47 protein-coding genes (1 of these 47 only partly in view) are annotated in these 57,671 nt (G+C 63.2%); 25 read left to right on the top strand and 22 right to left on the bottom strand.

Going from position 1 to position 57,671, the window contains the following annotated elements:
* The 3 genes from OKA05_RS01845 to OKA05_RS01835 form a co-directional block, all read left to right on the top strand.
* Window positions 1-758 carry the end of an LPS-assembly protein LptD gene (locus OKA05_RS01845; RefSeq protein WP_264485384.1) on the top strand. The gene continues 1,810 nt to the left of window position 1, outside the view, so 758 of the gene's 2,568 nt are visible here — the last part of the coding sequence; its start codon lies off the left edge, out of view; its stop codon occupies window positions 756-758.
* A gap of 112 nt (window positions 759-870) precedes the next feature.
* Window positions 871-1,509 (top strand): NAD(P)H-dependent oxidoreductase, encoded by a 639-nt coding sequence (locus tag OKA05_RS01840; RefSeq protein ID WP_264485383.1) that lies wholly within the window; start codon window positions 871-873, stop codon window positions 1,507-1,509.
* A gap of 46 nt (window positions 1,510-1,555) precedes the next feature.
* Window positions 1,556-1,966, top strand: coding sequence for an ester cyclase (locus tag OKA05_RS01835; protein ID WP_264485382.1), 411 nt, complete (start codon window positions 1,556-1,558; stop codon window positions 1,964-1,966).
* Window positions 1,967-2,018: 52 nt separating this feature from the next.
* Here OKA05_RS01835 and OKA05_RS01830 read toward each other — a convergent pair whose 3' ends face one another.
* Window positions 2,019-3,272 (bottom strand): hypothetical protein, encoded by a 1,254-nt coding sequence (locus tag OKA05_RS01830; RefSeq protein ID WP_264485381.1) that lies wholly within the window; start codon window positions 3,270-3,272, stop codon window positions 2,019-2,021.
* Window positions 3,273-3,275: 3 nt separating this feature from the next.
* Window positions 3,276-4,715, bottom strand: a complete 1,440-nt coding sequence (locus OKA05_RS01825) for an MBOAT family O-acyltransferase (protein WP_264485380.1) — start codon at window positions 4,713-4,715, stop codon at window positions 3,276-3,278.
* 318 nt (window positions 4,716-5,033) lie between these two features.
* Between OKA05_RS01825 and OKA05_RS01820 the strand changes: the two genes are divergently transcribed.
* From OKA05_RS01820 to OKA05_RS01790, 7 genes are read left to right on the top strand one after another with little or no spacing between them, the layout of a single operon-like run.
* On the top strand, window positions 5,034-6,275 hold the full coding sequence (locus OKA05_RS01820; RefSeq protein ID WP_264485379.1) for an ATP-dependent 6-phosphofructokinase: 1,242 nt from the start codon (window positions 5,034-5,036) through the stop codon (window positions 6,273-6,275).
* Window positions 6,276-6,291: 16 nt separating this feature from the next.
* Complete coding sequence (locus OKA05_RS01815) at window positions 6,292-7,305, top strand: 2-hydroxyacid dehydrogenase (protein ID WP_343226942.1); 1,014 nt, start codon at window positions 6,292-6,294, stop codon at window positions 7,303-7,305.
* Window positions 7,302-9,410, top strand: coding sequence for a glycogen debranching protein GlgX (glgX, locus tag OKA05_RS01810; protein ID WP_264485377.1), 2,109 nt, complete (start codon window positions 7,302-7,304; stop codon window positions 9,408-9,410). The genes OKA05_RS01815 and glgX overlap by 4 nt, the downstream gene beginning before the upstream one ends.
* Before the next feature lie 32 nt (window positions 9,411-9,442).
* Window positions 9,443-11,911, top strand: coding sequence for a glycogen/starch/alpha-glucan phosphorylase (locus OKA05_RS01805; RefSeq protein WP_264485376.1), 2,469 nt, complete (start codon window positions 9,443-9,445; stop codon window positions 11,909-11,911).
* Complete coding sequence (locus OKA05_RS01800; RefSeq protein ID WP_264485375.1) at window positions 11,908-12,081, top strand: hypothetical protein; 174 nt, start codon at window positions 11,908-11,910, stop codon at window positions 12,079-12,081. Before OKA05_RS01805 ends, OKA05_RS01800 begins: the two co-directional genes overlap by 4 nt.
* Before the next feature lie 17 nt (window positions 12,082-12,098).
* Window positions 12,099-15,206: a discoidin domain-containing protein gene (locus OKA05_RS01795; RefSeq protein WP_264485374.1), complete on the top strand. Its 3,108-nt coding sequence runs from the start codon at window positions 12,099-12,101 to the stop codon at window positions 15,204-15,206.
* Window positions 15,207-15,220: 14 nt separating this feature from the next.
* Window positions 15,221-18,976, top strand: coding sequence for a GH36-type glycosyl hydrolase domain-containing protein (locus OKA05_RS01790; RefSeq protein ID WP_264485373.1), 3,756 nt, complete (start codon window positions 15,221-15,223; stop codon window positions 18,974-18,976).
* Here the strand turns inward: OKA05_RS01790 and lnt are convergent.
* Window positions 18,973-20,709, bottom strand: coding sequence for an apolipoprotein N-acyltransferase (gene lnt, locus OKA05_RS01785; RefSeq protein ID WP_264485372.1), 1,737 nt, complete (start codon window positions 20,707-20,709; stop codon window positions 18,973-18,975). The genes OKA05_RS01790 and lnt overlap by 4 nt on opposite strands.
* Before the next feature lie 6 nt (window positions 20,710-20,715).
* Window positions 20,716-22,644: a phospho-sugar mutase gene (locus tag OKA05_RS01780; RefSeq protein WP_264485371.1), complete on the bottom strand. Its 1,929-nt coding sequence runs from the start codon at window positions 22,642-22,644 to the stop codon at window positions 20,716-20,718.
* A gap of 46 nt (window positions 22,645-22,690) precedes the next feature.
* Between OKA05_RS01780 and OKA05_RS01775 the strand changes: the two genes are divergently transcribed.
* Window positions 22,691-23,584 carry a class I SAM-dependent rRNA methyltransferase gene (locus OKA05_RS01775; RefSeq protein WP_264485370.1) on the top strand — a complete coding sequence of 298 codons (894 nt, stop codon included), beginning with the start codon at window positions 22,691-22,693 and terminating at the stop codon, window positions 23,582-23,584.
* 58 nt (window positions 23,585-23,642) lie between these two features.
* Here the strand turns inward: OKA05_RS01775 and OKA05_RS01770 are convergent, their stop codons facing one another.
* From OKA05_RS01770 to OKA05_RS01730, 9 genes are all read right to left on the bottom strand, one after another.
* Window positions 23,643-24,704 carry a S1C family serine protease gene (locus OKA05_RS01770; RefSeq protein WP_264485369.1) on the bottom strand — a complete coding sequence of 354 codons (1,062 nt, stop codon included), beginning with the start codon at window positions 24,702-24,704 and terminating at the stop codon, window positions 23,643-23,645.
* A gap of 57 nt (window positions 24,705-24,761) precedes the next feature.
* Complete coding sequence (locus OKA05_RS01765; RefSeq protein WP_264485368.1) at window positions 24,762-25,382, bottom strand: hypothetical protein; 621 nt, start codon at window positions 25,380-25,382, stop codon at window positions 24,762-24,764.
* 11 nt (window positions 25,383-25,393) lie between these two features.
* Complete coding sequence (locus OKA05_RS01760) at window positions 25,394-25,987, bottom strand: RNA polymerase sigma factor (protein WP_264485367.1); 594 nt, start codon at window positions 25,985-25,987, stop codon at window positions 25,394-25,396.
* A gap of 18 nt (window positions 25,988-26,005) precedes the next feature.
* Window positions 26,006-28,855, bottom strand: a complete 2,850-nt coding sequence (gene uvrA / locus OKA05_RS01755) for an excinuclease ABC subunit UvrA (protein ID WP_264485366.1) — start codon at window positions 28,853-28,855, stop codon at window positions 26,006-26,008.
* A gap of 311 nt (window positions 28,856-29,166) precedes the next feature.
* On the bottom strand, window positions 29,167-30,597 hold the full coding sequence (ffh, locus tag OKA05_RS01750) for a signal recognition particle protein (protein WP_264485365.1): 1,431 nt from the start codon (window positions 30,595-30,597) through the stop codon (window positions 29,167-29,169).
* Between the two features lie 210 nt (window positions 30,598-30,807).
* On the bottom strand, window positions 30,808-31,035 hold the full coding sequence (locus OKA05_RS01745; RefSeq protein WP_264485364.1) for a DUF433 domain-containing protein: 228 nt from the start codon (window positions 31,033-31,035) through the stop codon (window positions 30,808-30,810).
* A 43-nt stretch (window positions 31,036-31,078) separates the two neighbouring features.
* Window positions 31,079-32,227, bottom strand: coding sequence for a polysaccharide deacetylase family protein (locus tag OKA05_RS01740; RefSeq protein WP_264485363.1), 1,149 nt, complete (start codon window positions 32,225-32,227; stop codon window positions 31,079-31,081).
* Between the two features lie 61 nt (window positions 32,228-32,288).
* Window positions 32,289-32,429 (bottom strand): hypothetical protein, encoded by a 141-nt coding sequence (locus OKA05_RS01735; RefSeq protein WP_264485362.1) that lies wholly within the window; start codon window positions 32,427-32,429, stop codon window positions 32,289-32,291.
* A 38-nt stretch (window positions 32,430-32,467) separates the two neighbouring features.
* Window positions 32,468-32,608 carry a hypothetical protein gene (locus OKA05_RS01730; RefSeq protein ID WP_264485361.1) on the bottom strand — a complete coding sequence of 47 codons (141 nt, stop codon included), beginning with the start codon at window positions 32,606-32,608 and terminating at the stop codon, window positions 32,468-32,470.
* 106 nt (window positions 32,609-32,714) lie between these two features.
* Here OKA05_RS01730 and purD point away from each other — a divergent pair, with 106 nt between their 5' ends.
* Genes purD through OKA05_RS01710 form a run of 4 tightly spaced genes read left to right on the top strand, consistent with a single transcriptional unit; the run spans window position 32,715 to window position 36,173 of the window.
* Window positions 32,715-33,971: a phosphoribosylamine--glycine ligase gene (purD, locus tag OKA05_RS01725; RefSeq protein ID WP_264485360.1), complete on the top strand. Its 1,257-nt coding sequence runs from the start codon at window positions 32,715-32,717 to the stop codon at window positions 33,969-33,971.
* Between the two features lie 30 nt (window positions 33,972-34,001).
* Complete coding sequence (gene pyrR, locus OKA05_RS01720; RefSeq protein WP_264485359.1) at window positions 34,002-34,532, top strand: bifunctional pyr operon transcriptional regulator/uracil phosphoribosyltransferase PyrR; 531 nt, start codon at window positions 34,002-34,004, stop codon at window positions 34,530-34,532.
* A gap of 11 nt (window positions 34,533-34,543) precedes the next feature.
* On the top strand, window positions 34,544-35,254 hold the full coding sequence (locus OKA05_RS01715; protein WP_264485358.1) for a hypothetical protein: 711 nt from the start codon (window positions 34,544-34,546) through the stop codon (window positions 35,252-35,254).
* Window positions 35,244-36,173: an aspartate carbamoyltransferase catalytic subunit gene (locus tag OKA05_RS01710; RefSeq protein ID WP_264485357.1), complete on the top strand. Its 930-nt coding sequence runs from the start codon at window positions 35,244-35,246 to the stop codon at window positions 36,171-36,173. Before OKA05_RS01715 ends, OKA05_RS01710 begins: the two co-directional genes overlap by 11 nt.
* A gap of 403 nt (window positions 36,174-36,576) precedes the next feature.
* On the opposite strand, the gene OKA05_RS01705 is transcribed toward OKA05_RS01710, so the two are convergent.
* Entirely contained in the window at window positions 36,577-38,916 is a 2,340-nt protein-coding gene (locus OKA05_RS01705; protein ID WP_264485356.1) for a beta-galactosidase, read from the bottom strand.
* 279 nt (window positions 38,917-39,195) lie between these two features.
* Between OKA05_RS01705 and OKA05_RS01700 the strand changes: the two genes are divergently transcribed.
* Entirely contained in the window at window positions 39,196-40,692 is a 1,497-nt protein-coding gene (locus OKA05_RS01700) for an L-fucose/L-arabinose isomerase family protein (RefSeq protein WP_264485355.1), read from the top strand.
* Here the strand turns inward: OKA05_RS01700 and OKA05_RS01695 are convergent.
* From OKA05_RS01695 to OKA05_RS01665, 7 genes are all read right to left on the bottom strand, one after another.
* On the bottom strand, window positions 40,689-41,084 hold the full coding sequence (locus OKA05_RS01695) for a type II toxin-antitoxin system VapC family toxin (RefSeq protein WP_264485354.1): 396 nt from the start codon (window positions 41,082-41,084) through the stop codon (window positions 40,689-40,691). The two genes, OKA05_RS01700 and OKA05_RS01695, sit on opposite strands and share 4 nt — an antisense overlap.
* Window positions 41,085-41,087: 3 nt before the next feature.
* Entirely contained in the window at window positions 41,088-41,378 is a 291-nt protein-coding gene (locus tag OKA05_RS01690; protein WP_264485353.1) for a hypothetical protein, read from the bottom strand.
* Between the two features lie 26 nt (window positions 41,379-41,404).
* Window positions 41,405-42,415, bottom strand: a complete 1,011-nt coding sequence (locus tag OKA05_RS01685; protein WP_264485352.1) for an ABC transporter ATP-binding protein — start codon at window positions 42,413-42,415, stop codon at window positions 41,405-41,407.
* Window positions 42,416-42,533: 118 nt separating this feature from the next.
* Window positions 42,534-43,520, bottom strand: a complete 987-nt coding sequence (locus OKA05_RS01680) for an ABC transporter ATP-binding protein (RefSeq protein ID WP_264485351.1) — start codon at window positions 43,518-43,520, stop codon at window positions 42,534-42,536.
* A gap of 12 nt (window positions 43,521-43,532) precedes the next feature.
* Window positions 43,533-45,590 carry an ABC transporter substrate-binding protein gene (locus OKA05_RS01675; RefSeq protein ID WP_264485350.1) on the bottom strand — a complete coding sequence of 686 codons (2,058 nt, stop codon included), beginning with the start codon at window positions 45,588-45,590 and terminating at the stop codon, window positions 43,533-43,535.
* Window positions 45,587-47,215, bottom strand: a complete 1,629-nt coding sequence (locus OKA05_RS01670; protein ID WP_264485349.1) for an ABC transporter permease subunit — start codon at window positions 47,213-47,215, stop codon at window positions 45,587-45,589. The genes OKA05_RS01675 and OKA05_RS01670 overlap by 4 nt, the downstream gene beginning before the upstream one ends.
* A 5-nt stretch (window positions 47,216-47,220) precedes the next feature.
* A complete protein-coding gene (locus OKA05_RS01665) occupies window positions 47,221-48,558 on the bottom strand; it encodes an ABC transporter permease (RefSeq protein ID WP_264485348.1) in 1,338 nt (445 codons plus the stop codon).
* Between the two features lie 161 nt (window positions 48,559-48,719).
* On the opposite strand from OKA05_RS01665, the gene OKA05_RS01660 reads away from it, so the two are divergent.
* The 5 genes from OKA05_RS01660 to radC all read left to right on the top strand — a co-directional run bounded on the left by OKA05_RS01660 (window position 48,720) and on the right by radC (window position 53,539).
* A complete protein-coding gene (locus OKA05_RS01660; RefSeq protein ID WP_264485347.1) occupies window positions 48,720-50,318 on the top strand; it encodes a peptide ABC transporter substrate-binding protein in 1,599 nt (532 codons plus the stop codon).
* A 12-nt stretch (window positions 50,319-50,330) separates the two neighbouring features.
* The gene (locus OKA05_RS01655; protein WP_264485346.1) at window positions 50,331-51,257 is read left to right on the top strand and encodes an ABC transporter permease; all 927 of its coding nucleotides are present in this window, start codon (window positions 50,331-50,333) and stop codon (window positions 51,255-51,257) included.
* Between the two features lie 26 nt (window positions 51,258-51,283).
* Window positions 51,284-52,255, top strand: coding sequence for an ABC transporter permease (locus tag OKA05_RS01650; protein ID WP_264485345.1), 972 nt, complete (start codon window positions 51,284-51,286; stop codon window positions 52,253-52,255).
* A gap of 183 nt (window positions 52,256-52,438) precedes the next feature.
* Entirely contained in the window at window positions 52,439-52,771 is a 333-nt protein-coding gene (locus OKA05_RS01645; protein WP_264485344.1) for a hypothetical protein, read from the top strand.
* Between the two features lie 72 nt (window positions 52,772-52,843).
* Complete coding sequence (gene radC, locus OKA05_RS01640) at window positions 52,844-53,539, top strand: RadC family protein (RefSeq protein WP_264485343.1); 696 nt, start codon at window positions 52,844-52,846, stop codon at window positions 53,537-53,539.
* A 94-nt stretch (window positions 53,540-53,633) separates the two neighbouring features.
* On the opposite strand, the gene ykgO is transcribed toward radC, so the two are convergent.
* Window positions 53,634-53,798 carry a type B 50S ribosomal protein L36 gene (gene ykgO, locus OKA05_RS01635; RefSeq protein WP_264485342.1) on the bottom strand — a complete coding sequence of 55 codons (165 nt, stop codon included), beginning with the start codon at window positions 53,796-53,798 and terminating at the stop codon, window positions 53,634-53,636.
* A 204-nt stretch (window positions 53,799-54,002) separates the two neighbouring features.
* On the opposite strand from ykgO, the gene OKA05_RS01630 reads away from it, so the two are divergent.
* The 4 genes from OKA05_RS01630 (at window position 54,003) to OKA05_RS01615 (ending at window position 57,604) form a co-directional block, all read left to right on the top strand.
* Window positions 54,003-54,464 (top strand): GatB/YqeY domain-containing protein, encoded by a 462-nt coding sequence (locus tag OKA05_RS01630; RefSeq protein WP_264485341.1) that lies wholly within the window; start codon window positions 54,003-54,005, stop codon window positions 54,462-54,464.
* Window positions 54,465-54,468: 4 nt separating this feature from the next.
* Window positions 54,469-55,128 (top strand): 2-C-methyl-D-erythritol 4-phosphate cytidylyltransferase, encoded by a 660-nt coding sequence (gene ispD / locus OKA05_RS01625; RefSeq protein WP_264485340.1) that lies wholly within the window; start codon window positions 54,469-54,471, stop codon window positions 55,126-55,128.
* Window positions 55,125-56,360, top strand: coding sequence for a M16 family metallopeptidase (locus tag OKA05_RS01620; RefSeq protein WP_264485339.1), 1,236 nt, complete (start codon window positions 55,125-55,127; stop codon window positions 56,358-56,360). The genes ispD and OKA05_RS01620 overlap by 4 nt, the downstream gene beginning before the upstream one ends.
* A gap of 62 nt (window positions 56,361-56,422) precedes the next feature.
* Window positions 56,423-57,604 carry a PQQ-dependent sugar dehydrogenase gene (locus OKA05_RS01615; RefSeq protein WP_264485338.1) on the top strand — a complete coding sequence of 394 codons (1,182 nt, stop codon included), beginning with the start codon at window positions 56,423-56,425 and terminating at the stop codon, window positions 57,602-57,604.
* Window positions 57,605-57,671: the final 67 nt, after the last annotated feature.

Here is a 57,671-nt window from a genome sequence, read left to right as displayed (position 1 = left end):
GCCGACTCGGGCTCGATGGCGTGCTGCATGTGCTCCAGCCCTACGCCCGCTTCTCCTACATCTCGACGGATGATCTTGATCCGTTGTTCCCCTCCGTGGACCGCGAGACCTTCAGCACCCGTCCGCAGCCGCTATCGGTGCCGAATTTCACCGCCATCGATAGCCTGCGCGACTGGAGCATCGTCCGCCTCGGCATGCGCAACAAGTTGATCACCAAGCGCGACGGCCAGAGCTTCGACTGGCTGGCGATGGACACCTACTTCGACGCCTTCATCACCGACCCCGACTACAACCGGAACTTCTCCAACCTCTACAACGACCTGAAATGGAATCCGTTGCCATGGTTCGGGATGAATTTGGAGACCCAGTTCCCGGTCATTGACGACGGCTCCGGGTTCTCGGAAGTCGCCGCCCGCGCCAATTTCATGCCGAACCCAAACCTGGAGTTCTCCATCGGCCACCGCCTGCTGGACAACCACCCGGTGCTGACCGATTCCCAGCGCCTCGACCTGCGCACCTACGCGCGGCTCAATGACAAGTGGGGTGTCGGGGCCTTCCAACTCTGGGAACTCGATGACGGCACGCTGGAAGTCCAGCAGTATACCATCCATCGCGACTTCAATTCGTGGGTCGCCTCGATGGGCATCACCCGCCGCGACAACCGCCTGGAAGACGAGTTCGGCGTGATTTTCAGCTTCACCCTGAAGGACTTCCCGTCCGCCTCAGTGCCGTTCAAGCTAGATGCGCAGGGAAATTAAGATATTAGGGTAATTGGGACATTGGGTTAATTAAGAGATGGATTACTGACTCGAAGCGCCACCCAATCAACTTAATTATCTAATTCACCTAATTCACCTAATCTTCTACTCAATGACTCCCTCCCAACTACTCGACTCGCTCAATTTCCGCTACGCCACGAAGAAATTCGATCCGGCGCGGCAGATTCCGGACGAGGAGTGGGATGTGCTGGAGCAATCGCTGGTGTTGGCACCGTCGTCCTTCGGTCTGCAGCCGTGGAAGTTCATCGTGATCAACGATCCCGAGCTGCGAGGTCGGTTGCGCCAGCACTCTTGGAATCAATCTCAGATCACGGAGGCATCACGCTTGGTCCTCTTCACCACCCGCACCGATTTGACCGAGCCGGATGTCGATCGCTTCATGACCCGCCTTGCCGCCGTGCAGGATCGCGATCCCTCGACGCTCGAAGGCTATCGCAATGTCATCGTGAGTTTCGCTGCCGCCATGAACCGCGAGGCGCGCCAGGCATGGAACGCCCGCCAGACTTACATCGCGCTCGGCCAGTTTATGACCGCCGCCGCGGTGCTGGGCATCGACACCTGCCCGATCGAAGGCTTCGACCCCGCCGGCTACGATGCCGAACTTGAGCTGGGCGACACCGGCTACTCGACTTCGGTCGTGTGTGCAGCCGGCTACCGCTCGCCGGAGGACAAGTCTGCGGATACGCCGAAGACCCGCTTCCCGCACGAGGAGCTGATCGAGCACCGGTGAAGATTCATCGTGCTTTTCCTCACCGGCTCACTAGGTTGTCCCGTTGATGAGCATACGAACCCCCTCGGAAGTTGGTCGTCTCTGGTTCGGAGACATGTGGAACAAGCGTGATACGGATTTGCTCCGTGAACTGATGGCCCCGGATGCCACCGGCATCTTCGAAGGCGGACGAACGATGACCGGTCCAGACGACTTCATCGCCTTTCAACGCGAATTTCTGGAAGCCGTGCCGGACCTCAAGGTGGAGCTCTTGAAGAGCGTCTCCGAAGGCGACGAGATCTGTGTCCACTGGCGGGGCACCGGCAACCACTGCGGACCCGGCCTGGGATGCCCGCCCAGCAACAAGGACATCGAATTCGAAGGCGTTACCTGGCTGACCGTGAAGAATGGTCAGATCGTCGCCGGCCAGGATTTCTGGAACCAAGGCGGGCTCATGCAGCACGTCGGCGCCGTGTGATGGGAATTTCCACCCAGCGCGCGGACGCGCAGCGGCTGGTGTCTCGCCGGAGTCAACGTGCGTCGTCCGCGTGAAAGTCACGCAGGTACTCGGAGAGCTTGAGCGAGAAACGTCGTTGGGCCGCGTCGGTGAAGTGCACGAGATCGGCGAAATCCGAGTCCGTCGGCTTGAAGAACTCGCTGCCGTGGATCAGCACCACGTTTCGTGGATATTTCTTCGTCAGGTCGGTGAGGAAGCGCTCCAGATGCTCGATCACTTCCGGATTCACGTGCCGCCGCATCGCAGGGTGGGTGTCTCCGGAGATCACAAGCAAGGTGCAGCCCTTGTCGGCGAGTTCACCGGCCATCCGGGAAAATGCCATCTGTTCAAAGCCGGACGCCTCGTCGAGACGAAGCTCCGGCGCGCGCCGCATTGCCTGCGCCTCGAGGTCGGATTCCAGCGATTGGTCGAACCGTTGCTGGTCGAGGTGCGAGATCGACCAGCCGAGCACGCGGTTGGAAAGCGAATCGCGGTATCGGTAGAGAGGCAGCACCCGGCCTAACAATCCGCTCCGGACCGCTTCGCCCGGAAGATGACTCCATCCGCCGAGCTGGAACGCGTCGGGCACCTCGCTGAAGTTCATGAAACTCGCCACCACGATGCCGTTGCCGGATCCGGCGAACATGATTTCCGATAGATAGCAGATGACGATGTCGCCGCGTTGCAGGGGGATGTCGCGGGACAAGGTCAAGAGGTCGAAGCCGCGCGCGCCGGGTTGGGTGAGTTCCGTGGTCCAGATCCTGTCACCGATCATCTGGTTCATCAGCACCTCGTCGATCGAGCGGTTGGTCTGGCTGCTGCCGAGCAGGATCGCCCGGCGTTTGCCGTGGACCTCATCCATCAGCGCCCGCTTGATGTGATATTGGGCGAAGTTGTCGATCTGCGTCTTGTCGTAGAATAGCGCCCAAAACAGCACCGTCTGTCCCGCCGCCCAAGCGACGATATTGAGAAACACGAAGACCGCGACCCCCGCGATCAATCCACGCAGTGGAGCCCAGGAACTCCGTCTGCCCAGCCAAGTCCAGATCCAGAGAGTGGCGGCAACCAACACGAAGACCAGCGTGGCGAGCGCCAGTCCTTCCGCCAGGCGGCCATGGACGAAGGAAACCGGGTCATCGAACTTGCCATTGGCGACGCGGCTGAGGACTCCTTCGAATCGATGGGCGATTGCCACCGCCAGCTTCCGGCCGAACCCCAGGAAGACGCCCCATCCCCCGGCTGTCAGCAGCAGGGTGGCGATAGCGAGGGGCTTGAGGCGGGGCTTCATCCGTTAGAACTGGAAATAGATAAACGACGAACCTTCAAAAACGCCCAGTGAGGAGATGGCGGTGAGCACCGCGGCCACACCGGCCGCCTGCTGGTGACCAGTCCACTCCGAGAACCGGTCCATGGTGGCATGCTTCCATTGCAGCAATAGCGCGGTCGTCCCCAGTAGTATTACCGGCCAGGCGAAGCCACTCCATTGGACGGGAGGCTTCCACAACGTGCCGAGATAGCCGGTGATCATATCAAGCTGGCTGAGATTCGCCGGGATCGACCCACTGCGGAACAAGAGCCAACCGATGCAGGAGACGTGGAAGAAACCGATTACATACACGACCGTGCGCAGTCGTCTCGCCGTCGATTGGGCGGGGGCGGCATCCGTATCGGTGGATCCTGTTAGCCGGCTCCATCCCCGGTGAATCACCAGCAGCAGCCCATGAAAAAAGCCCCATGCGAGGAACGCGAGGCCGGCACCGTGCCATAAGCCGCCGAGCAGCATGGTGATCATCAGGTTTCTGGTGGTCTTGAGCCATCCTCCGCGGTTTCCCCCCAATGGGATGTAGAGATAGTCCCGCAGCCACACGGACAGGCTGATGTGCCAGTGCCGCCAGAACGACGCCGGATTCGAGGTGAGGTAAGGAGCCTTGAAGTTGTGAACGAGTTCGAAGCCCATCAGCTTCGCGAGCCCGCGAGCGATGTCCGAATACCCCGAAAAATCGCCGTAAATCTGGAACGCGAAGGCATACAACACCAGCCAGGAGGTGGCGTCGGAGAACGGCGGACTTCCCGTGGAGAATCCCCAGTCCACGAAGGGGGCTAGCCGGTCGGCGATCACCACCTTTTTCAGGTAGCCAATCAGGCAGAGCCAGATCCCATCGAGCACCTGGTCCCTCACGATCACCCTCGGGCGCTGGCACTGCGGAAGCAGGTCCTGCGCCCGGACGATAGGCCCGGCAACGAGGTGCGGGAAGAACGACACGTACAGCATGAAATCCAGCGGATTGCGTGTCGCCTTCAGATGCCCGCGATACACGTCGATCGTGTAGCTCATCGAGAGGAAGGTGTAGAACGAAATGCCGACCGGAAGGATCACGTGGAGCGTCGGCAGGTCCGCGCTCATGCCAAAGGCATTCAGGACCTTTGAGAATTCCTCCGCGAAGAAGTTGAAGTATTTGAAAATCCCGATGACGCCCAGGTTCATCGCCATGCTGAAGGCGAGGAACCATTTCCGCCGGGTGGGATGCGTCAGGGAATCCAGGCGCAGCGCGCACCAGTAGTCGAAGAAGGTGGAGAACAGAAGCAGGCCGAGGAAACGCCAGTCCCACCAGCCGTAGAAAACGTAACTCGCGACCACTAGCAGGATGTTCTGGCCACGCCGGCCCAGCCGGTAGTACGCCAGTAGCACAATCGCCAGAAAGATCAGGAAGGCGATGGAGTTGAAAACCATGAGGCGCTACACGAAAATCACTGGTGAGTTGGGAAGGCCGGTTTTTTAGTCTGATAGGACGCTGAACCCAACTTTGAACTCCGCACCGCGCTGGCTCCTAAGCGGCTAGATGCCGTCGGGTCTTTGGTCCTTCAAGTTTTTAATTCCGCCAGTAGTGTTTGCAGCGGTGCCGCAGCGACTGCTGGCTTCGAGCGTCGGCAGGGCTGTGCAGACCGGGGTCACCGACCGCGGGTGCGGCTGGGGCACCCCACCGCAAGCCCCTGCACCAAAGTCCAATAGACCCGGTGGCTGACGCGGGCGCACGATCTGGCAAGAGTCATGCAAACGCCCTCACTCGGCCAAGCACGCCATGCTTCCGGTCTCGGTCACACGGTCGGCGATGACGTGCTCATTCCCGAGCGGATCGAGTGTGCGGCCGATCCCGGGCATTGCTTCGAGCTGGCCGGGCCGCGGGAGCGCATCTTCTTCGACCCCCGGGAAACGCGCGCTGGCATCGTTACCTGCGGCGGCCTTTGTCCGGGCTTGAATAACGTGATCCGCTCGTTGTTCTGCGAGCTTCACTACGGCTATGGAGTGCCAGAAGTGCTGGGCTTCCAAGGCGGCTATGCCGGGCTCGATCCGGCCTCGCGAATGGAACCGGTGAAGATCACTCCCGCCTTCGTCGAGGGCATCCATCGGCAGGGTGGAACCATCCTTGGCACGTCCCGGGGACCTGTCGACATAGGCCGCGCGGTCGACAACCTGATCTCGAGAGGGATCAACATCCTCTTCACCGTGGGCGGCGATGGCACCCAGCGCGGGGCCAACTCGCTCTATCAGGAAGCCCTTCGCCGTGGCCACCTCCTGTCGGTGGTTGGCGTGCCCAAGACCATCGACAACGACGTCGCCTTCGTCTCCCGCACCTTCGGCTTCTTCAGCGCGGTGGAGGAAGCGGCGCGAGTGCTCGATTGCGCCCACACCGAGGCGCGCAGCACGCCCGGAGGCATTGGCCTGGTGAAGCTGATGGGCCGGCACGCGGGCTTCATCACCGCTGGCGCGACGGTGGCCAACCAGGACGTGAACTTCGCGCTTATTCCCGAGGTGCCCTTCAAGCTTGAACCCTTCCTTGCCGCACTGGAGCAGCGGATGCTGGCGAAATCGCATGCGGTGATCGCCGTGGCGGAAGGCGCGGGCCAGGACTTTCTTGAGGCGGACGCAGCGGCGTGCGATGCCTCTGGCAACGTGAAGCTCAAGGACATCGGGGTTTTCCTTCGCGGGCACATCGAGCGCCACCTGAAGGACGTCGGCCTGCCGGTGGCGATCCGCTACTTCGATCCCAGCTATCTGGTCCGCAGTTGCCCGGCGAACTGCGAGGACTCGCTGCTGTGTGACCTTTTCGCCCGCAATGCCGTCCATGCGGCCATGGCTGGCAAAACCGGCGTGGTGATCGGCTTTCTCCACGAGCGATTCATCCACGTCCCGATCGAGTTGCTGACCAGCCAGGTCAAGCGGCTGGATCCGGCCGGCGGCTGGTGGCGATCGGTCCTCGCTTCCACTGGTCAGCCGGCGTGCATGTCGTAGACTTCCCCCCATCATGATCCGCACCACTGTCTTCGACGCGAAACCCTATGACCGCGAGCCCTTGCTTCACGCCGCGGCGGAAACGGGAATCGACTGGCGCTTCATGGACTGCCGGCTTTCCGCGGAGACGTCCGCGGCCGCCACGGGCGCGCAGGCGGTGTGCATCTTCGTGAACGATCATGCTGACCGGCCCTGCCTGGAGGCGCTGAAGAAGCTCGGAGTGAAGCATGTGGCGCTGCGTTGTGCCGGCTTCAATGGCGTCGATCTCGTGGCTGCGAAGGAACTCGGACTCGCGGTGACGCGGGTGCCTGCCTATTCCCCTTACGCGGTCGCCGAGCACGCGGTGGCACTGTTGCTTGCGCTCAACCGCAAGATCCCCCGCGCCAACAACCGCGTGCATGACCTCAACTTCTCGCTCAATGGCCTGGTCGGCTTCGATCTCCACGGCAAGACCGCGGGCATCGTCGGCACAGGCAAGATCGGCCGCATCACCGCGCAGATCCTTCGTGGCTTTGGCATGCGCGTTCTGGCCTATGATCCCTTCCCCTCGCCGGATTGGGCCGCGGAGCATGGCGTCGAGTATGCCGACCCGCGTGAGGTCGCATGCGAATGCGAGGTGATCTCGCTGCACACGCCGCTGACGCCGGAAACCCATCACATCATCCGCAGGGAGACGCTGGAGCTGATGAAGCCCGGCACCATCCTGGTCAACGTCAGCCGCGGCGCCCTGATCGACACCCGCGCGCTCATCGAAGCGTTGAAGACAGGCCGCCTCGGCGGTGTGGCACTCGATGTTTACGAAGAGGAAGAGGGCGTGTTCTTCGAGGACCTGTCCGGCCAGATCTTGCAGGACGACGACCTCGCCCGCCTGCTGACCTTCCCGAATGTGCTCATCACGGCACACCAGGCGTTTCTCACCAAGGAAGCGCTGGCCGAAATCGCGCGGGTGACCGTGGCCAACCTCACCGCCGGAGCGGAGGGCCGGCCCTTCCTGCCCGATACGGCGCTGGTCGATCCCTCACCACCATGAGCCAGCGGCGGCCAGCACCAGAGGTTGCCCCGGTGTGGCCTGGCAGGCCATCGCCGCTGGGTGCGACCTTCGACGGCCGCGGTGTGAATTTCGCGCTCTTCTCCGATCACGCGACCAAGGTCGAGCTGTGCCTGTTCGACTCCGCGGATGCCCGTGCCGAGTCGCGGCGGATCGTGCTGCCGGAAAAGAACGATCAAGTGTGGCACGGCTACCTGCCCGAGGTCCGCCCCGGGCAGATCTACGGCTACCGGGTGTACGGCCCACACGATCCCGGCAGCGGCCATCTGTTCCGCCCGGGCAAGGTGCTACTCGACCCCTACGCCAAGTCAATCGCCCGCGATGTACGATGGACACCGGAGATCTTCGACGAGGAGAGCGACAGTGCTCCTGACGCCCCGCTGGCGCGGGTGGTCGACACCAGCTTCGCTTGGCAAGACGACCGGCCCCTGCGCACCCCGTGGCATGAGACGGTGGTCTATGAACTGCACGTGAAAGGTTTCACCATGCAGCATCCGGAGATACCGGAATGCTTGCGCGGCACCTACGCCGGACTCGCTTCGCAAGCTGCCACTTCCCACCTGAGAGAGCTGGGGATCACGGCCGTGGAATTGATGCCCGTCCATTACCATGCCGATGAGCCGCATCTGGTGCGATCCGGCCGTGCGAATTACTGGGGTTACAACACGCTTGGCTACTTCGCGCCCGACCCGCGCTATGCCGCGAGCGGCCCGGAGGGAGCGGTGGCCGAGTTCCAGGAAATGGTTCTCGCCCTTCACGCCGCGGGAATCGAGGTGATCCTGGATGTCGTCTATAACCACACGGCCGAAGGCGATCACCGGGGACCCACGCTTTCTTTCCGCGGCATCGATAACGCCGCCTATTACCGGCTCGACGACGACCGCACGCGCTACCTCGATTTCACCGGCTGCGGAAACTCGCTGAACGTCGGCCATCCTCGCACGCTGCAGCTCATCATGGACTCGCTGCGCCATTGGGTGCTGGAGATGCATGTCGATGGCTTCCGCTTCGACCTTGCCAGTGCGCTCGCCCGCGAGCTGTGGGAAGTCGATAAACTTGGCGCGTTCTTCGACATCATCCACCAGGATCCGGTCCTGTCGCAGGTGAAGCTGATCGCCGAGCCATGGGATCTCGGGCCGAATGGCTATCAGGTAGGAAATTTCCCGGTGCTGTGGACCGAGTGGAATGGCAAGTATCGCGACTGCGTGCGGCGTTTCTGGACCGGCCGCGGCGGAACGGTGGGCGAACTTGCCAGCCGGCTGGCCGGCAGCAGCGATCTCTACGCACACAATGGCCGGCGGCCGCACGCGAGCCTGAATTTCATCACCGCCCACGATGGCTTCAGCCTCCGCGATCTGGTCTCCTATGACCACAAGCACAACGAGGCCAATGGCGAGGACAACCGGGACGGCAACAACCAGAACGACAGTTGGAACTGCGGAGTGGAAGGCCCGACTAACGATCCCGCCATCAACGCCCTGCGCCAGCGCCAGCAGCGGAACCTGCTGGCCACGCTGATCCTGTCGCAAGGCGTGCCGATGTTGCGGGCGGGCGACGAGTCCGGACATACCCAGCTCGGCAACAACAACCCGTACTGCCAGGATTCGCCGCTGGTGTGGCTCGACTGGAACCACAGCGCGGACGAGCGCGCGTTGTTAGCTTTTACCAAGCGGCTGTTGCACCTGCGGCGCACGCAACCGGTCTTCCGCCGCCGTCGCTTCTTCCAAGGCCGCGCCATCCACGGCGAGGACATCAAGGACCTCCACTGGCTAAAGCCCGACGGCCATGAGATGACCGACTGCGATTGGCAGTCCGGCCATGCCCATTGCCTGGGCATGGTTTTACCGGGTGACCAGATCGATGAAACCGGCGTCCAGGGAGAACGAATCACCGGCGACACCTTCGCGATCCTTTTCAATGCTCACGATGAGCCCGTGCCCTTTTGCCTCGGCGCGCGTCGTCGCGATGTTGGGTGGACCACCGTGATCGACACCGCCGATCCTGACGCACCCGCCCGCACCTTTCCTCACATGGGCATCTATCCCCTGCACGGTCATTCGTTGGTCGTGCTGCAAGCCTCCAGGTAAGCTGGACGATCTCAACCCAAACCATTCCCGCCATGAAAACGAAGACTCCCGGAGCATCCATCCGCACCGGCACGGGAGCGGACGATTTGCGACAAGCGTTCCTAGACAACCTCGTCTGCGCCCTTGGGCGGCTGCCCTCCCACGCGACGAGCCATGACCACTATCTCGCCCTCGCCTTGACCGTGCGAGACCACGTCATGGAGCGGGGAGTAAAAAGTTTCGAACGCGGGGACACCCAGCAGATTCGACGTGTGGCGTATTTGTCCGCCGAGTTCCTGCCCGGCCCGCATCTTGGCAATCACTTGCTGAACCTGGGACTCACCGGCACGGCTGACAAAGCGCTCGATGGTCTGGGGATCGACCTCGACCAAGTGCTTGCTCAGGAACAAGAGCCGGGACTCGGCAATGGCGGACTCGGCCGCCTCGCCTCATGCTATCTCGACTCCCTCGCCACCGTCGGGGTGCAATCGGTCGGCTACGGCATCCGTTACGAGTTCGGTATCTTCGACCAGACCATCCGCGATGGCTGGCAGGTGGAGGTCACCGACAAATGGCTGCACGGCGGCAATCCGTGGGAGGTTTACCGCCCGGGTGCGGTCCAGGAAGTGAAGTTCGGTGGCCACACCGAGGTGGTGACTGACGCGGCCGGCCGCAGTCGCGTCCATTGGGTGCCAGCCATCGTCGTCCGCGGCGAGGCATACGACACGCCGATCTCCGGCTTCGATTCGGACACTTGCGCGTTGATGCGATTGTGGAAATCTGAGGCCGTGGAGTCATTCGACTTCGAGGCCTTCAACCATGGCGACTACGACCGCGCGGTGGAGCAGAAGGTCGCCTCAGAGAACCTCAGCAAGGTGCTCTACCCGAATGACGAGCTTCACCGCGGCAAGGAGCTCCGCCTAAAGCAGCAGTACTTTTTCACCTCCTGCGCGCTGCAGGACATGCTGCGCATCCAGTCGCTGCGCGGGTCGCCGCCGGACAGCTTCCACCGCAACTGGGCCGTCCAACTCAACGACACCCATCCGGCCATCGCCGTGGCGGAACTGATGCGGTTGTTGGTCGATGTCCACGCGCTCGAATGGGACGCGGCCTGGTCGGTTACACGCGCGACCTTATCCTACACCAACCATACCCTGTTGCCGGAGGCCCTGGAGCGATGGCCAGTCGACATGCTCGGCGGGCTGCTGCCGCGCCACCTGGAAATCATCTACGAGATCAATGCTCACTTCCTGGACGAAGTGCGCGCTGCCTTTCCCGGCGATGACGAGCGACTCGCCCGCTTGTCGCTGATCGATGAAAGCGGCCTGCGCTATGTCCGCATGGCGAATCTCGCATGCGTGGGCAGTCAAACGGTGAACGGGGTGGCCGAGTTGCATTCGGAGCTGCTGAGGCAGACGGTCCTCGTCGACTTCGCCGCATTGTGGCCTGACAAGTTCACCAACGTGACCAATGGCGTCACCCCGCGCCGCTTCGTCGCCTTGGCCAATCCCGGGCTTGGCAAGCTGCTCACCAAGACTGCCGGCAAATCATGGCCGGGCGACCTCGACAAGCTGCGCAAGATCGAACCCCACACGGACGACCCCAGATTCCGGAGCGAATGGCGCGAGGTGAAGCTCTCTAACAAACGCCAGCTTGCCGCCTTGATTGCCGAACGCACCGGCATCGAGGTCGCGCCCGAGTCGCTCTTCGACGTCCAGGTGAAGCGCATTCACGAATACAAGCGTCAGCACCTGAACCTGCTCCATGTGCTGACCCTTTACCTGCGTCTCAAACGCGACCCCAAGGCCGACATCCCGGCCCGCACCTTCATCTTCGGCGGCAAGGCGGCTCCCGGCTACTTCCTCGCCAAGCGCATCATCCGGCTCGCCACCGCCGCCAGCGACCTCATCAACAACGATCGCGATGTGGCCGGCCGCATCAAGGTGGTGTTCTTCCCCGACTTCAATGTCCGGAACGCCCAGTCGATCTACCCTGCGGCCGATCTCTCCGAGCAGGTCTCCCTCGCGGGAATGGAAGCGTCCGGCACCGGCAACATGAAGATGTCGCTCAATGGCGCACTGACCATCGGCACGCTCGATGGCGCCAACGTCGAAATCCGCGAAGCCGTGGGTGCGGAGAATTTCTTCCTCTTCGGTCTGAATGCCGGCGAGGTCGTCGCGCTCAAGCGCGGCGGCTACCGCCCGCGCGATCGCTACGACTCGGATCCCTTGCTGAGGGAAGTCATTGATTTCATCGGCAGCGGCGCGCTCGGCGGCGATGTGGACCTGTTCCAGCCGCTGGTGGCAAACCTGCTCGATCACGATCCTTACCTGCTGCTGGCGGATTACCGCGGCTACCTCAATGCCCAGCAGCGCGTCAGCGAACTGTGGATGGATCCCGAAGCATGGACCCGCGCCTCCATCCTCAACACCGCCCGCATGGGGCGCTTTTCCTCCGACCGCTCGATCCGCGACTACTGCCAGCGGGTGTGGAATGTGAACATCAAGAAGCAGAAGAAATGAACGGTGACTTCCTTCGAGCCCACGTGCCGCTCTTCGAAGTCTTCGAAGAGCAGAGACTCAACGAAATCGCTGCCGGTTCGCGAACCGAGGCCTTCGCTCCCGACGAGGCCAATGCCGCAAATCTCGGCAATGGTGCCCAAGGCTTCATTGACGGCATCCAGGATGAATGACATCTTCTAACAAACCCATGAGAGAGTTCATCATCGATGATTTCGCCACCACGACCGGCTGGCAGGCCTTTGCCTCCGGCGAGGCGGAGATGAAAATCACGGTGGAAGCGGGAGCGCTGCGGCTCGACTTCGACTTCCATGGTGGTGGCGGCTTCGTGGTGGCGCGCAAGGAATTCCCGCGGACCATGCCCACCGACTACGCCTTTGCCTTTCGCGTCCGCGGCCGGGCACCGAAAAACAAGCTGGAATTCAAACTCACCGACCCAGCCAACCGCAACGTCTGGCGCTGGCAGGAGGACGAATTCGACTTCCGCGACGCGCCACGCGAACTGCACCTTCACGGCAGCGGCATCGACTTCGCATGGGGTCCGGCCGGTGGTGGGAGTATCCGCAAGCTCGGCGCGATCGAGTTCGTCATGAGTGCCGGTCCCGGTGGCAAAGGCACCGTGTGGATCGACCATTTCCGTTTTCAGGATCGCACCAACCGCCGCAAGCCATGGGTCACCACCTCCAGCTCTGCGGCCGGTTCGGTTGCCGCCGGCTTGCTCGTGGCGAAACCAAAGGCCGAATGGCGCAGCGATCCGGCGGACCAGCATCCGTGGCTCGCCATTGATTTCCACCAGCCCCGGGAAGTCGGCGGCTTGATCCTCGACTGGCTCCCCCGCCCGGCCCACCGCGCCTTCACCATTGAGTCCTCGGACGACGGCAACAAGTGGCAGGTCATACACCGCGTGAGTGACGCCCGTGGCCTCCGCAGCTTCATCCATCTGCCAGTCGCCCGCACGCGCTTCCTCCGGCTCGCCTTTGTCATGCCTCCGCCGGGCTTGAAACGGATCGCGGTGCAGGCATACACGTTCTCGAAGACGCTGATCGACACCTTCCACTCGATCGCCGAGCACAACCCGCGCGGCTACTACCCGCGCTACCTCATGCGCGAGCAAAGCTACTGGACCTGTGCTGGCGGACCCGATGGCTTGACCTGCGTGCTGATCAATGAGGAAGGCATGGTCGAACCGGACAAGGGCACCTTCTCGATCGAGCCCTTCCTGCACGTCGATGACGAGTTGATCACGTGGGCGGATGCGCGGCGCTCGGTGGGCATGGAACCGGACGGCCTGCCGATCCCCTCGACGTATTGGTCGCTACCGGGAATGAAGCTCCAGGTCACCGCATTTGCCACGGGCAGCGGCGCGGAGTCAGTGCTCTTCGTGCGCTATCGGGTCACCAATTCTTCGGCAGGGACGCGAGCCGCGAAACTGTTCGTCGCCATTCGTCCCTTCCAGGTGAACCCGCCGTGGCAAGAGTGGAACCAACTCGGCGGCGTCAGCAAGATCAGCGCGATCAAAAGGACCAGCGACGCCGTCTGGGTAAATGGCGACAAAGCGGTGATTCCGCTCACCCCGCCCTCGTCATTCGGGTGTGCTTCATTCGAACAAGGGTCCGTCAGCGAGCATCTCGCAGCGGGGACCCTTCCCGAGCAGGAAGAGGTGAAGGACGACTTCGGCTTTGCGTCGGGGGCTTTGGGCTTCGAGATGAAGCTCGCTGCGGGAACCTCGCATGAGGTCTTCGTGGCCGTTCCATTCGGCCGGGCCACCAAGGTGAAAAAGGTCCGACAAGTCGCAGGACTCAACGGAGCGGTGCAGTTCGCCGAAGCGATGCGAGTCCTGCGAGGCCGGCTCGATGCAGTGGAGTTCCGGATGTCCGGAGCCGTCGCGAGCGATGCCGCGGAAACCTTCAAGACCGCCGCCGGGCAAATCCTCATCAATCGCGACGGACCCGCACTCCAGCCCGGTCCGCGACGCTACACCCGCTCATGGATCCGCGATGGCGTGATCATGGGCGCGGCGCTGTTGCGCACCGGCGAGATGGCGGCGCTCACGGATTTCCTGCGCTGGTATGCACCTTTTCAGCGGCCCTCGGGATTCGTCCCCTGCTGCGTCGATCGAAACGGCCCGGACTGGTTGGTGGAGCACGACAGCCACGGCCAACTCATCTATGGAGTGCGGGAATGCTTCCGCTTCACTGCGGACCTTCCATTCCTGCGCGAGATGTGGCCCCACGTGCGGAAGGCGGCGCGTTTCATCGAGCGTCTGCGTGCGCGGCGAATGACGCCGGAGTATCAAACGCCGGAGAAGCGCGACCGTTACGGCTTGCTGCCGGAGTCGGCGAGTCACGAAGGCTACCTCGCTCACCCGGTGCACTCCTACTGGGACGACTTCTGGGCACTTCGTGGATTGCTCGATGCGGCGGGCATTGCCCGCGTGCTGGGAAAACGCAAGGACGCGGACGCCTTCGAATCCCTCGCCGCCTCCTTCCGCGAAACACTCCGTGAATCGATCCTCGCCGTGATCAAGGAGCGCAAGCTGAACTACATTCCCGGCTCAGTCGAGTGGGCGGACTTCGACCCCACGGCGACCTCGAATGCGATCTCCCTGCTGCAAGCCGCCGACGATCTGCCGCGCGAGCAACTCGACGCGATGTTCGATCTTTTCGTCCACGACTTCCGCCGTAAGCACAGCGGCGAGATGGACTGGAACAACTACACGGCCTACGAGATCCGCATCGTGGGAGCGCTGGTGCGGCTCGGCAAGCGGGATGCCGCGAACGAGCTGTTAGATCAGTTCCTCGCCGACCGCCGGCCGCTGCGCTGGAACCAGTGGCCCGAGATCTCATGGCGCGACCCGCGCAGTCCCGGCCATCTCGGCGACGTCCCTCACACATGGATTTCCTCCGAATACATGCTCGCCTTTGCCAGCCTGTTTGCGTGGGAACGCGAAAGCGATGACTCGCTGGTGATCGCCTCCGGCCTTCCCGCCCGCTGGCTAACCGCCTCACGGGGCGTGGCGGTGAAAGGCCTGCGCACGTGGCATGGCACGCTGGATCTCTCTCTAAAGCACGATGAGGAACTGGTCATTGAACTGGCCGGAAACGTTCGTCCTCCGGCCGGCGGTTTCGTGCTGCGACCGCCCTGTGCTAGCCCCATTCGCTCTGTCACGTCGAATGGCCGCCGGCTCACGACCTTCTCGCCTGATGAGATCACCATCCACGAATTTCCCGCGACCGTCGTGATCGGCTTCTCAAGATCGCGTTCCAACCACCGGCGACGTGCCGTCAACGACACCTGATTTCTTCCGCAGCCATGAAACCCGACCCCTTGCTTCCCACACCGCACGCCCGCCTGCTGTCGAACGGTAGTTACTTCACCTTGATCACCGCCGCCGGCACCGGACAATCGCGACGTCATGGCCAGGTGGTAAATCGCTGGCACGGCGATCCGGTCGAGGACGCCCAAGGACAGTTCGTCTATTTGCGTGATCTGGACAACGGCTCACTGTGGTCCGCTGCCATGCAGCCGGTGAAGTGCAAGAGCACCAGCTATCAATCGTCCGACCTGCCCGGCATCTTCCGCATCACCAGCGAGACCAATGGCATCCGGTCCCAACTCGACATCGCTGTCTCGCCCACCGACGACCTCGAAGTGCGGCGCCTGCAGTTGACGAACCTGACCAAGCGCCCGCGACGGATCGAGGTGACGAGCTTCATCGAGGCCGTGCTCACTTGGCAAGGAGCCGACATCGGCCACCCCGCATTCTCGAAGCTCTTCGTGCAGACCTCCCACGAAGGCGAAACTCTCTTTGCGGAGCGCCGGCCGCGCGGGGCAGACGAGACGTGGCCCTGCCTGTTCCACTCGCTGGTGGGCGCTAACGCGTCGTCGTGGGAAACCGACCGCCTGCGGTTCCTCGGCCGGGGACGGACCGCGGCAGATCCGCAGGCATTCCATTCCGAAACCCTGTCCGGGTCGATTGGCAACGTGCTCGACCCCTGCCTGAGCCTGCGGACGGTCATCGACCTCGGGCCTGAAAGCGAGACGACCATCGCCCTAGTCACCGGCATCGCGGAAGACAAGAGCCATGCCGCGACGCTTGCGTCAAAGTACCGGGACGTGAACGTCATCGATCATGTCTTGAATGAGGCGGTCGAGGCAGAGGAAAACCTTCGGCTCGAACATGGACTGGACGATTCCACCGCCTCCAAGTTCCAGTCACTCGCAGCCGCGATGCACTACGGGTGTCGTAGTTTGGTGCCGACACCCGGCAAGCTTGCCTGGAATGCGCTACCGCCGGTCCCGCGCGACCGGCCCACGATAGTGCTCTGTGATGGTTGGGCCTCCGAATCGACTCAAGAGGCGCTTAAGGCCCGACGCTACTGGGGAACCAAGGGTTTCTTCACCAACTTCGTGGTTCTCGACGCATCTACCAAGACGCCCGAGGGACACGATGACCGCGAGTTCACCTTCGATCCGGGCACTCTCGGCGGCGGTGTAGAAGCGCTTTTCGCGATCGCCACGCTTGTCGTGAAGGGCAAGGTGCCCGACCTCACCAACAACCATGCCCCCGGCGCTCCCCCGGAGATCAAGCGGCTCGAAGATGGAGCGGAAGCCTTCACCGATGAGACGCTGCGCTTCTTCAACGGCTACGGCGGCTTCAGCGAAGATGGCAGCGAGTATGTCATTCGCCTGCCCCGCGACGGAAAGCGGCCACCGATGCCGTGGATCAACGTGGTCGCAAACGAGCAGGCCGGCTTCCTCGTCAGCGAAAGCGGAGCGGGCTGCACGTGGACGCGCAACAGCCAGGCGAACCGCCTGACGCCTTGGTCGAACGAACCGGCCGGCGATCCCCATGGCGAGGCCTACTATCTGCGCGATGAAGCAAGCGGCGAAGTATGGTCGCCCTTGCCCGGGCCGATTCCGGCTGCGGGTGATCACGAGGTCCGCCATGGCCTGGGGGCAACGCGCTTCCGCTCCGCTTGCAACGGCATCGAGCAAGAGACGGTCATGTTCGTCCCGCGTCATGAGCCGGTGAAGATCGTGATCGTGAAGCTGGCGAACCGCTCGCAGGACGCGAAGAACCTTTCCTTCACCGCCTTCCATCGACTGGTGATGGGCACGCTGCCGGGGCTGCCAAGCCTGATCGTCACGCGACAAGAGGCCGATGGCAGCTTGCGCGCGGAGAATCTTGCAGCCGGTGACTTCCACGGCGGGCTCGCCTTCGCGGCCGCTGGCATCCACGGCGCGGAGGTAGAGCAGAGGACCTTCAGTTGTGACCGCTTCACCTTTCTTGGTCGCCACGGCACGCCTGCCAATCCAGCGGTCTTGCGCACAGGGGGTGAACTCGACGGTGCCTGTGGCGCGGGACTCGATCCGTGCTTCGTCCAGCAGACCTCCTTCACGCTGGCACCGGGAGCCACGGTCGAGTGCGTGGTGCTGTTAGGCGAGGCGATGTCGGAGGCCGCGGCCAATGAGATCGTCGGACGCTACCAGGATGTCGCCACCGCCCGTGCGGCGCTGGAGGAAATGCAGGACTTCTGGAAATCGCTGATCGGAGCCCTCAGGGTCAGCACGCCATCGCCAGTGCTCGATCTGATGGTGAATGGCTGGCTGCCGTATCAGACGCTGTGCTGCCGGATGTGGGCACGCTCCGCCTTCTATCAATCGAGCGGGGCCTTCGGCTACCGTGACCAATTGCAGGACTCGGGGTCGCTGTTGGCACTCGATCCGTCGTTCGCACGGCGGCAGATCCTGCTGCATGCCCGGCAACAATTCATCGAGGGCGACGTGCTCCACTGGTGGCACGCCGAGCCGATCGGCCGCGGCTTGCGCACGCGCTTTTCCGACGACCTCTTGTGGCTGCCGTTCTTGACCTGCGACTACCTGCGCACGACTGGCGACATCGATGTCCTCGACGAACAAATCCCCTATCTCAAGGCGGCCTTGCTGGAAGATGGACACGATGAGAACTACCTCACCCCGGAGCCGGCAGGTGAGGATGGCACGCTTTACGACCACTGTTGCCGGACCATCGACCGGTCGTTGGGCACCGGTGCCCACGGCCTGCCACTCATGGGCACCGGTGATTGGAACGACGGCATGAGCCGCGTCGGCCGCGAGGGCAAAGGCGAAAGCGTGTGGGTCGGCTTCTTCCTCTACCGCATTCTCGGTGCCTTCATCCCCGTGTGCGAAAACCGCGGTGATACCGAGCGCGCGGCCAGATACGAGGAGCATCGTAGTAAACTACTTCTCGCCCTGAACGACGGCGGCTGGGACGGCGAGTGGTATCGCCGCGCCTACTACGACAATGGTGCACCTCTCGGCTCCAGGGAAAGCGACGAGTGCAAGATCGACACCCTTGCGCAGTCGTGGGCCATCCTGTCGAAAGCGGCTCCGCCCGACCGTGCCGATCTGGCCATGGAAGCGATGGAGCGCGAACTCGTCTCCGAAAAGGAAGGCCTCATCCGCCTCCTCACCCCGCCCTTCATCAACACGCCCAACGACCCCGGCTACATCAAGGGCTACGTCGCCGGTGTGCGCGAGAATGGCGGTCAATACACCCACGCGGCCTGCTGGGCCGTGCAATCGGTCGCCGAGCACGGCGAGAATAACCGGGCCCTGCGGTTGTGGGAGATGCTCGCACCCGTGAGCCATTCATTGACTCCGGAGGCCGCGGACATCTACAAGGTCGAGCCCTACGCCGTGGCTGCCGACGTGTACGGGGCACCGCCTCACATTGGCCGCGGCGGATGGACCTGGTACACCGGTTCGTCCGGCTGGATGTATCGCGTCGCCATCGAGTCGATCCTGGGCCTGCGCATCGAGGACGGCGCAACGCTGGTGCTCAAGCCTTGCATTCCCGATGAATGGCCGGAGTTTCTTGTCGAAGGTCGGCTCGCTGACGGTTCAGCGAGCTATCGGGTCACCGTCGTGAATCCGGAAGGCTTCGCGAAAGGGATCCAGTCCGCCTCTCTCGATGGCGTGCCCGTCGAACTTGAAGATGGCACTGCACGGATTCTGCTCCCCCGCGATGGGGCGGAGCACGAAGTCCGGATCACCATGGGTTAGCTCGGCTCCGTTTCCAGCTTCCGTTCGCGAAGAGCCGGAATCGCCCCTAACAGCACCCCAATCACTGCCAGCAAGATCACCCCCCAATCCCCGATGATCGCATACAGCGTCGTCGGTGGATTCTTCGGGATATCCAACTCCGCGAGCAAGTGGCCGCGGGTGAAGTGGTTGCCGGTTTCATCGCGGAGTTCCTGAAGGCGTCCGCCATCGGGATGGACCGTGCTGCCCGTGGGAGTGATCGCTGCACTGACACCGGTGTTGGCACAGCGGATCATCGGCCGCCGCAGCTCGATCGCCCGGAAGCGCGCATTGGCGAAGTGCTGCGCCGCGCCGGGGCTTTCCTTGAACCAGCCATCGTTGGTGACATTGACAATGATCTGTGGACCACTGCGCACGAACTTGCGCAGCAGACGCGGCACCGTGTCTTCAAAGCAGACGGAGGGAATGACGCCGACGGTTTCACCGCGAATGGCCACCTCCAGCGGATCGAGGCTCTCCCCGACACTGAAAGCCCCACCATATTTCGAGCCGGATTGCTGCTCATAGATCTTCGCGAGGAAGGGCAGTCTCTCCACGAACGGGATGTATTCGCCGAAGATGACGAGGTGATGTTTGCGGAAGGTCTGGAGCGAGCCATCCGCCTCGATCACGGCGAGCGAGTTCCACGCGCGGGCGTCCCCCTTCATGATGGGAGTGTCACCGTTCAGCTCGGCCTCGAGTTCGACGAGGCCCAGCATCAGCGTGAAGTCATCGCCACCCTGGCGGATGCGGTCGAGGGTGTTGAGATTCTCCTGCGCGCTCGCCCACCCGCCGTCGTCGGTGCGCAGGATGCGTCCGGTCAGTGCGGTCTCCGGCCACAGCACCCAGTCCGGCTTCGGCGGAAGGTTTCCTTGTGGGTTGAGGGAATGGACGACCTCGCCATCGACCACGCCGAGAGCCTCCAGCGTCTCATCCTCGTAGCCCAAGTGGATGTCCATCGCATCCCAAAGTTGGCGCGCGGCTTCCTGCGGGATATTGAGCTGGACCAGAAGCGCGTTGAGGCGGATCGAATCAACCTTCAGCGCGGAAATCATCCGCCACATCCCGTAGCCATACGCGGCGACCATGGTCAGCACCACGCTGCCGAGCGCGATCCGCCGGCGCATTCCGCCGGAGTCGATCCGGGAGGCGCGGCGGACGCAGACTTGCAGCAGCACCGCTTGAATGAAGATGGGAAGGATCGACAAACCGATCGCGCCTAACAGATCTGCCCCTTGGGCGAAGACGAGGGACTCGTGAAAGGCGGTCCCGATCGTATTCCAGCCGAAGCCGGTGAACAGCCAACCGCGCAGCCACTCCAGACCGGTCCACACCAGCGCACAGGCCAAGGCATGCCGCGGGACGTGGAAAAGGCCCTTCTCCTCACTGCGCCATGGATTCCCCCAGGTGGCGGCGAAGAGCGCCCACACCGCGGGGAAAAGCGCGAGATAGACCGAGAGTGCCGCCCAACCCACATCGCTGACGGTGCGCAGCCACGCCAGATTCGGCAGGAAGAACGCCAGACCTGTTAGAAAGCCGAGGCCGATGGCCTTGCGCTTCCGTTTCCCCTCCCCCAGCGACCACAGCGCGAACAGCAGCGGCAGGAAGGCAATCCAGATGAGCTGGCTGAACCCGTAGGGAGGGAACAACGCGGCCATGCCGAACCCGCTGGCCACGGCGGCCAACGGGCGGAGAAAGAGCAGAATTACCTTCATGCGGTGTCAGGCCATCCGGCTCTTGGCATCCGCTTCGATGGCCGACCACAGACTGTCGAGCGATGCGCCGACCTTCGACTTCGACGCCGCAACGTCGTCGGACGGGGTGGTCTTGCCAAAGAGGTAGAACTTGATCTTCGGCTCGGTGCCGGACGGGCGCACCGCAAAGGAACGGCCATCGGCGAGATCGACGAACAGCATCTTCTCCTTCGGCAAGGCGTCGCCTTCGGCATCGAAGAGATCCTGCGTCGCGAAGTCGCGGATCTTCGCGACCGCGGAGCCATCCACTTCCACCGGCGGATTGTGTGAATAGGAGCTGGCGAGCGCCTGGATCTTGGCCGCTCCATCGGCACCTTCCATGACCAGCGACTTGCCGCGCTCCTCGTGGTAGCCGAACTCGCGGAAGATGTCGTCCAGCACATCGGCCAAGGTCTTGCCCACCGACTTCGCGTAGGCGGCGACTTCGGCGAACATCACCGCGGCACCGTTGCCATCCTTGTCGCGGACGAAATCGCAGCCAAGGTAGCCGTAGCTCTCCTCGCCGCCGAAGAGGAAGAAACGCGAATACTCCAGACGGAGATTGCGGGTCGTCGTCTCATCCAGCGAGCGGTAGTCACCCTTCTTGTCGGCCGGGATCGCGTCCTCGTACTTGCGGAGTTTCTCGGCGATGTATTTGAAGCCGGTCAGCGTATCGACCACGCCGATGCCGTAGCGATGCGCGATCGCGCTCTGCAGTTCGGTGGTGACGAAGGTTTTCACGAACAAGGCGCGGGCGCGCGTGGTGTCGTTCAGCCAGCCGATCTCGAAGGCGGTCTTGGCGCGATACCATGCCATCAGCGAGCCGATCTGGTTACCGGTGAGCAGGCGCATCTGGCCGGCCGAGTCGCGGACAGCCACACCCATGCGGTCGTTGTCGGGGTCGGTGCCGATGACGATCTCCGCGCCTTCCTTCTCGGCGAGATCGATCGCCATCTTCAGGGCCGGCGCGTTCTCGGGATTCGGTGAATCGACGGTCGGGAAGCGCCCATCCTGGACATCTTGCTCGGGCACCGTGATCACCTCGAAGCCAAGTTCGCGCAGCATCGGCACGATGATCACGCCGCCGACGCCGTGGAGATTGGTGTAAACGACGCGCGTCTTGGCACCAGTGAGCAACTGCGGCTGCATCAGCAGCGACTTCAGGCGGTCCATGTAGCGGCGGTCCATCTCCGCACCGAGAGTGGTAACGGTCCCGTGCTCGCTGGCGGGCAGCGCTTCGTAGATCTCGCTTTCGAGCGCATTCACCTCGGCGATGATGGCAGAGGCGTCCGGCTCGACGATCTGCGCACCGTCGTTGAAGTAGGCCTTGAAGCCATTGTCATGGGACGGGTTGTGGCTGGCCGTGAGGACCACGCCGGCATCCGCACGCAGCTCGCGAATGGTGAAGGAAAGCTGCGGGGTGGCGCGGCCGGACTCGTAGAGGAAGGCATCGCAACCCAGCTCGGTGCTGACCTTGGCGCAGAACTCGGCGAAATCGCGGGAGAAGTGGCGGGTGTCGTGGGCGAAGACCAGCTTCGCCTTCCGCGACGGGCCGACATGGCGCTTGGCGTAGGCGATCAAGCCGCGGACGGCGCGGGAGACGTTGAAGAAATTCATCGTCGCGGTGCCGAAGCACGGGTGCTCCGGGCGATCGTTCGGTCCGCCCTTCCCCTGCTCCGCGGCGGTGACCACCTTGCCGATCGTTCGACCGCGGAGGCCGCCGGTGCCGAAGGCCAGCGTCTTGAAAAAGCGGTCATTGAGCTCCTCCCACTCGCCGGCGGTGGCAAGTTCGGAGATGGCAGTTTCGGCCAGCGGCGAGGCCGAACCGCTCAACAGCAGATCGATGTTCTTGCGCGAGCTTTCAAGGAGGTGGCCGGAGGCGAGGGCTTGGTCGAGAAGGGAGGCGAGGACGCTCATTTCGCGCTGGATGCTAGCGGTCCCTTGCTCCATGGCAATGCCTCCCATGCGACATCTGCTCGAAGCCGCTCTCGCCCGCCGCGCCCCGCTGAGGCAACCGGGGACCGACGCCCTGCGGCTGATCGACGGCGAAGGCGACAGCCTGCCGGGCCTGGAACTCGAGGATTTCGCGGGAAAATGGCTGCTTTCGACCCGCGATCGCCAGCCGCCCGCCCCGCTGGTGGAGTGGCTGAGGGGAAAAGGACATCCCACCTACTGGAAACAGCTCGATCAGCAGCAAAAGGACTCGCCGGTCCACCTCTGCGGAGCGGAACAGGAGCAACCGTTTTCGATCCACGAGGGCGGACTCGCCTTTGAGATCTCCTTCCAGTCCGGCTACTCACAGGGAATTTTCCTCGATCAGCGGGACAACCGCGCCGAATTGCGCTCCCGTCTGTCTGCCGGGCAGACCTTGCTCAATACCTTCGCCTACACGGGAGCGTTCTCGGTTTTCGCCGCGGGGGCGGGCGCGACCGCCACCACCCTCGATCTGGCCCAGCCCTATCTCGACTGGGCGAAGCGGAATTTTCAGCTCAACGGCTTCGATCCCGAGGCACACTTCTTCTGCAAGGGCGACACCTTCCACTGGCTCGCCCGCTTCGCGAAACAGGGGCGCACCTTCGACGGTATCGTGCTCGATCCGCCGACCTTCTCACGGGATAAGGATGGCAACGTCTTCCGCGTGGAAAAGGACTACGGACGACTCGCGGAGCTCGCCTTCGCCTGCCTCGCGCCGGGCGGTTTTTTGCTCGCATCCACCAATTGCCGGACGCTTTCCACGCGGGCCTTTGAAGCCCAGCTCCGAGGGGCATCGCGACGTCCGGTAAAGATCCGCCACAATGCGATGCCCGCCGACTTCACCGGCGAGCCCTACCTCAAGAGCACTTGGGTAGAAACTTGAACGCCCGTCCCGGTCCATAGACCAAGACGGGCGTTCATATCTCCCTGAAAAATCGGTTTTACTTCTCCAGCGGTTCGAAGCGCGGAGCCATGCGCAGGCGCAGTCCCTGACCCTTGAAGTCCATGTCGAGGTTCAGGTTGTCGATGCGGTCGCGAAATTCCTTCGGCACGGCTTCCTTGTCCTGCGGGGTATCGTAAGGACCTTCCCACTCGACATTGCCACCCCGGCCAAGCACGCGGACCTGCTTGCCGCCGTTCTCGGACATCACCTCGACGCCACTACCGTCGGCATTGAGCATGCGGATCGTGCCGGAGCTTTTGAAGTTGATGCCACCGCCACCTCCCTGCGGCGCGGCCTGAAGTTCCATGCCCTTCATCATCTGTTCGACGCGCTTGCGCATGGCGTCACCGAGCATCCGCTCAGGCATGGCGGCATGATCATCCTCCATGTCCTCGAAGGCCCGGAGATTCTGTTGGATCGCATCCTGGATGCGCTTCGCTTGGTCCGGCGGCATGCCGTCAAGCATCAGACGCTCCAGCGGCTTCAATTCCGCTCCGGCGATTGCACCTGCCTCCTCAGGAGCGTTGCCGAGTGAGATCTTGGCCGTCTTGGCCTCGCCTTGGTGAATGTAGTCGATGTCGATTTCCTCACCCGGCTTCATGGCGGAAACGGCATCACGCAATCCCTCGTGCGAACCGACCGGCTTGCCGGCCACCTTGGTGATGACGTCGTTCTGGGTCAGACCAGCCTTGGCCGCGGGGCCGGTGGGATCGAGCGAGCGCACGACCACCCCGTGGCCGGGCTCCAGCTTGAGATGTTCGCCGAGCAACTCGGGCACCTGGGAGCCTCCCACGCCGAGATAGGCGCGATCAGCGATTGCTGCCTGCGCATCCGCTGGCGGGAGCACCCGTTGGCGAGGAGGGCGCCCTTGAAGTTCGGGTTGCGGATCCTGCTCCTGAAGCTGTGCAGGCTCCGGTTCCACCTGGGCTTCCGGCGCCGCTGCTTCCTCAGCCGGAACCTGCGGCGGAATCGGTGCCGGAGCATTGGGCGGCTCGATGGCCAAGGCGGAAGACGCCACTCCCAACAGCGTTGCAAATCCGTATGCAATGTGAGATTTCATCTTGTATCGTTTTACATACTAGAAGCGTAGTAGTTCGCTTCTTTTGTCTCGCAAAAGTCAGTCGATCTTCTCTGGAACCAGCAGCCATTCAACGCGCGGACGCTCGACTTCGACGACCTTGCCGTCCTCGCCGGCGTACTTCACCTTGTCCATGTAGATCACCTTCACGCGGCGCATCGGCTTGCCGTCGCGGGTCCAGATCAGGCCTTCGTCCTGGGCTTCGCTGACTTGGCTACCCACCGAGGCGGGCATCAGGCCCCGCGGCATCCGGGCTAGAGACTCAACCTTGCCTTTGGCGACCACCGGGCCGGCACCCTTCTGCGGACCATCGAACATCAAGGCGCTGAACGCACCAAGCACGGCGACCGCGGCGGCCGCGGCAAGCCACGGCCGGCGGGCGGGAGCCTTCGTTGCGGCGGGCTTCGCCTTGCCGGGGAAAAGAACCACCTTGGCGTCCACCGGGAACGGCACGCGCGAGACGGTTTCGAGCAGACGTTCCTGAATTCCCGCAGCGAGGGCATTCGGGCGCAGCTTGGAAAGCTCCCGCTCCATGGTTGCGTCTGCAGTCGGAGCCCGGCGCTCCACGGCCGCCAACAGGCGGTCCATGCAGGCGGCATCCGGCGTGATCGGGCGCATTCCCTTCAGGGTGGCTTCAAGTTCCTGGAAGTCTTCGTCCATCGTGTGTTCGTTCAGATCGAGAGATCGCCCTTGCGGCGGGCGGATGAGAGTTTTTTCTTCAGGGCTTCAAGTCCATAGCGATACCGGGAAGCCGCAGTGTTTTGGGAAATTTCAAGTGCCTCGCCGATTTCGGCAAAAGTCCGTTCGCCCCAGATCTTCATAATCACGACTTCGGCGAACTTCGGCGGCAGCTCTTTCAAGCCGGCCTCCAACAACTGTCGTGTTTCATCGTCGGACGACTCGCTTTCGAACCACGGGTGGAAGGCTTCCTTCTGCTCGATCTCGTCCTCGCCGCCGACCACGTCCTCGCGGCGCCGCCGACGGTCATCGCGGCGACCGAGGTCGATCGCCAGCCGCCGGATGCTGGTGAAAAGATAGGGCATCCATGCTTCCTGGCCGCCGACGAATTCACCGGCATCAAGTTTGTCGACCAGCTTCACCAAGGCGTCCTGCACGATGTCCTCGGCATCCTCAGAAGAGCGCGTCTGCTGACGCGCAAAGAGGATCAAACGGGGGCCATGCTCCGCTAGCCACTCGCGCCAAGCGGTAGTGGATGGGGAAAGCTTCTCGGCCGGGGCGCTGCTCACGTCGTCGGGTGGATCCATGGAAGTAGCGGCGTGAACCTAACCTTTTGTCTGGAAATGGCGAGCGTGACGCTGGGCAAGTGCCCGGCCGGTCGGCGAATCCGCGATTTTCGCGACCGCCTCCGGGGTCCCTTCGGCCACCAGTCTCCCGCCATCCCGCCCCCCGCCGGGGCCCAAGTCGATCACCCAGTCAGCCGCCGCAATGACGTCCAGATGGTGCTCCACCACCAGCACGCTGTGGCCGGCCTCCCGCAGCCCGCGGAAGGCCGTGAGCAGGCGCTCGACATCGCCGAAATGCAGGCCGGTGGTCGGTTCGTCGAAAAAGTAGAGGGTGTGCGGTGCGGCCGGTTTCGACAGCTCGACCGCGAGCTTCAGCCGCTGCGCCTCGCCACCCGACAGGGTATTCGCCGCCTGGCCAAGCCGCAGGTAGCCCAGCCCCAGCTCTCCAAGCACTTCCAGCGTGCGGCGAAGCTTCGGCACCGCGGCAAAGGCTGCCAGCGCCTCGCCCGCCGTGAGATCGAGGGCGTCGGCGATGCTCATGCCCTTGAACCGCACCTCGAGGGTCTCGCGGTTGAAGCGCTTCCCGCCGCAGGACCGGCAGGTGATCCACGCGTCAGGCAGGAAATTCATCTCGATCTTCAGCCGCCCCGCCCCCTCGCAATTCTCGCAGCGCCCCCCGTGGGTATTGAAACTGAAGCGCCCGGCTCCGTAGCCGCGCTGCCGGGACAGTGGCAACTTCGAGTAGAGATCGCGAATGGCGTCGAACATCCCGGTAAAGGTCGCCGGATTCGAGCGCGGGCTGCGGCCGATCGCCGACTGGTCCACCGCCACCACCTTGCCGAGAAACTCCATCCCTTCGATCCCCCGGTGCCGCCCCGGCGGATCGCCGCTGCCGTTGAAATGCCGCTTGAGCGCCCGCAGCAACACGTCGTCCGCGAGGGTGGATTTCCCACTGCCGCTGGGGCCGCTGAGGCAGACGATCCCGCCGAGCGGAATGCGCACGTCGAAATTCTGGAGATTGTGTTCGCTCGCCCCGCGAATCATCAGCGCGTCGCCCAGTAGTGGGAACCCCGGTCCTTTCGTCGGCTCCGGCAGCGGGGATTCCAGCCAGCGCTTGGTCGGCGAGGTGTCGGGAAAGCTCTCCGGCCGCCCGCTCGCGAGCAACGCCCCCCCCTCCTTCCCCGCCCCCGGCCCCAGCTCGATCATCCAGTCCGCAGCACGGATCATTTCCTCGTCGTGCTCGACCACCACCACGGTATTACCGCGGTCGCGCAGGCGCTTCAGGGCGACGATCAGCTTCCCCGTATCCTCGGCGTGGAGGCCGATGCTCGGCTCATCCAGCACGTAGAGCACCCCCGTCAGGCCACTGCCGAGCTGGGTCGCGAGGCGGATCCTCTGTGCCTCCCCACCGGAAAGCGTGGCGCTGGACCGGTCGAGGCCGAGGTAGCCGAGGCCGACCTCTTGCAGAAAGCCTAACCGCTCCGCCACTCCGCCAGCAAGCTGCCCGCAAACCTCAGCGCGATCCTCCGGCAGTTGCAGGCCCGTCAGCCAGCCATCCGCCTCCTCCACCGGCAACCCGCAAAAATCTTGGATGCCCAGCCAACGCCCGCCAGCGCCCTCGATCCGCACGGCCAGAATCTCCGGTCGCAAGCGCCTCCCTTGGCAGGCGCGGCAGGGGCGCTCTGCCATCACGCGCAGAAGCCGCCGCCGCACCGCCTCGCTGTGGGCGTCACGGAGCTTCCTCTCCGCCTCCACGCAGAGGCCCTCGTATTTTTTGACCTGCTTCTTTTTCTCCGTGCCGATCCGCCAGCCAGTGTCGAGTTCGCCACCGTGGAAAATCAACGCCTTCCCCTGCTCCGGCAGCTCCGCCAGGCGGGCAGTCTCGGCCAACCCGAACATCCGCAGGATCGCCACCGCTTCCCGGGCAAAGGCCTTCTCTCGCTGCGCGCCGGCCTTCCACCAACCCTTCATGCCGCCTTTCGCCAACGGCTGGCTTTCATCGCCTAGCAGGAGGGCGGGATCGCAAAAGGTCTCCGTCCCCAAGCCCTCGCAGGAAGGACAGGCGCCGAGGTGGGAGTTGAAGGAAAAGTGCCGCGGCGACAGTTCGCCAATCATAAAGCCGGTCGTGGCGTTCCGGTAGCTGGTCTGGAAGGAGATCTCCTTCCACGCGTCGTCTTCCGACACCAGCGCCCGCGCCTCGCTGCCGCAGATCCGCAGCGCGGTTTCCACCGAGTCCGCCAAGCGAGCCTCCCCCCCCGGCCGGATCACAAGACGGTCCACCACCACCTCCACATTCTTCGCCTGCTCCGGCCAAGCCTTCGCGGCATCCTCCAATTCCAAAATCTCGCCATCCACCCGCACGCGGACAAAGCCCTGTCGCCGCAAATCCCCGATCAGCCGCTCTGGCTCCCTCGCTTCCTCCGACGGCACCGGCGCCAGCAAGACGACCTTGGTCCCCTCCGGCATCGCCGAAATCGCCGCAACGATGTCCGCCGCGCCCATCCGCTCCAGCTTCTCGCCCGTCACCGGGTCATGCGGCACCCCGGCCGCCGCCCACAGCACCCGCAGGTGCTCGTGGATTTCGGTTACCGTCGCGACCGTCGATCGCGGGTTCAGCCCGCCGCTCCGCTGCTCAATCGCGATCGCCGGGCTAAGGCCCTCAATCGCGTCCACGTCCGGTTTCTCAAGCTGGTCGAGGAACTGCCGCGCATACGCCGACAGCGATTCGACGAACCGCCGCTGCCCCTCGGCAAATAGAGTGTGGAACGCCAACGACGACTTCCCCGACCCGCTCGGTCCGGTGATGACCACCAGCTTCCCGCGCGGAATCTCGACGTCGATCCCCCGCAAATTGTGCTGCCGGGCTCCCCGGATCCGGATGCTGTCCACGCCGGGAGGAGAAAGGGCCAAGTAAGAAGTTCCAAGTGCCAATGTAGAGCTACCCTCGCACGAGACGCAGAAACTCTTCGTGGCTGATAGGGGCAACCAAGCCTGCATCCATTTCCGCGTCACGCCGCGATACTGCCTCGTCGTCCGGACTCGCTGGAGCACCGCGCAAGCCGTGAATCAGATAGGCCAACAAGCTCTGGCGATCTTCCTGCGAAAGATCATCCGCCTGCTTCTGAAGTGCCGCCAGCGTCATGCTTCACCTTGGCCATTCCGTCGCCGATCGCAAGCCCCCGCTCGCTGCCCTTCGACGTTCAGAACGGGAACTTCCCCTTGAAGCCTTTCATGATGTCGCCGAGGCCGCCACCACCCGGGCTGCCGAATCCCGGAGGAAGACCGGGCATTCCACCCTTCCCTCCCATGCCGCCACCCATCTGGCGCATCATCTTGTTCATCTTGTTGGGCGAGCGCATCATCTTGCGCATCTCGCCGAACTGCTTGAGGAGCTGATTCACTTCCACCAGCTTGGTGCCGGAGCCCTTGGCAATGCGGTCGCGACGCGAGGCCTTGATGATTTCGGGACGACGGCGCTCATCGGGCGTCATGGAAAGCACGATCGCCTCGGTGCGCTTGAGCCGCTTGGGATCGAAGGCGGCGTCGGGGATCTGCTTCTTGATCTTGTTGAAGCCGGGCATCAGGCCCAGCAGGCCCTTCATGTCGCCGAGCTTCTGGAGCATCTTCATCTGGTCGAGGAAGTCATTGAAGTCGAACTTGCCCTCGGCCATCCGCTCCATCGAGCGCATCGCGTCCTTCTCATCGATCTTGGAGGCGACCTGCTCGACCATCCCGACGATGTCGCCCATCCCGAGGATGCGGTCGGCCATGCGGTTCGGGTGGAATTCGAAAAGCTGGTCGAGCTTCTCGCCCTCACCGGCGTACTTGATCGGCTTGCCGGTGACGGCACGCATCGACAGTGCCGCACCACCGCGCGCGTCGCCATCGAGCTTGGTCAGGATGATGCCGGTGATGCCGACGGCCTCGTCGAAATGCTTGGCCACCGAGACCGCTTGCTGGCCCGTGGCGGAGTCGGCCACCAGCAGGGTTTCCTGCGGCTGGACGAAGGCATGGAGGCGCTTGAGTTCCTCGATCAGGCGCTCGTCGATTTCCTGGCGGCCGGCGGTGTCGAAGATGATGACGTTGTGCTTCTGCGTCTCCGCCCAAGCGAGCGCCTCGCGGGCGACCTTCACGACATCCGTCTCGCTGGCATCCGGCGTGTAAACCGGCACGTCGATCTGCTTGGCGAGGGTGGCGAGTTGGTCAATCGCCGCCGGGCGGTAGAGGTCGATGGCGACGAGCAGCGGCTTGCGGCCTTCCTTCTTGAGCCGCAGCGCGAGCTTGCCGGCGGTGGTGGTCTTGCCCGCTCCGTTGAGGCCGCAGAGCATCACCCGGCCGGGCGGCGCGAGATTGAGTTCCTCTTGGTCGCCACCGAGCAACTCAGCCAACTCATCGTGGAAGATTTTGACGATCTGTTCGCCGGGCTTGATCGACTTGAAGACGTCCGCGCCCATCGCCTTTTCCTTCACCCGGCCGATGAAGTCCTTGGCTACGCTGAATTCGACATCGGCTTCCAGCAGCGCGAGGCGGATGTCGCGCAGGGCGTCGGTGATGTTCGACTCGGAGATTTTCCCGACGCCGCGGAGGTTGCGGAAGGTCTTGTCGAGGGAGTCGGCGAGGTTGGAGAACATGGCGACGGGAGCTTGGAGTCTGGCTAGAGGATTTCCAGCACTTCTATTTCGAGGTTCGGATCCGCCAGCAACCGGATGCGTTCGGCGGCGTGCCGGAGCTTGGCTGGCTGGGCATCAAATCTTCGTTCTAAGGGCTACGCGACAGCACGCAAAATTCCCGCCTACTGAGTGCCTTCATCCCGCACGCGGAGCGTGCGGGCCACTTTGACCTCATGGCGAAGCGGCCACGAGGTGGTGGTCGCGATCCGCGGCGAAGGCGAGGCTGGCCTGGATGTCTTCGGCGGTCAGATCGGGAAAGTCCGCGAGGATCTCGGCGTTGCTCATGCCCGAGGCGAGCCACCCGAGGACATCATAGACCGTGATGCGCAAGCCCCGGATGCAGGGCTTCCCGCCGCGTTTGCCGGCCTCGATCGTGATTCTCCCGCGGAAATCGCTCATGGTTTGAGAATAACGTCAGACGCCCCGAAGTCGAGGCCGCGGCTCACTCCACCGGCAGGTAAGCGGCTTCCGCATCAATGCGGAAGGACCAGCGCAGCGGAACTTCGGGGGGCTTGCCCTTGCTGTCCAGCCACGAGACGGCCACTTGGCAGGCGGGCGAGCGCAGGCGACGGTTGACCTGCCACGAGTAGGACTTCGTTTGCTCGTCGAAAACGGCCGGGACCTCGCCGAAGCCGCCGACTTTCATCGATAGCGTCTTCGGATCCAGATCGGGGACCGTCGATAGATCGGCGGAAAGCAGCGGCAAGCGGGAATCGATCACCATCCCCGGCTCCGGCTGGACGGGGTACGGCGTGCTCTGGGGCGCAATCTCCGGACTGTGGCCGCCGGGCGCACCGGCGACCTCGTTGAAGCCGGTGGCCAGCTCGAAAACCCGGTCGCGGGTGCCGAGGATGATGTAGCGCGGCAGCCTGTGGTCGTCATGCGTGCGCCGAATTTTGCCCGGCAGCACGGTAAAGAGGTGTTCATAGCCGAATTCCTTCGCCAGCGGGTCCATCTCGGCGGTGTGAATGCCGCCCGGATAGGCATAAGTCGTCACCCGGCCACCGAATTTCTCCTCGAGAAAGCGTTTAGAATCCCCGAACTCGGTGCGGATGAACTTCTCGTAGACCTCCGCCCCCTTGCGCCGGTAAGGACCGGGATAAGAGTGGCTGACCGAATGGCTGCCGACGGTCGCTCCATTCTTCTGCATCTCCTTGACCATCTCGGAGGTCAGCGCCTTGCCGCCGCCATCGACGTAGTTCTTGTAAAGGAACAGCGTGAAGGGAAACCCGAACTCCTTCAGGACCGGGTAGGCATCCGTGTAAACTGCCTTCCAGCCGTCATCGATGGTGATGACGATGCTCTTGTCGGCGATCTCCTTTTCGCCCCGCTTCCACGCTTGGAAATCGGCCATTGGGATGACCGGCAGGCCGGCGTTCTTGATCGACTCCATTTGTTTCCGGAACTTCGAGGTCCGGATGACCATCTCGGTCTCCGATGCCGTTTCGGAAAAATCGTGGTAGCCGAGCACGGAAACGCGCACGCCATCATCGGGCACGGCGGGCGGAGGCGGGGCGGGAACTGGAGCCACCGGAGGGACCTCCTGCGCGTGGAGCGGCAGGAGCAGGGCGAGCAGGAGCGCGAACTTCATCAGGCGGGCGACAGTGTAACTGCCGGCCCGCCGCTGCGAAGCGCGAATTACCCGCAAGCGCTCAACGGGCGGCCTGCTGGATCGGAACCCGGGCCAAGGCGGGCAGCGGGGCATCGACCGAATCGTCCTTTTCCAGGAAAGTCAGGGTGATGCCGACGTAGAAAGTGATCAAAGCCAAGGCGAAGAGGACGGGGGTGCTCATAGTGGTTGGGGGAACTTTTTCAGGGGCAGGACCGTCGTTCAGACCGCTTGGGCGGTCGTTGCCGTGGCCACCGGGGCAATAGCCATGCGCATCTTCCGCTTGCCCTTTTCCTGCGGGAGCCATCCGAGGCAGGCACCGGCGAGAGCGAGCGTGAAAGCGAAGCGGGCGGCGTTCTTCATGCCCACAGCGTCCCACGGGACCGCCGGCCGGACCATTACGTCATGACGTGTGCCCAAATCCGGGGTTGAGTCCGCCGCTCCCCTACCCCAAAACCCCCCGCGCCAAATGAAGATCGTCGTCGTGGGAAAAGGTGGGCGCGAGCACGCGCTGGTGCGGGCACTGGCGGAATCGCCGGGACGGCCCGAGATGTTCTGTTTTCCCGGCAGCGACGCGATCTTCCAGCTCGCCCAGCCGGTCCCGGCCGATGGCCTTGAATCGCTGGTAGGCTGGATGAAGGAAAACGACATCGGCCTCTGCGTGGCCGGCGAGGAAAGCTACCTCGTCAAGGGCGAGGGCCTCGCCAACCTCTGCGAAAGGGCCGGCATTCCCTGCTGGGGGCCGCACCTTCAATCCGCGCAGCTCGAGGCCAGCAAGGAATTCGCCAAGACCTTCCTGGAGCGCCACAACATCCCGACCGCGAAGGCAGTCGCCTGCGCCACTCTCGACGAGACCGTCGCCGCCATCGGAGGGAAATACCCGACCGTGCTCAAGTTCGACGGCCTCGCCGCTGGCAAGGGCGTCGCGGTGTGCCTGACCGAACCGGAAGCCACCGCCTTCCTCGACGAGGTTTTCGCGCAAAATCGCTTCGGTCCCGGCCGCGTGCTCGTGGAGGATTTCCTGACTGGCCCCGAAATTTCGATCTTCGCGGCGATCGTCGATGACCACTACCTGATTTTTACTCCGGCCCGCGACTACAAGCGACTCGGCGAAGCCGATGCCGGTCCGAACACCGGCGGCATGGGAGCCGTGGCGAGCCGCAGGCTGATCCCTGCGGAACTGCTGACGGAGATCGAAAGAGGGATCGTGGGACCAACCGTGTCTGGCCTTCGCAAGGATAACCTGCCCTACCGCGGCTTCCTCTACTTCGGCCTGATGCTCACGCCCGAAGGCCCGAAGGTCATCGAATACAACTGCCGCTTCGGCGACCCCGAGTGCCAGGCCGTGATGCCACTGGTGAAGGGCGACCTCGCCAGCTTCTGCCTCGCCGGCGCGAAGGGCGAGCTGGAACCCGGCCTGATTTCCTTCGACGAAGGTTGGAGCGTCTGCGTCGTCCTCGCCTCCGCCGGATACCCCGAAACCTCTCGCAGCGGCGACGTGATCTCCGGCCTCGATGCCGTGGAGACCGCGCGCATCTACCACGCCGGCACCAAGCGCAAAGGCCAGGGCGAATGGGAGACCAACGGCGGCCGCGTGCTCGCCCTCGTCGCCCGCGGCGAGACCCGTGACGAAGCCGTCACCAACGCCCACGCCGCCACCGATCTCGTGTCCTTCGCCGGCATGCAACGCCGCCGCGACATCGGCATCTGCAATTTCGAAGACTGATGTGCCATAGGGCACGCTCCACTATTATTCATGAATCGCACCCTCGGCCCAGACGACATCGAGCAAGGCATTGCCGCCCTTGCCACCGCCATCCGCGAGCGTACCGCGGGCAAGCCGATCGCTCTCGTCGGAATCCGCAGCCGCGGCGACGAAGTCGCCGAGCGCGTTTGCAACCAACTCGCCGAAGAAGACCGCGAGCTCGAACTCGGCACGCTCGATATCTCGCTCTACCGCGACGACTACGAGCACCTCCACGAGAACCCCAAGCTGCAGGAAAGCGACATCCCCTTCACCGTCGATGGCGCACACATCATCCTGGTCGATGACGTCCTCTTCACCGGCCGCACCATCCGCGCCGCGCTCGATGCGCTGTCGGATTACGGTCGCCCGGCGAAGGTCGAACTCGCCACCCTGATCGATCGCGGCCACCGCGAAATGCCGATCCAACCGGACTACACCGGCATTTTGTTAGAGACCTCACGGCACGATCACGTGCATGTTTCCTTGGAGACGACCGATGGCGAGGACAAGGTCGAGATCGTCGCCAAGCAACCCGCCTGACAGACGCTCCCATGCTTCCCCAACGACGGAAATCCGCCGAGGAAATCGCGAAGCTCCGCGAGTCGCTGGGTATTTCCGGCGAGACCGACCCCGAAGCGGAACCGGCAGCAGCGGAAAACATCGTCCTTCCAGACACGACCCCCGCGCCGGATCCCGACACCGATGCAGAGGTGACCGAGTCCGTCGCCCCTGCGCCGGAGAGGCCGGAACGAGCGTCTCTCCCCGCCAAGCCCGTCCGCTCGCTCCGCAAATCCGAGCGAAATCCGGAACGAAGTCCGCTTGCCCCGGTCGAGACGAAGAATGGCATCCCGCTCCGTCGCCACGAGGATCGTGAGTTGATGGAACTGCGCCGCATCCAAGCTGCGCCTCCGGACAAGGCGATTGCCTACATCCAGCAGCTCGCCGCCCCGTGGCCGCTGGTGGTGCTCGGCTATCTCTTTCCGTTGGCAGGTGCCGCTTGTGGCCTGTTCGCCGCGTTTTCTCCGAAGATCCCCGAGCCGGACCTGCAATACCAATGGGTGATCGACCTGTCGCGCGCGCCATGGCTGGACAAGGGAGGCTTCGGCGCGCTCGTCGCTTGTTGCGCCATCGGGCTGCTGTTCGCCGGCTGGTTCATGCTGAAGAAGCCGCGCTCGCGCCATCACGGCGGCTTCATCATCATCCTCGCCGTTCTCATCGCCGTCTTCGGAATCATCCATCAATTCAATCCCAATGGCCCGTAAGGACCTCCTCGACATCTCATCGCTCAGCCGGGAAGAAATCGATCTCCTCCTCGGCCAGGCAGTCCCGTTCAAGGAACTCTTCACCCGCTCCGTGAAGAAGGTCCCCGCACTCAAGGGCAAGTCGGTCCTGATGCTCTTCTACGAGCCGAGCACCCGCACCCATTCGTCCTTCGAGGTCGCCGCCAAGCGACTGTCGGCAGACGTCACCAACTTCGACGTCCCGCATTCCTCGGTGGTGAAGGGCGAGTCCGTCCGCGAGACGATCGAGACGCTGCAGGCCATGCGCACCGACTACATCGTGGTCCGCCACGGTCGCAGCAGCCTGCCCGCGATGATCGCCGGCATGACCAAGGCCAGCGTCATCAATGCCGGTGACGGTGCCCACGCGCATCCCACCCAAGCTCTGTTAGACGCCTTCACCCTGCAGGAAGTCTATCCGGAAGGCCTCGCGGGCAGGAAGGTGCTCGTCATTGGCGACATCCTCCACAGCCGGGTCGCGCGCTCAACCAGCACCATCCTCAAGCGGCTCGATGCCCAGGTCGCCTACCTCGGCCCCGGCTCGCTGGTGCCGAAGTCCGGCCCGGAGAACATCGCCCGCTTCACCAACTACGAGGAAGCGATGAAGTGGAAGCCGGACGTGGTCTACCTGCTGCGCGTCCAGATGGAGCGCCAAGACGTGCAGTTCTTCCCGAGCCTGCGCGAGTATCACCGCGTGTATGGCATCACGGAAGAGCGCCTCAAGCGGATCGACGGCGAAGGCCTGTGGCTCATGCACCCCGGCCCGGTGAACCGCGGCGTGGAACTCTGTGACGGCGCGATGGATTACTCGCGCAGCCTGATCAACCGCCAGGTCGAGAACGGCATCGCCGTGCGGATGGCGGTCCTCTACTGGCTGAAGCCGGGTGGAGAAGAAAGCTGAATGGCGTTAGACAAACCGTCCTGCCCACCGGGACCGCGCGATTCATCCCGCTTCACCTGCAGGTCCACCGTTCAATTACACTAGGCGGCCACACTGCGCCCACGGCGCAGCCCGCTGGGAGCGCGGAGCCTCTGGCCCGCAGAAGCACCTAACAGCTCCGCATCCTCATCCCAGTCCGCCCCAGAAGTCGGAGACCATGACTGCGGAAGCCCTGCTGCCACCTCAAGCCAGCAGCCTTGCTGCGGGGAAGCACCTTGTGAAATGTTTCCAAGGGGTATAACCGGGACTCAGTGAGCGAGTGGAGACAGAGGATGAGGTTCCCGCGATGGCGATGCGATCATGAAAGAGAAGCGGACTCGTCAGGTACTTCTGCGGGCCAGAGGCTCCGCGCTCCCAGCGATTCCTACTTCCCTTCCTTCACAAAGCCGCCGCCAACATATACGCGGTAGTCCTTGATCCGCCCAGGATTGTTCCCGGCACGCGGAGTGTAGCGGAAGCCGCCGATCTTGGTCGCGTCGCCGAGGTCGATCACGAGGTGGTGCGGATAGCCCGGCTGCGCATCCTTCCACTCGCTGTGCCAGAAATCGGCGGTCTGGCCATTGATCGCATTCGACGCGGAGCCATCCTCGCCCGTGAGTTCCTCGCTATCGGCATACGCAATCGTCCAGCTTGCGTGGGAAATCGATTGGCCGGAGGGGTCGAGCAGATCGAGCTCGGCGATCGCGGCGAAGGGCTTGCCATCGTGGGCGTTGAGCATTTCGAGCAAGAACTGTGAGCCTTCGAGCGGCTTGGCAAACTTCACGTCCTGCGCATCCGCACCGGGAGCAAAGGCAGCTTCGAGCGCGGGCTTGTGGCCCTTCAAAACCAACTCGCCCTTCTTCGAGCCCTTGCGGGCAAAGTCCAATTCAGGCCGGAGTTGATCGAGGATCGGCTTCTCCAGCCCGGCGAGCACCGGCTTCTCAGGACCTAACAAATCAAGGATGACCACCTCGTTTTCTCCCGCCTTCAGCCATGCGCCGGGAAGGTAGGCGGTTTGGGTCGGACCAATGTTCCAATGGCGGGCGAGACAGTGGCCATTGACCCAGATGACGCCTTTGCCCCAACTGCGAAGGTCGAGGAACGTATCGGCGGCCTTGGTGAGGTTGAAGGTGCCGCGCCAGAATTTCGGCCCCGGCGCGCTTTCAACTCCGGTCTTCCATTTCAGCGAGGAGAGTAGCGGTTCATCAAGCTTGAGCGGGAAGACCGACCACTCACCGCTGACATCGGTGGCCTTGCCGCCGGAGACGAGCTGCACCTTACCTTGGATACCCTTCCGGTCATGGATCTCGGTGCCGAAGTTCACGTGGCCCATGGCCTCGACGAGGATGTCGAGCTGCTGCGGCTGTTTGCGCTCGGGCAGGCTGACCTTGAAGCGGCGCGAGCGCCGGTCGGTCACGCCGACTTCCTTCCCATCGAGGAAGACCCAGCCGAAGTCGTGGACCTGGCCGATCTGCAAGGTCGCTGCCGGTCCTGCGGGAAGCGTGATGCGATAGACCGTGCACCCGTGACCCTGGTCATAGGACTCCATGTTCCGCGGCGAAGTGTCCTTGATCGCCGTGGGCAGATTCTGGAAGACGGCGGCCGTCTGGCTCAGCGTGAACGAAGGAACTGCCATGACCGGCATCGGTGCTGGCGGGTCGCTGAGCGTTTCCCCCGGCAGCAGATGCTTCGCCATGAGCGTTCGCGTGCGGTCGAACTTGTCCCCAATCCATCCCGCCTCGCTGATGGGAGCATCGTAATCGTAGCTGCTGGTGTCCGGCTTGAACGGCCGGTCCGCGCCCGCCCACATGCCGAAGCTGGTGCCGCCATGGGCCATGTAGATGCTGAACGAAGCGCCGGCATCCAGCATGTATTCGAGGTCCTTGAGATACTGGTCGGTCTTGCCGAGATGGTGCGGTGCCCCCCAGGTGTCGAACCATCCGGGATAGAACTCCCCGCACATCAGCGGACCCTTCGGCTGGATCTCACGGAGCTTCTTGAAGCCCGTCGCCGGGTCGCTGCCGAAATTGACTACGTTGAAGAGATCGTCGCGGCGGCCGTTGGCGAGGTTGCCGGTGGGATTGCAAGCGAACAGCGGGATATCGAAGCCCGCGTCGATCATCGCCTGGCGCATGCGGCCCATGTATTCGGCGTCCTTTCCGTAGAATCCATACTCGTTCTCGACCTGCGCCATCAGGATCGGGCCGCCCTTCGTGACCTGGAGCGGACCGAGCACGCGGCCGACCTCGGCGAACCACGCCTTGCTGGCCGCCATGAAATCGGGATCCTGCGAGCGCAACGCGATATCGGGCTTCTTCAAGAGCCACCATGGCAGGCCGCCACCATCCCACTCGGCGCAGGCATAGGGACCGGGACGCAGCAGCACCCACAGGCCCTCTTCCTGCGCGAGCCGGCAGAACTCGGCGGCATCGGCCTGACCTTCCCAATCATACTTCCCCTTCTCAAACTCGTGGAGATTCCAGAAGAGGTAGGCGCAGACCGTGTTCAGACCCATCGCCTTGCATAGCTGGAGGCGATGCCGCCAATACTCTTTCGGCACCCGGGCGAAATGGAGTTCGCCACAGCGGACCTGCATCCGCTTGCCATCGAGCAACAGGTCGTTCTCGCCGATCTCGAACGTATGCTTCGGCGCTTGGGCAATGACCGGAGTGAGGCCACCGGAGAACAATGCCGCCCCGATGGCGAGCGAGGGAAGGAGCTTCATGGTGACGATCCGAAACCCCTGATAAAAGGGATGTCGAGCCCGGAGTCCGACTGTTAGCCGAAGCCCCGGCATCCGATGGAGAAACGGCGGAATGCGAGAGTGGGGATTGCCTACAAATGCGCGTCGCAAACCACCAAGCCGGCTGTGATCAAATCCACGCACTCAGTCGCGACTTGCACGTTTAATTCCACGGTCTTTCATCGATCCGCTTCTCCGGAAATATGATGAATCCGCGCTACACGACCAAATCGCGGGATCACCGTTAACCCACGTTCGACCATGTACCTACCGCTTGGCCAATACTCGCCCGACATCAAACTCGGCTTCGTTTCCGCGTCCCGCAATTGCTTCCCCCGGGCGCTCGCCGCAGAGCGCTCGGAAAGGCTCGTCGCCGCTACCAAATCAGCCGGCATCGAGCTCACGCTGCCGGAAGCTGAATGCGCCGTCATCGAGACGCGCCAGCACGCCGCCGATGCCGCCAAGCAACTCATCGCCGCCGGTTGCGATGCCGCCGTGTTATTCCTCGGCAACTTCTCGCCGGAGATTGAGGACGCCGCTTTCGTGAAAGCCTTCCCCGGTCCCGTGCTGCTCATCGCCGCGGCCGAGGAAAGCGCCATCAATCTGATCCAAAAGCGTGGCGACGCCCTCTGTGGCCTGCTCTCCGCCGCGATGGCGATCCGCAAGCGCGACGTCCAGGACCGCGTCCACATCCCGGAGTTGCCGGTGGTTTCCGCCGAAGAGGGCGCAGCCGAGATCGCGCACTTCTTGAAGATGATCAAGGTGGTGAAGGGCGTGAAGAACGCCACCATCGGCCTCTTCGGCCCTCGCCCTCGCGACTTCGAAACCTGCAACTACAACCTCGCGTCGCTGCAATCGGTCGGCGTGGAGATCGAGGAGCTTGGCCTCTTCGACCTGCAGAACGAGATCAAGACGATCCAGGAGTCGAAGGCCATCGCCGACGAGCAGAAGGCCGAGATGCCCTCGATCCCGGAAGACCCGAATTTCAAGGCCCGTCTCTCCGACTACGAGCAGGCTGTTAGAAACTTCCGCGAGCGGCTTCAACTCTCCGGCGCGGCCAGCCAGTGCTGGTCGGAGCAGGAGTTTTCGCTCAAGCACGTCCCCTGCTTCATCAACGGCCGCATGGCTGACAAGGGCTTCCCGATCGCCTGCGAGAACGACGCCTATTCGCTCGTCGCCGAGTTGATGGCCCAGTACGCCAGCGACAACACGGTCACGGTGCTGGACATCAACCACTCGATCCCCGGCAACCTCCACGAGTCGCTCAAGGACTACCCGCTCAAGGACATGGTCGGCATGTTCCACTGCGGCAACACCGCCAGCAAGCTGCTCAAGAACCCGGAGATGAAGTATCAGCTCATCATGAAGCGTCTGATGGAACCGGACACCGATCCGGACATCACCCGCGGCACCATCGAAGGCCAGATCTCCGCCTCGCCGATCACCGTCGTGCAGATCCACGGCTACGGTGACAAGCTGCGCGCCTACATCTGTGAGGGGCACTTCCTCGACCTCGACCCGAAGACCTTCGGCTGCACCGGCACCGCCTACATCCCCGGCTTCCACCGCTTCTATCGCCACGTGCTGTTAGGGAGCTACCACCACCACGCGGCCGTCGCATTCGCTCACGTCGGCGCGGTGCTGTTCGATGCCTTCAAGCTGCTGGGCATCGAGGTCATCGACACCCCGCTGCCAGATGGCGTCCCCTACCCGGGCGAGAATGTCTTCCGCGCCGGACTGGTGCCGAAAGGCCGCTAAGCGTGGATCCAGTCCACACACTCGACGCCGGGGACACGCGAGAGATCGCGCGTGTTCCCGGTGACGATCTTTGCCCTTACCGCGCGTGAGATGGAGGCAATCCAGAGATCGGCATCCGGAATCAGGTTTCCGGCGGCCTGAAGCTGAGCCCTGAAGCTGCCGAAAAACTGCGCTCCGGTGAGCGAGATCGGCAGAACGGGGAGGGTGCGGAGAAACTCCAGCACCACCTTGCGGTTTGCTGATGGGTCCTTCGACTTCGCAGCTCCGTAGAACAATTCCGACGCCGTGATTTCGGTCGTCACCACGGGCGCATACACCCCTCGCCGCTGCGCGATGACCCGGCCATTGCCACGCAGGATTTCGAAGCAGGTATCGGTATCCAGGAGGAACATCGCTTACCAGGAAACGTCCACATCCCGCCCTCCGGAGCGGGTTTCATAAAGCGCGGCAATCTCCGACTCCACGCTCAAGTCGGACACCCACCCACCGGCCAAGGCCTCCCACGCACCCGCCATGTCGTCAGGCGATTCGGCGATGCGAAGCGTCTCAGGGTCACGGTTTCCTCCCGTCAATGACGCGCTCAAGCGGTGGATGATCTCGCCATTCAAGCTGCTGTGCGAGCGCTCCGCTGCAAGTTTCAAAGCGGCACCCACGTGCTCGGGAATCCCCTTGATGGTGAGGTTCATCCCGTCACGCTGGGCGCCAAAAACCATTATGCAACCATTTTGGTTACCCTGCTCCAATCGGCTTCCTCAAGGCAGCACGGGTCCGCGGCAACCCAGTGACCGGGCTCGATCTCGCGGAGCGAAAGGTCCGCTCCAACGGTCTCTTGGTAGCGCGGGTGGCTCATCCGGTGACCGAAGGCACTGCCCTTCGGCGGATCGATCGGCGAAGGCACGTCGCCTTCGAGCAGAATGCGGTCTTTCACCAACGTGGGGTCCGGCTCGGGAATCGCCGACAGCAGGGCCTTGGTATAGGCGTGCTTGGGCCGTTGATAAATCGCATCGGCGTCGGCCAGTTCGACGATCTTGCCCAGGTACATCACCGCCACCCGGTCGGAGATATGCTTCACCACCGCGAGGTCGTGGGCGATGAAGAGATAGGAGAGGCCAAGGTCACGCTGCAGATCTAACAGGAGGTTCAGCACCTGCGACTGCACGGAGACGTCGAGGGCCGAGACCGGCTCATCACAGACGATGAGCTTCGGGTTAAGCGCGATCGCCCGAGCGATTCCGATGCGTTGCCGCTGGCCGCCGGAGAACTCGAAGGGATAGCGGTCGGCAGCGGCGCTTTGTAGACCGACGCGCTCCAGCAGCTCGTCCACCCGCTTCCGGCGCTCCATCGCGGAACCGTGGCCGTGAATGATCAACGGCTCCTCAAGGATCTCGCGCACGCTGTGGCGGGCATTGAGCGACTCGACCGGATCCTGGAAGATCATCTGCAGGTCGCTGCGGATCGGCCGCATCGTTCCACGACTAAGACGGGTGATGTCGCGTCCAGCGAAGTGGACGCTGCCGTGGTTGATGTCATTGAGGCGGACGATGGCCTTGCCGAGCGTGGACTTCCCGCAACCCGACTCACCGACCAAGCCCAGGGTCTCACCCGGAGCGATGTCGAAAGAAACGCCATCGACCGCTCTGACCGATCCAATCTGGCGCATGAGAAGCCCCCCCGTGACCGGGAAGTGCACCTTGAGATCGCGGACGGAAAGGATCGGGGTCATGGCACTGGAATCCAATGGGACTGGGATGGATAGGATGGCTGGGATAAGAACCCACGGCGTGGAAGCTGAAGGCTTTCAACCATCCTGGTCATCCCATCCATCCTGGTCCTGATATTTTTCATACGTCGGATGAGGCGTAGCAACTCGGGCAGGCCTCCACCCAATGGCCGGGCGTTACCTCGATGAAAGGCGGGCGTTCGCGCAAGGTGGACCCTTGGCGTTCCATACGTTGGCAGAAGCGGCAGCCGGGAACGAAATCCTTCAGCGAGGCGACCATCCCGGGAATGACCGGCAGCGTCGACTTGCGCTGGGTTTCCAAGCGCGGAATGGAAGCCAGCAGGCCGCGAGTATACGCGTGCAGCGGCCGCGCGAAGAGTTGCTTCACCGGCGCGCGCTCAACAACACGACCACCGTACATCACCACGACCTCATCGCAGGTCTCGGCAATGACTCCGAGATCATGGGTGATGAGAATGACCGACATCCCCATCTCCGCCTGGAGGCGTTTCATCAGGTCGAGGATCTGCGCCTGCACGGTCACATCGAGCGCGGTCGTCGGCTCGTCGGCAATGACCAGGTCCGGCTTCAGCGCGAGAGCCATCGCGATGACGACCCGCTGGCGCATGCCGCCGGAAAGCTGGTGCGGATAGTCCCCTGCCCTCATCTCCGGCGCGGGGATCTTCACGAGCCGCAGCATCTCGATCGCTGCGTCCCATGCCTCCTTCTTGCTGACCTTCTTGTGGATAAGGAAGCACTCGGAAAGTTGCTTCCCGATGCGTTGCACCGGATTGAGCGCGGTCATCGGCTCTTGGAAAATCACGCCGATCTCGTTGCCGCGAACCTTGCGCATCTCCTCGGGCTTGAGCTTGGTGAGGTCGCGGCCTTTGAAGAGGACTTCGCCTTGCAGGATCTTGCCGGCAGGCTGGGGCAGCAGACGCACCAGCGACATGGCCGTGACGCTTTTCCCGCAGCCCGACTCGCCGACGATGCCGAGCGTCTTGCCGCGGCTAATATCAAAAGACACGTGATCGACAGCGCGGACCAGCCCCGCATCGGTATCGAAGGCGGTGATCAGATCGCGGACCTGGAGCAGGGGTTCGGACATCAATTCACATCGTCACGGGTTCTGGATCTTCTTCCGGTGTTGGTCAAAGATCAGGCTCTTCTCCGGGAAGGTCTTGCCTTGAGTCATGGCCTCCTGCGTTTCCTTGCGCAGACCCGGGTCGATCCAGTGGACGTGGTTCATCTCCGGTTCGTTGCCGAGGCGGACGTTGAAATTGTCCGGCCAGCGCACCCAGCGCCAGTAGCCGACGCGATAGAAGGGCCGGTAGTAGGCAGGCACCCACACGGCGCGCTCGTGAAAGATCTCCTCAAGCTGGTGGCTGGTCTCGCGAATGACATCAAGGCTCCGGGCGTTGCGGTTTTCCTCGAGGATCTTGTCCACCTCGGGATCGGCGAAGACGCTGATGTTATTGGTCGCGGGCCGCGGCTTCTTGGTGCCGGGCTCGTAGGCATCCTTCGAGTGGAAGCCCTGGTAGTAGTCGGGCGTCGGGAGCTGGTTCTGCCAACCGGTGAAGGCAATCTCATGCTCCTTGCGCGAGGTCTTCTGGAATGCCGCGGTGGGGTCCATCGCTTCCAGCTTGTATTCGACCCCGGCGCGAATCGCCTCCTCCTTGAGACGCAGCATCATCGGGATCAGCGCAGGAATCCGCGAGTAGTTGATGGTGAAAGAGAGCCGGCGACCCTGGGCGTCCTTCAGCACGCCGTCCGGTCCCTGCTCGGTAAATCCGGCACGGCCGAAGGCCTCGCGTGCCAGCGCCACATTGAAGGGCCGCGCGCGCAGCGTCTGGTGGGAGAGATCGCCATAGCCGCCCTCGATCACGTTCAGACGCTCGGCATCGCCGCGCAAGTCGAGGTCGATGACCTTCTGCCAATTTGTCGCGTGCTGGAGCCCGATGCGGATGTCCAGGTTATCGAGCAACGGCCGGCTGAGATTGAAATACAGCCCGCGCGAGACCGTGGGATACTCGTTGTAGAAGGTCGCCTTCTCGATGTAGCCGTTGAAGACGTTCGGCACTTCGCTCTTCTCGTACCAAGTCGTCGGATCCGGATAGAGGTAGGTGTCGATATCCCCGCGCAGGAACATCTGGAAGACCTTGCCCTCGTCTCGCACTTGCAGGTACTCGATGCGGTCGGGATTGAAGCGGTGCTTGAAGTAGGTCTTGTCCTTCGCCCACCAGTCTTGGACCCGGGTCAGCGAGATCGAGCGACCCTTGACGATATCCTCTGCCTCGATTTTGTAGGCCCCGGTGGTGGGCCGGGGACGCCAGGCATAGCGCCGTTCGAAGTCCGGGCCGAACTCGCGGTAGTAGTCCTCCTGGAAGGGAACGATGAAGCCGGCAAAGCCTGCCGCAAGCGGCTTCGGCGTGCCGAGGCGGATGCAAAGGTAGTCCTTCCCGTAGGTCGAGATCCCCCAGTACTGCTCGCCGTAGTAAGCGCGGTAGAAGGGCTCGGTGAGATACTTCGAAAGGTAGACGTAGAACGTCATCATCCAATCCCCCGAGGTGACCTCCTTGCCGTCCGACCACGTCGCGTCATCATCGATGTGGAAGTAAACGGTCTGGCCGTCCCCGGCGATCGACCACTTGTCGGCGAGGATCGGAATCACGGCCCCCGTCTCGGGATGGAAGCCGGTCAGCGCGAGTTCGATATCGTCGAAATGATAGCTGCGGAAGGAGTTGTTCGCCTCACGGCCGCAGGTGCGGATGTTCGGAGGGAAACCGCCGCCGGGAATGTAGCTGTGAAAGGTGCCACCCTTCTTCGCCTCCGGCGATCCGAGTTCGGGCTCGTTCAGGTTGGTCGTCCACTCGAGCTGCGGCAGATCCGCCTCGGTGAAGACCTCGAAATAGGCGGGCCGCTGCAGGCGGCGCACCGTGTCGTCCAGGTCGCGCTGCTTGTCCTTGCGGTCCTGCTCGCTGAGCGTCGTGCCGGCCAGCTCGGTTTCGAGTTCGGCCTTGTGCTTGGCAAGCGTCGTGGCGAGTTCGGCATTGTAGCGCTTGTAGAAGGCCTCGCGCTCGGCGGTATTATCGTAGGGCGGGAATTCCGCCCCCTTCTTGCAGGAAGGCACCACGAGCAGCATCACGGCCGCCGCCATCATGTGGAATAGGCGCTTCATTGGTAGGTCGTGTATTTTTTCGGGTCGAAGGCCTCGCGAATTGCCTCGCCGATGAAGGTGATCACCAGCAGCACGAAGACCAGCATGCCGAAGACCGAGCTGACGATCCACGGCGAGGAAAGATTCGAGGTCCCGTCATCCAGCAAGCGCCCCCAGCTCGGATAGCGCTCCGGCAGGCCGAACCCCAGGAAGTCGAGCGCGGTCAGCATGCTCGCCAGTCCCGCCACGCTGAACGGCAGCAAGGTGACGATGGTGGAAACCGCGTTCGGCAGGATGTGCCGGAAAATCACCCGGGCGGTGCCGGCCCCTTGGACACGCGCGGCGGCCACGTAGTCGCGGGCCTTCTCCTTGTAGGTGGAGGTCCGCAGGTACGTCGCCACACTGATCCACGAGAACAGGCAGAAGATCAGCAGCACGTTGATCAACGTTACCTTTTCGAGACCAATGTTCGCGGTGATGATCATCACCACCAGCAGGAAGGGCACGTTGCTGAGCACCTCCGCGATGCGCTGGCTCACGATGTCGAACCAGCCGCCGTAGTAGCCCTCGAGGCAGCCCATCACGATGCCGATGCCATAGCTCAGCACAATGTAGAAGAATGCCGCCTTCAGGATCACCTGCAGCCCGCCGTACATCTGCGCGACGATGTCCCAGCCCTTGGAGTCCGTGCCTAACAGGTGCGTCGTTTCCCGCGAACCGAAGAAGGGCGGCGCAGGCGGATAGACCAGTTCGTACCACGACCCGGCAGGCGCATTTCCGGCCTCGCCCTCGACAGTCGTCTGAGTCAGGGAGCCGGCGCTCCACTCCTCGCGGCCGGCATACTCGCCCTTCTCATCGTAGAGCGAGGTGCTGCCATCGCGCAGGCCCTTGCGGAAGCGGGCCGCGCGCACGGGAATCCGGGGATTGTCCTCACGAAACTGGCTCGCCTGGCCGTTGTAGGGTTCGCGTTTGCTGGAGCGATGCAGCTTGCCGTCGATCTCGACCAAGGGGCGGCGCTGGACGTCATCGGAATCGAAGGTGGGATCCCACGGGACGGGCGGGAGGAAGACCTTGTTGTCCGACTTCGCCTCGCGGAATGCGGCGTAGAGCTTCCGGTAGTTCACCTCCTGATCCTCCGTGCCGCCGAATTCCTTGTCGCGATACCCTTCCTCCCGGAAGGCGGGGAAGAACCACTGGCCCTCGTATTTCACTGCCAGCGCGCGCTTGCCGACCAGCACCTGGTCGAGCATCGCGAGCACCAGCAACAGGATCAGCAGTTGAAACGCGACCCAGCCTCGACCGATCGAGCGGAAGCGCGAGAAGCGCCGAAGCGTGAGCGGGTTCCATTGGAATTTCCCGCCGAAGATGAAGAGCAGGATGGCGATCAACGCCAGCACGCCACAGAACACATTTCCCACCGTCTCGTGCTGGTGTTCCAGGAACCGGTGCGGGTTGATCGGGATGAGGCCCTTTCCAAAAACGGTGATGAGATGCCCGTGATCCGAAGCGGCCTGGATCTGGTCCGGAGTGGCGCGGAATGAGTAGAACCACCGGAGCGATGGCAGGCTTAGCCCTTGGTGATACGCGACCGCGGCGAGTACCGCCACCAGCAACAGCATCAGTCCGATTTTCCGGGGAAAGGTCATGTCTGTCACTTGTAGCTCACGCGCGGATCCACCAGCGCGACGCAAAGGTCGGATAGGACATTCCCGATCAGCATCAGGACCGCCGCGACGAAAGTCACCCCCATGATCAGCGTCTGGTCGACTTCCAGGATCGCGCTGAACTCCAGCAGGCCGAAGCCGTTGATGTCGAAAACCTTCTCGATCAGGATCGAGCCGGTCACGAAGATTGCGATGTTGTTCCCGAAGGTCGTGGCGATCGGAATGAGCGAGTTGCGGAAGGCGTGCTTGAACACGGCCCGCGGGAACGAGACGCCTTTGGCCGCAGCGGTGCGGACATAGTCGGCCGCCAGGTTGTCCATCAGGTTGTTCTTCATCAGCATCGTCATGAAGGCGAAGCTGGAAATGAGGTAGCAGACCAAGGGCATCGCGGTGTGGTGGAGCAGGTCCTTCACCTTCCCCCACGGGGACAGCGTGTCGAAGTCGTCCCCCGTGAAGCCACGCAGCGGGAACCAGCCGAGCTGCGCACACACGTATACCACCAGCAGCGATCCGAGTGCGTAGCCGGGAATCGCGTAGCCGGCGAAGACCGCCACCGACGAGGCATTGTCGAGGAAGGTGCGGTGCCTGATCGCCTTCACGATGCCGAGCGGCAGGCACAGGCCGTAGATCGCAATCATGCTGATGACACCGAAGTAGATCGAGACGGGCATCCGCTGCAGGATCATCGACCAGACCGGGTCCTGATACTTCTGCGAGTTTCCAAGGCTGCCTTGGAAGAGTCCGTCGTAGGAGGACTTGAAAAGAACCGCCCGGTACTCCGGCAGCTTGGGGAGGTCGATGCCCTTGACCCACTTCTTCCAGCGCTCCGCCTGTTCCTGCGGTGTCCTCAGGCGCACCTGCCAACCGGTGAGATCCACCTCCACCGCGGGATCGGGCACGATCCACGCATTGCCCGCGTCATCGCGCTCGACCTTGGCCTCGAAAATGGTGCCGGGAATGGGGATCTGGACCGTCTTTTCACCGGGCGCAAACTCGACGCCGATCTTGTTGTTCACGTCGTCCTTCGGGAGAATGCCCAGCCACTCGAAGTAGGCGCGGAAGCCGTTCTTGTCGCGGTCCTCCTTTTCCTCGACCTCCAGCACCTGTGAGGCGGTCAGCGACGAGCTGCCCGCCTCCGCGCGGGTGCGCTTCCCCTGCCCCTCCCCGCCCATCATCCCGGCGAGGGCCCGATCGACCGGTCCACCGGGTGCTGCGCGGACGGACGCGAAGACGAGCGCCGTGATCCCCAGCAATGTCAGCGGGATCAGAAGGAGGCGGCGCAGGAAATAGGCTTTCAAATGGCGGGACGAAACTAACGGTTCCACGGGTTCTAGCGATCCTCCCCTGCCTTGCAAGTCCCCGGCGGCAGAAAGGGGCTCTTTGACAGAAAAGCCCGCCAAATCCGCAAATCAGGACAAAGACGTAAGCATTCTGCAAATTTTCCCTGCAATCCCGGCGCGGGACACGCTAGACCCACGCCCGACTCATGACACGACGCGCCCTCTACTTGCTTCCCCTGCTCCTCTGCCTCGCCGGCTGCCAGCGGGAAACCCAGGTCGAAAAGGCAAACCGCGAGAAAATCCTGCTTGTCGGCAATTCGGCCGATCCCAAGTCGCTCGACCCGCATCTCGTGACCGGGGTGACCGAAAGCAACGTGATCCGCGCGCTGCTAGAGGGCCTCGTCGCCGACGACCCGAAGGAGGACAACGCGCACCCGCCCGGTGCCGCGACCCACTGGGAGCACAACGAGAACTACACCGAGTGGACCTTCCACCTGCGCCCGGACGGGAAGTGGTCCGATGGCGCGCCGCTGACCTCCGGCGATTTCATCTTCGCCTACAACCGGCTGCTCCATCCCGACCTCGCGGGGCCCTACGCGGAGATGCTCTATTTCATCAAGAACGCGGCGGAATACAACAAGGGGACCATCACTGACTTCAGCCAGGTCGGCGTCTCCGCGCCGGACGACTATACGCTCAAGGTCTCGCTAAAGGAGCCGGTGCCGTTCCTGCCCGACATCACGCGCCACTACACCTGGTTCCCGGTGCCGCGCCACGTGGTGCTGAAGCATGGCAAGATCGGCGATCGCTTCACCGCGTGGAGCGAGGCCGGCAACTACGTGGGCAACGGCCCCTTCATGCTAAAGGAGTGGCTGTTCAATGACAGCATCCACACAGCGAAGAACCCCAACTACTGGAATGCCGCCAACGTGAAGCTCAACGGCGTGCGCTTCATTCCGGTGGAAAACTTCTACACCGAGACACGCGGCTTCCTCGCCGGCCAGCTCCACACCACCTATCAGCTCCCACCGCCGCTGGTGGACAAGATCAAGGCGGAGCATCCCGAGTTCCTCCGCCAGGAACTCTATGTCGCCACCGATTTCGTCCGGGTCAACACCACCCGGCCGGTCCTCGACAACCCCAAGGTCCGCATGGCGATGTCGCTGGCCATCGACCGTAAGCTGCTTTGCGACAACATCCTTCAAGGCAACACGCCCGCCGGCACGATCACGCCGAACATGGGCGACTACAAGCCGGACCCCATCGTCAGCTACGATCCCGAGCGGGCCAAGGCGCTGCTCGCCGAAGCGGGCTACCCCGAAGGCAAGGGCTTCCCCCGCTACTCGATCCTCATCAGCGCGGCCGGCAGCCGCGGCACCGTCGAAGCGCTGCAGGCCATGTGGCGACAGACGCTCGGCATTTACTTCAATATCCAGACGATGGATTGGGGATCGTACGTCAGTGCCCAGCAGAACCTCGAGTTCGACATCGCACTCGCGGCATGGTCGGGCGACTACCTCGACCCCACGACGTTTTTGCTGATGTGGACGAAGGGCAACGGCAACAACAACACCGGCTGGGACAGCCCGCAGTATGAGGCATTGCTCTCCGAGGCCGCCCAGCAGACCGATCCTGCCGGCCGCCTGGAGATGTTCAAGCAGGCCGAGCGCCTTTTCATGGAAGCCCAGCCTATCCTTCCGATCTCCTGGCGAGGTCGCAACTACCTGCACCGGCCGGAGGTGAAAGGCTGGCATCCGCTGCTGCTAGACAATCACAACTGGGGTGCCATCTCCCTCGAACCCTGATCACCTGAGCCCATGTTCAAAGTCCTGCTCAGCCGGCTGTTCCAGAGCGTCCTCGTGATGTTCGTGCTCTACACGATCACCTTCTTCCTGGTCAAAAAAATGCCCGGCAATCCCCTCCAAGGGGAAAAGGCGATGCCGCCTCACATCAAGGCCAAGATGGAGGCCTACTACGACCTCGATAAGCCGGTATACGTCCAGTACACCAAGCAGCTCGGCAAATTCATCCAGGGCGATCCCGGCTATTCGTTCCGCCTCGAAGGGCGGCCCGTGGGCGAAATCATCAGCCAGGCATTTCCCGTCTCGCTCCAGCTCGGCATCATCGCGATGACCGTCGCCGTCACCATTGGCATTCCCGCCGGTTGCATCGCCGCCGCGCGGAGAAACGGGTTGCTCGATACGGGCTCGATGGCGGTCGCGATGATCGGCATCTGCCTGCCCTCCTTCGTGATCGGCCCGGTGCTCGCGGAATACTTCGGCCGCAATCTTCAGTGGATGACTGCCTTCGGCTGGAGTTCCACGAATCCGGTCACGTGGGTCCTCCCTGCCCTGACGCTCGGCCTCGCCTATGCCGCCTACCTTTCGCGCCTGACACGCGCCGGGATGTTGGAAACGCTGTCGCAGGACTTCGTCCGCACTGCCAAGGCCAAGGGCGTGCCGGGATGGAAGATCCTGATCCGCCATTGCCTGCGTGGCGGCCTGATTCCCGCCGTGGCCTACATCGGACCCGCCTTTGCCGGGATCGTCTCCGGGTCGCTGGTCATCGAGAGCGTCTTCCAGATCCCGGGGCTGGGACGTCATTTCATCAAGTCCATCGAAACGCGCGATGCCCCCGTCATCCTCGGCGTGGTGATGCTCTACGGAGCGCTGGTCATCCTCGCGAACTTCCTGACCGACATCGCCGGGGTGTGGCTCAATCCACGCCTGCGCAAGTCCGCCTGAACCTTTCTGCTCTCCCGATTTTTTTCATGACGACCGAAGACAAGGGATCCTCGCTGTGGCTGGATGCATGGCTGCGACTGCGCCACAACCGTGCCGCCATGGTTGGCCTGGTCATGCTCACGCTGATCGGTGCCGCCTGCATCGTGCTGCCGTCCATCAGCGACTTCCTCAAGGACCCGACTAAGACCGATCTGGTCAACCGCAACCTCAAGCCGGGCGCGGAAAACTGGTTCGGCACCGACCACCTCGGCCGCGACCTGTTTTCCCGCGTGATCTTCGGGGGGCGCATCTCGATCGCCGTGGGCCTGATCACCACCATGGTCTCGGTGACCATCGGCATCGTCTGGGGTGCCGTGGCGGGATATGCCGGTGGCCGCACGGATGCATTTCTGATGCGCATCGTGGACATCCTCTACGCGCTGCCCTTCCTGGTCATCATCATCTTGCTCAGCAAGATCCTCGAACCGATGACCAATAGCCTCACGGAATGGGCGGTCCATTTCATCGGCGGGGAAAAGGCCACCCAGAAGGAGCTCGGCGACACGCGGAACTGGGTGGAGCCGCTGACCACGCTGGTGCCGGTCTTCATCGCCATCGGGGCGTTGTCGTGGCTCACCGTGTCGCGCATCGTCCGCGCCCAGGTGCAGAGCGTGGCGAGCCTCGACTACGTGGAAGCGGCCCGCTCGCTGGGTCTCGGCCATCTGCGGATCCTCTTCCGCCACATCCTGCCGAACACGCTCGGCCCCATCATCGTTTACACCACGCTGACCATCCCCGGCGTGATGATGTTCGAGGCCACGCTGTCCTTCCTCGGCCTGGGCGTGAAGGCTCCGAACAGCTCGTGGGGCGTGCTGATCAAGGAAGGCGCGGACTTCATGCTGACCAACCCGATGCAACTCGTCCTCCCGTCGGTCTTCTTCTCCGTCACGTTGTTCTCGCTGAACTTTCTCGGCGATGGCCTGCGAGACGCGCTGGATCCGAAGGCGTCGAAGGATTGAAGTGACCGCTTTGAAACTGCACGATGGGAGGCGTGAGCGATTCGTCCGTCCACTTCCTTCATCGGCCGCGTGCGCCCCTGCCCGGGGCGGCCGATTTCGATCCGTGGGAGGGTAACTTGGATGCGCGCAGCGCGTGGAAGAACTACGGCGGCCTGACACTGGACCAAGCCCACAGGCTCTTCCTTGAGAACCCTCTGCTACCAGGAGGACTTCATGTTCATGGGGCCGAACGCCTTCGCCTATTACTTCCCGGTGATTGATGGCTACATCAGGGAGGTTCGAGGCGAGGAACCGGACGACGATTGCTGCGCCGCAATCCTTGGATCCGCCGTCGCCGGGCAATTGGAGGAGGCCACGAACCCCGCCATCCGATCGATCGCCAGCGAGGTCCTGAATCTGGCCGCTCACGTTGCCAGGAACGCCGCCCGGTACACGCCCGATGAAAGGATGCAAAAGAGGATCCTCCGCGAGTGGCGCAAAGTCGATGAGGCCGCCGCCGGACTCACCGGCCGGTAACCGCCCTGCCATCTGTTCATCCGAACCAATATTTTGCTCGCCTTGCCAAGTGCGCCATGTGTTCATTTGATCATGGATCTGCGGATCACTGATCTCCCCCTTGATGAACGGCCCCGTGAGAAGCTCGCCCGCTTCGGCGCCGGGGCCTTGGACAATGCCGAGCTGCTGGCCATCTTCCTGCGCACAGGCGTGAAGGGCCGCAGCGCCATCCAGATCGGCCGCGATTTGTTGCAGCACTACGGGTCCATCGGAGAACTCGGCAGCGCAGGCGTGGAAGAGCTTTCCCGCCAGACCGGGCTGGGACTCGCCAAGGCCTGCCAGCTTGTCGCCGCCTTCGAGCTAGGCGCTCGCGCCGCACGCGAGCAGACCGCGCAACAACCGCTGGACGATCCGCAGACGATCTACCGGCTCTTCGCTCCGCGGCTCGCTTGGATCCGCCACGAGCAATTGCTGGTGGCGCTGGTGGATACCCGGCTGCGTCACACCGCCACGGTGGAAATCAGCACCGGTATCCTGACCGAAACGTCCGCGCATCCGCGGGAAATCCTCCGCCCGGTCATCACCCGTGGGGCCTACGGCTTCGTGCTCGTTCACAACCACCCTTCGGGCGATCCGACGCCGAGTCGTGCCGACGACCGCCTCACCCGCCGTCTGGTGGAGGCCACCGATCTGCTCCAACTGACGTTTCTCGACCACCTCATCATTGGCCGGCCGGAGGGTGGCCGGCTTCCCTACTTCTCCTTCCGGGAGGCAGGGATCGTGCACTGAACCAAAAGCTGCGCACCCCGGGCGAAATCGGAAAAACGAAAAGGCAGCCCGCAGGCTGCCTTCTCTGAAACTTTGGAATTCGTCCGAAGAACTCTTACTTCACGCCTTGCTTCGAGAGGCGGGTGCCTTTGGTCGCGCCTTGGCGGGCCTTGAACTTGGGGTTGCTCTTGCAGATGACATACAAGGTGCCCTTGCGCTTCACGACCTGGCAATCGGCGTGGCGGCGCTTGGCGGAAGAGAGCGAGGAAAGAACTTTCATGGGAAAATCGCGCGTTAGGTTCGGTGCGGGCCGCGGAATCTAGGGAGCGGGTGGGGCATGTAAAGCGGATTCTCGCGCAAAAATACTGATTCCCTTCACATTTCTTAACTTTTCTTCGAGACCCTCCTCCAGCAGCTGCGCGTTGACGTGCAAACGAGGATTCCACTTTCCCGGCCCAAGGCAAGCGGCTACCAAGGCCGTTCCATGAGCGATCTCGCCGCCCGCATCCCCGAAGACATCAAAACCGCCATGAAGGCGAAGGACGCCGTGACCCTGAATGCGCTGCGTGCTCTCAAGACGGCGATGATGAACGTCTCCACCTCCGCCGAAAGGAGCCATCAGACCGGCCCGCTCGACGATGCCGAGGTGACCTCGCTCATTCGCAAGCAGATCAAGCAGCGCCAGGATTCCTACGAGCAGTTTACCAAGGCCGGCCGCGAGGAACTGGCCGCGACCGAGACCGCCGAGATCGCCGTGCTGGAAAAATACCTCCCGGCGGCGATGACCGCGGAGGAAATCGCCGCGCTGGTCGATGCCGTCGTGACCGAGACCGGTGCCGCCTCCAAGGCCGACATGGGCAAGGTGATGAAACTCGCCCAAGAGCGCGCCGCCGGCCGGGCCGATGGCAAGACCCTCTCGCAGGAAGTCGCCAAACGCCTTTCCTGACACCATGGGCTGCGCCGCCGTCATCGTCGCCTCCGGCAGCAGCCGGCGGATGGGTTTCGACAAGCTGGCCGCGGAGCTGCACGGCAAGCCCGTGCTCGCCCACACCGTCGCCGCGTTCATGCGGGCGGAAGGGATTTCGCGGGTCATCGTGGTTTGTCCGGAAGAGCGCTTCCGGTTGCTGGAGGATGAGCATTTCATCAAGCCACTCGATCGAGTGGATGGCGGCGAGCACCGCCAGCACTCGGTCGCCAACGGCCTGGCCGTGCTGGACGCGGAGGACATGCTGGTGGCCGTTCACGATGGTGCCCGCCCCCTAGTGCGACCGGAAGCGATCGACGCCTGCATCGAGGCAGCCCGGAAATATGGTGCCGCGACCTTGGCTCACGCCGTTGCCGACACATTGAAAAAGGCGGACGCCGAAGGCTTTTCCCGCCATCCGGTCGATCGCACGAATTTGTGGGCGATGGAGACGCCACAGATTTTCCGCACCTCCCTGCTCCGCCGCGCCTATGCCGGCATCCTGGAGCGCCAGACCATCGTCACCGACGAGGTCTCGGTGGTGGAAGCCATGGGGATCTCGACGAAATTGATCGTTTCCGACTTCCCGAACCCGAAGATCACGGTGCCGGCCGATATCGCGCTGGCGACCGCCCTGATGCAATGAGCCGCGCGCGCTACGAGATGGTGGAAATGCCCGGCGGTTTCCGTCTGGCGGTGGCCACCTTGCCGCAGTCGGAGTGCGCGGCGCTGTCGATCCACGTGCCGGCTGGCAGTCGCGACGACCCCGCTGGCCAGACGGGCTTGGCCCACTTCGTGGAGCACATGGTTTTCAAGGGCACCGCCCGCCGCGATGCCCGGGCGATCAGCCTGGAGACCGAAGACGTCGGCGCCTCGCTCAATGCCAGCACCAGCGAAGACGAGGTGATCTACGAGGCCCGCGGCGAGGCGGAAACGCTCCCGCTACTGGCCGACATGCTTTCCGATCTGGTGTGGCATGCCGGATTCCCCGAAGCGGAGATCAAGCTGGAGCGCGAGGTGATCGGCGAGGAAATCGTAATGTATCGCGAGAGCCCGTCGGACCACATCGGCGACTTGATTTCCGCGGCGCTGTGGTCCCCTCACCCGCTCGGCGAGCCGATCGCCGGCACGGAGAAAAGCATCGCGCGCATCGACCGGGATGCTTTGGCTGGATTCCGCGACCGCCACCATTTCCGCAAGGACGTGGTGATCGCGGTGGCGGGGCCATTCAGCCTGGAGGAGGCACGGGAACGCCTGCTACCGCACCTGCCGTCATCGCGCGCGCTGCCGGAAAGCATCGGGCTCGATCCCTCGAAGCTCACCGCCCCCAGCCACCTGCGGGAAACCCGCGACACCGAGCAGCTCCAACTTGCGCTCGGCTTCCGCACCTTGGGACGGCGCGACCCACGCCGCCACGCGTTGCGGCTGTTAGGCATGATCCTGGGCGAAAGCGCGAGTTCGCGGCTCTTCCAGGAACTGCGCGAGAAGCGCGGACTCTGCTACCAGATCTCCTGCGACGTGAATCTCTTCGCCGAAGCCGGCTCCCTGGAGGTCCACGCCGGGCTGGCGCCGGACTCGCGGGAAGAATCCCTGGAGTGCATTTTCGCCGAGATCGAAGACCTGCGCACGAATGGCCCGCGCGCCGACGAATTGGCCCGGGCCAAGCGCCTCGCCGTCAGCCAGACCAAGATGGCCATGGAAAGCACTGCCGCCCACGCCTCGTGGATCGGCGATTGCCTGCTACAGTATGAGCGGCTGGTGACCCCGGAAGAGGTCCGCGCCGAATGGGAGAAGGTCACCGCCGGGGACGTTCGGGAGATCGCCGCAGAAATGCTGGTCGATTCGCACCGGGCACTCGCCGAGATCCTGCCCGATTGAGGGGGGCTTGGCGACAGGCTCGCGGGTTGCGCCGCCCGCAGCACTCGCTAGGGTAGCCGATCATGCGCCTGACCCTTACTGCTGCCGCGGCCATCACCGCCACCACCGTCGCGATCATCACCTTGACTCCAGCGCAGGCCAAGCCGGGGGTGGAAACCGTGGCCACCGGCTTCGAGCGGCCACTGTGGGTCGGCGCACCATCGCATGTGAAGGACCGGTTGTGGGTGATCGAACAGGTCGGCCGAATTTGGATCATCGACGCGAAGACCGGAGAGAAGCAGCAGGAGCCGTTCCTCGACATCGCCTCGCAGGTCAGTCGCAAGGGCAATGAAGAAGGCCTGCTCGGGCTGGCATTCGCGCCGGACTTCGAGAAGAGCGGCCGCTTCTACCTGAACTTCGTCGACCGCGACAAAAACACCCGCATCGTGCGGCTCACCTCCAAGGGCCCGGAATTCAACACCGCGGATCCGAATTCGATGGAGATCCTGCTTTCCTACAAGCAGGACTTCGAGAACCACAATGGCGGCTGGATCTCATTCGGGCCGGACGGGATGCTCTACATCGGCAATGGCGACGGCGGTGCCGCCAATGACCCGAAGCAGCGTGCCCAGGCGATGGACACCTACCTCGGAAAAATGCTGCGCATCGATGTCTCGCCGAAGGAGGGCTACACGGTGCCAAAGGACAACCCCTTCGTCGGCAAGGACGGCGTGAAGCCGGAGATCTGGGCGCTCGGCCTGCGCAATCCGTGGCGCTGCTCCTTTGACCGCCAGACCGGCGACTTCTGGATCGGCGATGTCGGCCAGAACGTTTGGGAAGAAATCGACTACCTGCCGAAGGGCAAGGGTGCGGGCTCCAACTTCGGCTGGCGCCTCCGCGAGGGCGACAAGGAGACCCCGCAGAATGGCGTCGGCGGCAAGGCCCCCAAGGGCGCGGTCGAGCCGGTCTATGTTTACAAGCATGGCAGCGGCGCGACCGAGGGCCTGTCGGTGACCGGCGGCTACGTCTATCGCGGACCGGTCAAGGAACTGCAGGGCCGCTACTTTTTCGGCGACTACAACACCCGCCGCGTTTGGTCCTTCGTCCCCCGCAACGGCAAGCCGACGAAATTCGAGGACCACACCGAGGATTTCCAGCCGGAGAAGGGCAAGCTCGGGATGATCGCGTCGTTCGGTGAGGATTCCGCCGGGAACCTCTACATCGTCGATCACGGCGGCCCGATCCTCCGGGTGGTGGACAAGTGAGCCGACCCTGACGATCTCGTTGCCGAGTGGTAATGGCCGTCCGCCGGGGCGGGATGGCAGCATGATC

The organism is Luteolibacter arcticus (genome assembly GCF_025950235.1).
Lineage (GTDB): Bacteria > Verrucomicrobiota > Verrucomicrobiia > Verrucomicrobiales > Akkermansiaceae > Haloferula > Haloferula arctica.
The sequence above is the reverse complement of the archived record's forward strand: the minus strand, read 5'-3'. Positions and strand labels throughout refer to the sequence as shown.

Coding starts and splice junctions, on each gene's coding strand:
- OKA05_RS01805 (WP_264485376.1), top strand. CDS start 9,443: ATGAAAACGAAGACTCCCGGAGCATCCATCCGCACCGGCACGGGAGCG.
- pyrR (WP_264485359.1), top strand. CDS start 34,002: ATGAATCGCACCCTCGGCCCAGACGACATCGAGCAAGGCATTGCCGCC.
- ispD (WP_264485340.1), top strand. CDS start 54,469: ATGGGCTGCGCCGCCGTCATCGTCGCCTCCGGCAGCAGCCGGCGGATG.
- OKA05_RS01695 (WP_264485354.1), bottom strand. CDS start 41,084: ATGTTCCTCCTGGATACCGATACCTGCTTCGAAATCCTGCGTGGCAAT.
- OKA05_RS01615 (WP_264485338.1), top strand. CDS start 56,423: ATGCGCCTGACCCTTACTGCTGCCGCGGCCATCACCGCCACCACCGTC.
- OKA05_RS01800 (WP_264485375.1), top strand. CDS start 11,908: ATGAACGGTGACTTCCTTCGAGCCCACGTGCCGCTCTTCGAAGTCTTC.
- OKA05_RS01840 (WP_264485383.1), top strand. CDS start 871: ATGACTCCCTCCCAACTACTCGACTCGCTCAATTTCCGCTACGCCACG.
- OKA05_RS01775 (WP_264485370.1), top strand. CDS start 22,691: ATGCGACATCTGCTCGAAGCCGCTCTCGCCCGCCGCGCCCCGCTGAGG.
- OKA05_RS01820 (WP_264485379.1), top strand. CDS start 5,034: ATGCAAACGCCCTCACTCGGCCAAGCACGCCATGCTTCCGGTCTCGGT.
- OKA05_RS01765 (WP_264485368.1), bottom strand. CDS start 25,382: ATGGACGAAGACTTCCAGGAACTTGAAGCCACCCTGAAGGGAATGCGC.
- purD (WP_264485360.1), top strand. CDS start 32,715: ATGAAGATCGTCGTCGTGGGAAAAGGTGGGCGCGAGCACGCGCTGGTG.
- OKA05_RS01740 (WP_264485363.1), bottom strand. CDS start 32,227: ATGAAGTTCGCGCTCCTGCTCGCCCTGCTCCTGCCGCTCCACGCGCAG.
- OKA05_RS01830 (WP_264485381.1), bottom strand. CDS start 3,272: ATGAAGCCCCGCCTCAAGCCCCTCGCTATCGCCACCCTGCTGCTGACA.
- radC (WP_264485343.1), top strand. CDS start 52,844: ATGGATCTGCGGATCACTGATCTCCCCCTTGATGAACGGCCCCGTGAG.
- OKA05_RS01730 (WP_264485361.1), bottom strand. CDS start 32,608: ATGAAGAACGCCGCCCGCTTCGCTTTCACGCTCGCTCTCGCCGGTGCC.
- OKA05_RS01735 (WP_264485362.1), bottom strand. CDS start 32,429: ATGAGCACCCCCGTCCTCTTCGCCTTGGCTTTGATCACTTTCTACGTC.
- OKA05_RS01620 (WP_264485339.1), top strand. CDS start 55,125: ATGAGCCGCGCGCGCTACGAGATGGTGGAAATGCCCGGCGGTTTCCGT.
- glgX (WP_264485377.1), top strand. CDS start 7,302: ATGAGCCAGCGGCGGCCAGCACCAGAGGTTGCCCCGGTGTGGCCTGGC.
- OKA05_RS01825 (WP_264485380.1), bottom strand. CDS start 4,715: ATGGTTTTCAACTCCATCGCCTTCCTGATCTTTCTGGCGATTGTGCTA.
- OKA05_RS01790 (WP_264485373.1), top strand. CDS start 15,221: ATGAAACCCGACCCCTTGCTTCCCACACCGCACGCCCGCCTGCTGTCG.
- OKA05_RS01630 (WP_264485341.1), top strand. CDS start 54,003: ATGAGCGATCTCGCCGCCCGCATCCCCGAAGACATCAAAACCGCCATG.
- OKA05_RS01705 (WP_264485356.1), bottom strand. CDS start 38,916: ATGAAGCTCCTTCCCTCGCTCGCCATCGGGGCGGCATTGTTCTCCGGT.
- lnt (WP_264485372.1), bottom strand. CDS start 20,709: ATGAAGGTAATTCTGCTCTTTCTCCGCCCGTTGGCCGCCGTGGCCAGC.
- OKA05_RS01745 (WP_264485364.1), bottom strand. CDS start 31,035: ATGAGCGATTTCCGCGGGAGAATCACGATCGAGGCCGGCAAACGCGGC.
- OKA05_RS01795 (WP_264485374.1), top strand. CDS start 12,099: ATGAGAGAGTTCATCATCGATGATTTCGCCACCACGACCGGCTGGCAG.
- OKA05_RS01710 (WP_264485357.1), top strand. CDS start 35,244: ATGGCCCGTAAGGACCTCCTCGACATCTCATCGCTCAGCCGGGAAGAA.
- OKA05_RS01660 (WP_264485347.1), top strand. CDS start 48,720: ATGACACGACGCGCCCTCTACTTGCTTCCCCTGCTCCTCTGCCTCGCC.
- OKA05_RS01680 (WP_264485351.1), bottom strand. CDS start 43,520: ATGTCCGAACCCCTGCTCCAGGTCCGCGATCTGATCACCGCCTTCGAT.
- OKA05_RS01650 (WP_264485345.1), top strand. CDS start 51,284: ATGACGACCGAAGACAAGGGATCCTCGCTGTGGCTGGATGCATGGCTG.
- OKA05_RS01655 (WP_264485346.1), top strand. CDS start 50,331: ATGTTCAAAGTCCTGCTCAGCCGGCTGTTCCAGAGCGTCCTCGTGATG.
- OKA05_RS01780 (WP_264485371.1), bottom strand. CDS start 22,644: ATGAGCGTCCTCGCCTCCCTTCTCGACCAAGCCCTCGCCTCCGGCCAC.
- OKA05_RS01760 (WP_264485367.1), bottom strand. CDS start 25,987: ATGGATCCACCCGACGACGTGAGCAGCGCCCCGGCCGAGAAGCTTTCC.
- OKA05_RS01690 (WP_264485353.1), bottom strand. CDS start 41,378: ATGAACCTCACCATCAAGGGGATTCCCGAGCACGTGGGTGCCGCTTTG.
- OKA05_RS01700 (WP_264485355.1), top strand. CDS start 39,196: ATGTACCTACCGCTTGGCCAATACTCGCCCGACATCAAACTCGGCTTC.
- ffh (WP_264485365.1), bottom strand. CDS start 30,597: ATGTTCTCCAACCTCGCCGACTCCCTCGACAAGACCTTCCGCAACCTC.
- OKA05_RS01675 (WP_264485350.1), bottom strand. CDS start 45,590: ATGAAGCGCCTATTCCACATGATGGCGGCGGCCGTGATGCTGCTCGTG.
- ykgO (WP_264485342.1), bottom strand. CDS start 53,798: ATGAAAGTTCTTTCCTCGCTCTCTTCCGCCAAGCGCCGCCACGCCGAT.
- OKA05_RS01685 (WP_264485352.1), bottom strand. CDS start 42,415: ATGACCCCGATCCTTTCCGTCCGCGATCTCAAGGTGCACTTCCCGGTC.
- OKA05_RS01715 (WP_264485358.1), top strand. CDS start 34,544: ATGCTTCCCCAACGACGGAAATCCGCCGAGGAAATCGCGAAGCTCCGC.
- OKA05_RS01770 (WP_264485369.1), bottom strand. CDS start 24,704: ATGAAATCTCACATTGCATACGGATTTGCAACGCTGTTGGGAGTGGCG.
- OKA05_RS01670 (WP_264485349.1), bottom strand. CDS start 47,215: ATGACCTTTCCCCGGAAAATCGGACTGATGCTGTTGCTGGTGGCGGTA.
- OKA05_RS01835 (WP_264485382.1), top strand. CDS start 1,556: ATGAGCATACGAACCCCCTCGGAAGTTGGTCGTCTCTGGTTCGGAGAC.